The sequence below is a fragment of the Streptomyces sp. NPDC015125 genome (assembly GCF_043080045.1).
Lineage (GTDB): Bacteria > Actinomycetota > Actinomycetes > Streptomycetales > Streptomycetaceae > Streptomyces.
In genome coordinates this window covers 160436-217720 of sequence record NZ_JBIBVF010000009.1, presented here as the reverse complement: position 1 = coordinate 217720, position 57285 = coordinate 160436, and the positions used below count along the sequence as shown (strand labels likewise).

Annotated in this window: 51 protein-coding genes (2 of these 51 only partly in view); 27 read left to right on the top strand and 24 right to left on the bottom strand. The window is 72.1% G+C overall.

Annotation, left to right across the window (positions count from 1 at the left end):
* A protein-coding gene (locus ACF088_RS21430) for a hypothetical protein (RefSeq protein WP_392377349.1) crosses the window boundary here: on the bottom strand, positions 1-511 show its 5' portion. Its footprint begins 485 nt before the window's first position; 511 of the gene's 996 nt are visible here — the first part of the coding sequence; it begins with the start codon at positions 509-511; its stop codon lies off the left edge, out of view.
* 168 nt (positions 512-679) lie between these two features.
* Between ACF088_RS21430 and ACF088_RS21425 the strand changes: the two genes are divergently transcribed.
* Entirely contained in the window at positions 680-1363 is a 684-nt protein-coding gene (locus ACF088_RS21425; protein ID WP_392377390.1) for a GDSL-type esterase/lipase family protein, read from the top strand.
* 113 nt (positions 1364-1476) lie between these two features.
* On the top strand, positions 1477-2475 hold the full coding sequence (locus ACF088_RS21420; RefSeq protein ID WP_392377348.1) for an aldo/keto reductase: 999 nt from the start codon (positions 1477-1479) through the stop codon (positions 2473-2475).
* 252 nt (positions 2476-2727) lie between these two features.
* Here the strand turns inward: ACF088_RS21420 and thpR are convergent, their stop codons facing one another.
* The 3 genes from thpR to ACF088_RS21405 form a co-directional block, all read right to left on the bottom strand.
* Positions 2728-3297 (bottom strand): RNA 2',3'-cyclic phosphodiesterase, encoded by a 570-nt coding sequence (gene thpR, locus ACF088_RS21415; protein WP_392377347.1) that lies wholly within the window; start codon positions 3295-3297, stop codon positions 2728-2730.
* Between the two features lie 228 nt (positions 3298-3525).
* A complete protein-coding gene (locus ACF088_RS21410; protein WP_392377346.1) occupies positions 3526-4962 on the bottom strand; it encodes an MFS transporter in 1437 nt (478 codons plus the stop codon).
* A gap of 29 nt (positions 4963-4991) precedes the next feature.
* Positions 4992-5456, bottom strand: a complete 465-nt coding sequence (locus ACF088_RS21405; RefSeq protein WP_392377345.1) for a MarR family winged helix-turn-helix transcriptional regulator — start codon at positions 5454-5456, stop codon at positions 4992-4994.
* Between the two features lie 130 nt (positions 5457-5586).
* On the opposite strand from ACF088_RS21405, the gene ACF088_RS21400 reads away from it, so the two are divergent.
* Positions 5587-5790: a ribbon-helix-helix protein, CopG family gene (locus tag ACF088_RS21400; RefSeq protein WP_392377344.1), complete on the top strand. Its 204-nt coding sequence runs from the start codon at positions 5587-5589 to the stop codon at positions 5788-5790.
* Here the strand turns inward: ACF088_RS21400 and ACF088_RS21395 are convergent.
* Entirely contained in the window at positions 5783-7255 is a 1473-nt protein-coding gene (locus ACF088_RS21395) for an NCS2 family permease (protein ID WP_392377343.1), read from the bottom strand. The two genes, ACF088_RS21400 and ACF088_RS21395, sit on opposite strands and share 8 nt — an antisense overlap.
* A 285-nt stretch (positions 7256-7540) precedes the next feature.
* On the opposite strand from ACF088_RS21395, the gene ACF088_RS21390 reads away from it, so the two are divergent.
* From ACF088_RS21390 to ACF088_RS21370, 5 genes are all read left to right on the top strand, one after another.
* Positions 7541-7813, top strand: coding sequence for a DUF2530 domain-containing protein (locus ACF088_RS21390; RefSeq protein WP_392377342.1), 273 nt, complete (start codon positions 7541-7543; stop codon positions 7811-7813).
* 66 nt (positions 7814-7879) lie between these two features.
* A complete protein-coding gene (locus ACF088_RS21385) occupies positions 7880-10294 on the top strand; it encodes an HAD-IC family P-type ATPase (RefSeq protein ID WP_392377341.1) in 2415 nt (804 codons plus the stop codon).
* A 161-nt stretch (positions 10295-10455) separates the two neighbouring features.
* Positions 10456-10668 carry a hypothetical protein gene (locus tag ACF088_RS21380; RefSeq protein ID WP_392377340.1) on the top strand — a complete coding sequence of 71 codons (213 nt, stop codon included), beginning with the start codon at positions 10456-10458 and terminating at the stop codon, positions 10666-10668.
* Positions 10669-10827: 159 nt separating this feature from the next.
* The gene (locus ACF088_RS21375; RefSeq protein ID WP_392377339.1) at positions 10828-11544 is read left to right on the top strand and encodes an SDR family oxidoreductase; all 717 of its coding nucleotides are present in this window, start codon (positions 10828-10830) and stop codon (positions 11542-11544) included.
* Between the two features lie 150 nt (positions 11545-11694).
* On the top strand, positions 11695-11877 hold the full coding sequence (locus ACF088_RS21370) for a hypothetical protein (protein WP_392377338.1): 183 nt from the start codon (positions 11695-11697) through the stop codon (positions 11875-11877).
* 72 nt (positions 11878-11949) lie between these two features.
* On the opposite strand, the gene ACF088_RS21365 is transcribed toward ACF088_RS21370, so the two are convergent.
* The 3 genes from ACF088_RS21365 to ACF088_RS21355 all read right to left on the bottom strand — a co-directional run bounded on the left by ACF088_RS21365 (position 11950) and on the right by ACF088_RS21355 (position 18305).
* Positions 11950-13443, bottom strand: coding sequence for an FAD-dependent monooxygenase (locus ACF088_RS21365; RefSeq protein ID WP_392377337.1), 1494 nt, complete (start codon positions 13441-13443; stop codon positions 11950-11952).
* A 161-nt stretch (positions 13444-13604) separates the two neighbouring features.
* A complete protein-coding gene (locus ACF088_RS21360; RefSeq protein WP_392377336.1) occupies positions 13605-16880 on the bottom strand; it encodes a sacsin N-terminal ATP-binding-like domain-containing protein in 3276 nt (1091 codons plus the stop codon).
* Positions 16881-17399: 519 nt separating this feature from the next.
* The gene (locus ACF088_RS21355) at positions 17400-18305 is read right to left on the bottom strand and encodes a DUF3027 domain-containing protein (RefSeq protein ID WP_392377389.1); all 906 of its coding nucleotides are present in this window, start codon (positions 18303-18305) and stop codon (positions 17400-17402) included.
* A 319-nt stretch (positions 18306-18624) separates the two neighbouring features.
* On the opposite strand from ACF088_RS21355, the gene ACF088_RS21350 reads away from it, so the two are divergent.
* From ACF088_RS21350 to ACF088_RS21335, 4 genes are all read left to right on the top strand, one after another.
* Positions 18625-20127 carry an MFS transporter gene (locus tag ACF088_RS21350; protein ID WP_392377335.1) on the top strand — a complete coding sequence of 501 codons (1503 nt, stop codon included), beginning with the start codon at positions 18625-18627 and terminating at the stop codon, positions 20125-20127.
* A 70-nt stretch (positions 20128-20197) separates the two neighbouring features.
* Positions 20198-20701 (top strand): hypothetical protein, encoded by a 504-nt coding sequence (locus tag ACF088_RS21345; RefSeq protein WP_392377334.1) that lies wholly within the window; start codon positions 20198-20200, stop codon positions 20699-20701.
* Between the two features lie 26 nt (positions 20702-20727).
* Entirely contained in the window at positions 20728-21522 is a 795-nt protein-coding gene (locus ACF088_RS21340; RefSeq protein ID WP_392377333.1) for a futalosine hydrolase, read from the top strand.
* A complete protein-coding gene (locus ACF088_RS21335; protein WP_392377332.1) occupies positions 21519-22370 on the top strand; it encodes a 1,4-dihydroxy-6-naphthoate synthase in 852 nt (283 codons plus the stop codon). Before ACF088_RS21340 ends, ACF088_RS21335 begins: the two co-directional genes overlap by 4 nt.
* Before the next feature lie 115 nt (positions 22371-22485).
* On the opposite strand, the gene ACF088_RS21330 is transcribed toward ACF088_RS21335, so the two are convergent.
* Positions 22486-22869 (bottom strand): cold-shock protein, encoded by a 384-nt coding sequence (locus tag ACF088_RS21330; protein WP_018089689.1) that lies wholly within the window; start codon positions 22867-22869, stop codon positions 22486-22488.
* Between the two features lie 238 nt (positions 22870-23107).
* On the opposite strand from ACF088_RS21330, the gene ACF088_RS21325 reads away from it, so the two are divergent.
* On the top strand, positions 23108-23368 hold the full coding sequence (locus ACF088_RS21325) for a hypothetical protein (RefSeq protein WP_392377331.1): 261 nt from the start codon (positions 23108-23110) through the stop codon (positions 23366-23368).
* Here ACF088_RS21325 and ACF088_RS21320 read toward each other — a convergent pair.
* Positions 23323-23970 carry an HAD family hydrolase gene (locus ACF088_RS21320; protein ID WP_392377330.1) on the bottom strand — a complete coding sequence of 216 codons (648 nt, stop codon included), beginning with the start codon at positions 23968-23970 and terminating at the stop codon, positions 23323-23325. The genes ACF088_RS21325 and ACF088_RS21320 overlap by 46 nt on opposite strands.
* 171 nt (positions 23971-24141) lie before the next feature.
* Positions 24142-25386 (bottom strand): hypothetical protein, encoded by a 1245-nt coding sequence (locus tag ACF088_RS21315; protein WP_392377329.1) that lies wholly within the window; start codon positions 25384-25386, stop codon positions 24142-24144.
* Between the two features lie 246 nt (positions 25387-25632).
* Between ACF088_RS21315 and ACF088_RS21310 the strand changes: the two genes are divergently transcribed.
* The gene (locus tag ACF088_RS21310; RefSeq protein WP_392377328.1) at positions 25633-28275 is read left to right on the top strand and encodes a helicase-associated domain-containing protein; all 2643 of its coding nucleotides are present in this window, start codon (positions 25633-25635) and stop codon (positions 28273-28275) included.
* A 225-nt stretch (positions 28276-28500) separates the two neighbouring features.
* Positions 28501-30153 carry a DNA repair helicase XPB gene (locus ACF088_RS21305; protein ID WP_392377327.1) on the top strand — a complete coding sequence of 551 codons (1653 nt, stop codon included), beginning with the start codon at positions 28501-28503 and terminating at the stop codon, positions 30151-30153.
* Positions 30154-30279: 126 nt separating this feature from the next.
* Here ACF088_RS21305 and ACF088_RS21300 read toward each other — a convergent pair whose 3' ends face one another.
* Positions 30280-31521, bottom strand: coding sequence for a glycosyltransferase 87 family protein (locus ACF088_RS21300; protein WP_392377326.1), 1242 nt, complete (start codon positions 31519-31521; stop codon positions 30280-30282).
* A gap of 292 nt (positions 31522-31813) precedes the next feature.
* Positions 31814-32080: a hypothetical protein gene (locus ACF088_RS21295; protein WP_392377325.1), complete on the bottom strand. Its 267-nt coding sequence runs from the start codon at positions 32078-32080 to the stop codon at positions 31814-31816.
* A 573-nt stretch (positions 32081-32653) separates the two neighbouring features.
* Between ACF088_RS21295 and ACF088_RS21290 the strand changes: the two genes are divergently transcribed.
* On the top strand, positions 32654-34663 hold the full coding sequence (locus ACF088_RS21290) for a HelD family protein (protein WP_392377388.1): 2010 nt from the start codon (positions 32654-32656) through the stop codon (positions 34661-34663).
* A 73-nt stretch (positions 34664-34736) separates the two neighbouring features.
* On the opposite strand, the gene ACF088_RS21285 is transcribed toward ACF088_RS21290, so the two are convergent.
* Together ACF088_RS21285 and ACF088_RS21280 are read right to left on the bottom strand one after the other, a co-directional pair.
* Complete coding sequence (locus tag ACF088_RS21285) at positions 34737-37106, bottom strand: protein kinase (RefSeq protein WP_392377324.1); 2370 nt, start codon at positions 37104-37106, stop codon at positions 34737-34739.
* 305 nt (positions 37107-37411) lie between these two features.
* Complete coding sequence (locus ACF088_RS21280) at positions 37412-38134, bottom strand: copper homeostasis protein CutC (protein WP_392377323.1); 723 nt, start codon at positions 38132-38134, stop codon at positions 37412-37414.
* Positions 38135-38458: 324 nt separating this feature from the next.
* Here ACF088_RS21280 and ACF088_RS21275 point away from each other — a divergent pair, with 324 nt between their 5' ends.
* The 3 genes from ACF088_RS21275 (at position 38459) to ACF088_RS21265 (ending at position 42409) form a co-directional block, all read left to right on the top strand.
* Positions 38459-38656: a hypothetical protein gene (locus ACF088_RS21275; RefSeq protein ID WP_392377322.1), complete on the top strand. Its 198-nt coding sequence runs from the start codon at positions 38459-38461 to the stop codon at positions 38654-38656.
* A 139-nt stretch (positions 38657-38795) separates the two neighbouring features.
* Complete coding sequence (locus ACF088_RS21270) at positions 38796-39479, top strand: hypothetical protein (RefSeq protein ID WP_392377321.1); 684 nt, start codon at positions 38796-38798, stop codon at positions 39477-39479.
* Positions 39480-40030: 551 nt separating this feature from the next.
* Positions 40031-42409, top strand: a complete 2379-nt coding sequence (locus tag ACF088_RS21265) for an IPT/TIG domain-containing protein (RefSeq protein ID WP_392377320.1) — start codon at positions 40031-40033, stop codon at positions 42407-42409.
* 696 nt (positions 42410-43105) lie between these two features.
* Here ACF088_RS21265 and ACF088_RS21260 read toward each other — a convergent pair.
* The 3 genes from ACF088_RS21260 to ACF088_RS21250 form a co-directional block, all read right to left on the bottom strand.
* Positions 43106-43648 (bottom strand): pyridoxamine 5'-phosphate oxidase family protein, encoded by a 543-nt coding sequence (locus tag ACF088_RS21260; RefSeq protein WP_392377319.1) that lies wholly within the window; start codon positions 43646-43648, stop codon positions 43106-43108.
* 446 nt (positions 43649-44094) lie between these two features.
* Positions 44095-44370 (bottom strand): DUF4031 domain-containing protein, encoded by a 276-nt coding sequence (locus ACF088_RS21255; RefSeq protein WP_392377318.1) that lies wholly within the window; start codon positions 44368-44370, stop codon positions 44095-44097.
* A 116-nt stretch (positions 44371-44486) separates the two neighbouring features.
* Positions 44487-44849: a hypothetical protein gene (locus tag ACF088_RS21250; RefSeq protein WP_392377317.1), complete on the bottom strand. Its 363-nt coding sequence runs from the start codon at positions 44847-44849 to the stop codon at positions 44487-44489.
* Between the two features lie 151 nt (positions 44850-45000).
* Here ACF088_RS21250 and ACF088_RS21245 point away from each other — a divergent pair, with 151 nt between their 5' ends.
* The 3 genes from ACF088_RS21245 (at position 45001) to ACF088_RS21235 (ending at position 48892) form a co-directional block, all read left to right on the top strand.
* Positions 45001-45948: a MurR/RpiR family transcriptional regulator gene (locus ACF088_RS21245; RefSeq protein ID WP_392377316.1), complete on the top strand. Its 948-nt coding sequence runs from the start codon at positions 45001-45003 to the stop codon at positions 45946-45948.
* A gap of 135 nt (positions 45949-46083) precedes the next feature.
* Entirely contained in the window at positions 46084-47022 is a 939-nt protein-coding gene (gene murQ, locus ACF088_RS21240) for an N-acetylmuramic acid 6-phosphate etherase (protein ID WP_392377315.1), read from the top strand.
* 112 nt (positions 47023-47134) lie between these two features.
* The gene (locus ACF088_RS21235) at positions 47135-48892 is read left to right on the top strand and encodes a PTS transporter subunit EIIC (protein ID WP_392377314.1); all 1758 of its coding nucleotides are present in this window, start codon (positions 47135-47137) and stop codon (positions 48890-48892) included.
* A gap of 92 nt (positions 48893-48984) precedes the next feature.
* Here the strand turns inward: ACF088_RS21235 and ACF088_RS21230 are convergent, their stop codons facing one another.
* From ACF088_RS21230 to ACF088_RS21210, 5 genes are all read right to left on the bottom strand, one after another.
* Positions 48985-49197, bottom strand: coding sequence for a hypothetical protein (locus tag ACF088_RS21230; RefSeq protein ID WP_392377313.1), 213 nt, complete (start codon positions 49195-49197; stop codon positions 48985-48987).
* Complete coding sequence (locus tag ACF088_RS21225) at positions 49194-49445, bottom strand: hypothetical protein (protein ID WP_392377312.1); 252 nt, start codon at positions 49443-49445, stop codon at positions 49194-49196. Before ACF088_RS21225 ends, ACF088_RS21230 begins: the two co-directional genes overlap by 4 nt.
* Positions 49446-49904: 459 nt before the next feature.
* Positions 49905-50858, bottom strand: a complete 954-nt coding sequence (locus ACF088_RS21220) for an SDR family NAD(P)-dependent oxidoreductase (protein ID WP_392377311.1) — start codon at positions 50856-50858, stop codon at positions 49905-49907.
* A gap of 320 nt (positions 50859-51178) precedes the next feature.
* Entirely contained in the window at positions 51179-51409 is a 231-nt protein-coding gene (locus ACF088_RS21215; protein WP_392377310.1) for a hypothetical protein, read from the bottom strand.
* Entirely contained in the window at positions 51409-51660 is a 252-nt protein-coding gene (locus tag ACF088_RS21210; protein ID WP_392377309.1) for a hypothetical protein, read from the bottom strand. The genes ACF088_RS21215 and ACF088_RS21210 overlap by 1 nt, the downstream gene beginning before the upstream one ends.
* Positions 51661-51780: 120 nt before the next feature.
* Here ACF088_RS21210 and ACF088_RS21205 point away from each other — a divergent pair, with 120 nt between their 5' ends.
* The 5 genes from ACF088_RS21205 (at position 51781) to ACF088_RS21185 (ending at position 55482) form a co-directional block, all read left to right on the top strand.
* On the top strand, positions 51781-52611 hold the full coding sequence (locus tag ACF088_RS21205) for a helix-turn-helix domain-containing protein (RefSeq protein ID WP_392377308.1): 831 nt from the start codon (positions 51781-51783) through the stop codon (positions 52609-52611).
* Positions 52598-52924, top strand: a complete 327-nt coding sequence (locus ACF088_RS21200) for a DUF397 domain-containing protein (protein WP_392377307.1) — start codon at positions 52598-52600, stop codon at positions 52922-52924. The genes ACF088_RS21205 and ACF088_RS21200 overlap by 14 nt, the downstream gene beginning before the upstream one ends.
* Before the next feature lie 259 nt (positions 52925-53183).
* Positions 53184-54209, top strand: a complete 1026-nt coding sequence (locus tag ACF088_RS21195) for a hypothetical protein (protein ID WP_392377306.1) — start codon at positions 53184-53186, stop codon at positions 54207-54209.
* A 51-nt stretch (positions 54210-54260) separates the two neighbouring features.
* Positions 54261-54545, top strand: coding sequence for a hypothetical protein (locus tag ACF088_RS21190; RefSeq protein ID WP_392377305.1), 285 nt, complete (start codon positions 54261-54263; stop codon positions 54543-54545).
* Between the two features lie 205 nt (positions 54546-54750).
* Positions 54751-55482 (top strand): hypothetical protein, encoded by a 732-nt coding sequence (locus tag ACF088_RS21185; RefSeq protein WP_392377304.1) that lies wholly within the window; start codon positions 54751-54753, stop codon positions 55480-55482.
* 258 nt (positions 55483-55740) lie between these two features.
* Here the strand turns inward: ACF088_RS21185 and groL are convergent, their stop codons facing one another.
* On the bottom strand, positions 55741-57285 hold the 3' portion of the coding sequence (gene groL, locus ACF088_RS21180) for a chaperonin GroEL (RefSeq protein WP_328385173.1). The gene runs 81 nt beyond the window's last position; the window shows 1545 of its 1626 coding nt (coding positions 82-1626); its start codon lies off the right edge, out of view — the gene reads right to left on this strand; it ends in the stop codon at positions 55741-55743.

Below are 57285 nucleotides of genomic sequence, written 5' to 3'. Positions count from 1 at the left end.
CGCCGTCCTGCTTCTTGCTGGCGATATAGACTCGGCCGGTCTTGGGGTGCACCATCAGCGCTTCGGCGTCCCGCGGCCCGTCCGCGTACTTCACATCGAACTGAGTCGCCGTCACCGTCGCGTCGCGCAGCTTCTTCGGTTCGGGGAAGCGGTAGATCCAGACGTGGTTCCACGTCCCGCCGAGGTTGTCGCCGATGTCGCCGACGTAGATGTTGCCGTCCGGGCCGATCGAGATGGCCTCGACATCGCGCGGCTTGCCGATGCCGCGCAGGGTGATCCTGGCGACCGTACGGCCGGAGCGGCCGTCGACGGCGTAGACGTACGGGCCGTCGTCGCTGTCGTTGTGGGTCCAGTAGATCCCGGGGTGCGCCCGGCTGGCGGCCAGGCCGCTGGACTCGGTGATCCGGGGATCGCCGATGGTGAAGCCGTCGGGCTCGTCGGCGGCGGCGGGCGCCACGGCCGCCGACCACAGGATTCCCGCGGCACCGGCCGCGCACAGAAGCGAACGCATGGGCACAGACTGCCATCCCGGGCCACCGGACGTGGGCGCAAGTCACCGGCCTCCTCGCCGCCGCCCGCACCGCGCCGGCCCCGGCCGCACCGCGCCGGGGAGCGGGGCGTGTCCAGCGTCACGTACCGAGCAGTAGGGGAACTCGGTCATCATGGCCGGATGAGGATCATGTTCGTCGGTGACTCGATGACCATTGGAAGCACCGGCGATTTCACCTGGCGCTACCGGATGTGGCAGCACCTGAACGCGACGTCCGACGGCCCGTACCGCATCGTCGGACCACGCCACACGCTCCACGACCCGGCCACCGGCGCCCCCACCTCCACCGCCTACGCCGACCCCCACTTCCCCGAGGAGGCCCGCCGCCACCTCGCCGGCTGGGGCGAGGGCTGGCTGCACATGGCGCCGCTGATCGGTGACATGGTGCGCCGGTACGACGCCGACACCCTGCTGGTCTCGCTCGGCCTGATCGACCTCGGCTTCTATACGAACGCCGAGCAGACCGCGGAGAACGTGCGGGAGTTCGTGGCGCAGGCACGGGCCGCGGCGCCGCACCTGAGGGCGGTGCTGATGCCGGTGATACCCAACGTGCGGGCGACGGCGGACACCGCATTCGGCGCGGAGTGCGAGCGCTTCAACGAGCTGCTGGCCAAGGCCGTCGCCGACCTCTCCACCCCCGGCTCGCCGTTGCTGCTGGCCTCCGAGCCGGACGGCTGGGAGATCGATCGCGCCACCTACGACGGGACACATCCCTCGGAGTGGGGGGAGCAACTGCTCGCGGGGGCGTTCGCCGGGGCGATGCATCAGGCGTGGGGGATCGGGGCGGCGTACGGGGTGCTGTCGGCTCACTGAGGCAGCGCACCTCCCGTGGAGCGCCCGGCCCGGTCCGGGAACCACGAAGAGTCCGCCCGCCACCCCTCACGGTCCTTGCTTCGAGTGCTCTCGAAGGCGTTGGCTGGACCACCATGAAGTACACGCAGCTCGGACGCACCGGACTCAAGGTCAGCCGACTCGTCCTCGGGACGATGAACTTCGGGCCTCAGACGAACGAGGCCGACAGTCACACCATCATGGACGCGGCGCAGGGCGCGGGCGTCAACTTCTTCGACACCGCCAATGTCTACGGATTCGGCGCCGACAAGGGCCGTACCGAGGAGATCGTCGGCAGTTGGTTCGCCAAGGGCGGCGGCCGGCGGGACAAGACCGTGCTGGGCACCAAGGGCTACGCCAACATGGCGCCGGAGGGCGACAAGGTCTGGCCCAACCACGACAAGCTCTCCGCGGTCAACATCCGGCGCTCGGTGGAGGCCAGCCTCAAGCGGCTGGGCACCGACTACATCGACCTCTACCAGTTCCACCACGTCGACCGGGACACCCCCTGGGACGAGATCTGGCAGGCCGTCGACGTCCTCGTCCAGCAGGGAAAGATCCTCTACGCCGGCTCGTCCAACCACGCGGGCTGGCACATCGCCCGCGCCAACGAGACGGCCGCCCGCCGCGGTTCGCTGGGCCTGGTCAGCGAGCAGTGCCTCTACAACCTCGCCGAGCGGCGTGCCGAGATGGAGGTCATCCCGGCCGCCCAGGGCTACGGCCTGGGCGTCATCCCGTGGTCGCCGCTGCACGGCGGGCTGCTGGGCGGGGCCCTGCGCAAGGAGCGCGAGGGCGGCGCGGGCCGCTCGGTCGTCGGCCGCTCGGCCGATGCCCTCGCCAACTCCGCGATCCGTGCCCGGATCGAAGCCTATGAGGACCTGCTCGACAAGCAAGGCCTGGAGCCCGGCGAGGTCGCCCTGGCCTGGCTCCTGACCCGTCCCGGCGTCACCGGCCCGATCGTCGGCCCCCGCACGACGGACCAGCTCGCCTCCGCGCTGCGCGCCGTCGAACTGACCCTCCCGGACGATCTCCTCGCCTCGCTCGACGAGATCTTCCCCGGCCCCGGCCCGAGCCCGGAGGCCTTCGCCTGGTGAGCGGGACGCGCGCCCGGCGGCCGGTCAGGCCGGCTGCCGGGCGCGCGGCAGCGGCCGCGGCATCGCTCAGTGCAGCGCCGCCGCCACGACCACGACGATGAGCAGGACGGCGAGCAGGCCGGACATGATCCGGTTACGGGTTTTGGGGTCCACCCCTTGAGCGTAACCGGGACGGGGCCGCGCGTTTCAGCGGCCCGTGGACCGCCCGGCCCCGGGGCCCGTGGACTGCCCGGCCCGGGGCCGGGCTGCCGTTCAGCGGCACAGGGGCCAGGACCCCACCGTTTCGTAGCGGGGCTGCTTGCCCGCCACACCGGGGACGGGCGGATGGCTGCGCACCAGGGCCAGGGCCTCGACCGTCCAAGGGGCACCGGCGAAATCCTTCAGGGCGGCCGCGTACGGGCGCAGGTCCAGACCCGGGACGCGGTTCCGGGCGAGGGTGAGGTGGGGGGTGTACGGGCGGCGCTCCTCCTCCATGGCCACGCCGGCCCGGCGGCCCGCTGCCGACGCCGCGCCCGCGAGCGTGCGCATGGCGGGCCGGTCGCCGTCGGCCCCGGCCCACACCACCCGGTCCGAGAAGCGGCCGCCGCCGGCGATCCGCAGCGGGTAGGAATCGCGGCGACCGGCGGCGCGACCCAGGCGTTCCCGCAGGTCGGGGACGATCTCCTCGGGCACCTCACCGTAGAAGGCAAGGGTGAAGTGCCAGCTGTCCCGACCGGTCCACCGCAGCCGGCCGGCGTCCGGCAGCTCCTTCAACTGCGCTGCCTCGGCGGCCAGTTCCTCGATCGCGGGAGCGGGCGGCAGGACGGCGGCGAAGAGTCTCATGCGGTCAGTGTGGCGCAGGGCTCGCACCGTCCGACGGATCGGCCCGGAAGCGTGCCGCACGGGCGGGCAGGCCGCACGGGCCGCACGGGCCGGGCGGGCCGGGCAAGCCGCACGGGCCGGGCAAGCCGCACGGGCCGGGCAGGCCGCGCGGGTCGGGGGGGCGACCCGGCGGGGGCCCGGCCCTGCGCCACCGCACCCCCGGGCCCTGCCCCACCGCTCCCCCACCCCCTACGCCACCGGAGCCAAGCCCTTCTCCGCGGAGGCAGCGGCAGAGGCGGCGGAGACCCTGGGCACAAACGCGAGGTGCTGTCGGCCCCGGCGCAGATCGATCTTCAGGCGCAGGCCGCCCACCCTGGCGAGGATCAGGCCGATGACGGCCGCGGACACCATGGAGACCAGGCCGCCGGCCAGGAAACCGATCCGGGGGCCGAAGGCGTCGGTGATCCAGCCGACCAACGGTGCGCCCAGCGGGGTGCCGCCCACGAAGACCATCATGAACAGGCTCATCACCCGGCCGCGCATCAGCGGATCGGTGGCCATCTGGATACTCGAATTGGCGGTGACGTTGATCGTCAGGCCGACCATGCCGATCGGGGCGAGGAGCGCCGCGAAGACCCAGAACGACGGGGCGAGCGCGGCGGCGATCTCCAGTGCGCCGAAGAAGATCGCCGCCCCGACGAGCAGCCGCAGCCGGGAGCCGGCGCGGCGGGCGGCGAGCAGTGCGCCGATCAGTGAGCCCGCCGCCATCAGCCCGTTGAACAGCGAGTAGGTGCCGGCGCCCTGGTGGTAGACGTGGTAGACGAACGCGGTCAGCCAGATCGGGAAGTTGAAGCCGAAGGTCCCGATGAAGCCGACCAGGACGATGGGCCAGATCAGGTCGGGACGCCCCGACACATACCGCAGCCCCTCCCGCAGCTGGCCCTTGCTGCGCGGGACCCGGTCGACCTTGTGGAGTTCGGCGGTCCGCATCATCAGCAGGCCGGCGAGCGGGGCGATGAACGAGAGGCCGTTGAGCAGGAAGGCCCAGCCGCTGCCGAAGGCGGTGATCAGGACACCGGCGACGGCAGGACCGATCAGCCGCGCGGACTGGAAGTTGGCGGAGTTCAGGCTGACGGCGTTGCGCAGCTCGTCCTGGCCGACCATCTCGGAGACGAAGGCCTGCCGGGACGGGTTGTCGAGGACGGTGACCAGGCCGAGGACGAAGGCGACCAGGTAGACGTGCCAGACCTGCACCTGGCCGCTCAGCGTGAGCACGGCGAGGGCGAGGCCGGTCAGGCCCATCGCAGACTGGGTGAACAGGAGCAGCTTGCGCTTGGCGAAGCGGTCGGCGATGACGCCGCCGTAGAGCCCGAAGAGCAGCATCGGCAGGAACTGCAGCGCGGTGGTGATGCCGACCGCGCCGGATGAGCCGGTGAGGCTGAGCACCAGCCAGTCCTGGGCGATGCGCTGCATCCAGGTGCCCGTGTTGGACACCATCTGGCCGGTGGCGAAGAGGCGGTAGTTACGTATGCGGAGCGAGCTGAACGTGCCCTTGCGCGGTGTGGCGGCGGGGCCTGTGGCGACGTCCGGGGCGGGGCCCGGAAGGGTCGCGGTCGCGTCGTCGGAAACCGTGTCGTGTGGGGAGTTCGGTGCGGGGGCGGAGTGTGCTCCGGATCCCGTACTCAAAGTGGGTTCGCCTCCTCGGCCTCGGGTGTCTACAGCTGTGCGAGCTTCTCCAGCACGGGCGCGGCGGCCCGCACCTTCGCCCACTCGTCCTCGTCCAGCCCGGAGGCCAGCTCGGCGAGCCAGGCGTTGCGCCTACGGCGGCTCTCCTCGAGCATCGCCTCGGCCTGTTCGGTCTGGGTGACGACCTTCTGGCGGCGGTCGTCGGGGTGCGGTTCGAGCCGGACCAGCCCCTTGGCCTCCAGCATGGCCACGATGCGGGTCATCGACGGCGGCTGCACATGTTCCTTGCGGGCCAGTTCGCCGGGGGTGGCGCTGCCGCAGCGGAAGAGGGTGCCGAGCACCGACATCTCGGTCGGGCTCAGCGATTCGTCGACCCGCTGGTGCTTGAGTCGGCGCGACAGGCGCATCACGGCGGACCGCAGAGCGTTCACCGCGGCCGCGTCGTCTGGGGGCGCCTCCCGGCCGTCAGGCTGGGGGCGGGACTGTTCCGGCATGGTCTTTAGCGTAACTCATTACCCTTTCTAAAGAAAGCCAAGGGATGCCGCCCGTCGGACCTCACCCATATGGGTGAGGGCGCGGCCGAAAGCGACACACCTGGCCGCGTACGGACGGGACCGTGTCCGTATGGGATCGCAAGTGCTCAGCCTGCGCGTGGACGAGGAACTGCTGGACCGCATACGGCAGCACGCCGCAAAACGCGGAATGAGCGTCCGGGACTATGTGGTCCGGACGCTCATTCGCGAGGATTTCGACGAGCGCTTCCAGTCGTCTCTCGACGAGACGGAGAAGCTGGGGGAGAAGCTGGGGGCGCGCCGGCCCGCTACTTGACCCCGAGCGCCTGCTCGATCGGGTCGAGCAGGAAGTAGACCAGGAAGCAGAGGCCGACCACGTTCAGCAGCCAGGGGATCTCCTTGACGCGGCCGGTCGCCGTGCGCAGCAGGATGAAGGCCAGGACGCCGATGCCGATGCCGTTGGTGATGCTGTAGGTGAACGGCATCGAGACCATCGTCAGGAACGCGGGGATGCCGATGGTGAAGTCGCCCCAGTCGATGTCCCGGACGTTCGAGGCCATGATCAGGAAGCCGACGACCAGCAGGGCGGGCGTCGCGGCCTGCGAGGGGACGACGGTCGCCACCGGCGTGAAGACCAGCGCGAGCAGGAAGAGGCCACCGGTCATCAGGTTCGCGAGACCGGTGCGGGCGCCCTCGCCGACACCCGCCGTGGACTCCACGAAGCAGGTGTTGGCGGAGGCGGAGCCGAAGCCGCCGCCCGCGACCGCGATGCCGTCGACCATGAGGATCCGGCCCATGTTCGGCAGCTGGCCGGTCTCGTTGTTCAGCAGACCGGCCTCCTCGCCGACGCCGATGATGGTGCCCATCGCGTCGAAGAAGCCGGAGAGCAGCACGGTGAAGACGAACAGGCAGCCGGTCAGCACACCGACTTCCTTGAAGCCGCCGAAGAGACTGATCTGACCGATCAGACCGAAGTCCGGGGTGCCGATGACCTTGTCCGGCACGTTGGGGACCGCCAGGCCCCAGGCCGCGTCCGGGATCTGCACCAGCGCATTGATGACGATCGCGACCACGGCCATGGTGACCATGCCGATCAGGATCGCGCCCCTGACCTTCCGCACGACCAGCACGAACATCAGCACCAGGCCGAGGACGAAGACCAGCACCGGCCAGCCCTTGAGCTGGCCGCCCTGCCCCAGGCTCATCGGCACGGTGGTGTGCGCGGCGTCCGGGTTACGCGTGACGAAGCCGGCGTCGACCAGACCGATCAGCGAGATGAACAGGCCGATACCGATGGCGATGGCCCGCCGCAGCCCGTTGGGGATCGCGTCCATCACCCGCTGCCGCAGGCCCGAGGCGACCAGGACCATCAGCACCAGACCGGCGAGCACGACCATGCCCATCGCATCCGGCCAGCTCATCTTGGGGGCGAGCTGCAGGGACACCACGGCGTTGATGCCCAGGCCCGCGGCGATGGCGATCGGGACATTGCCGACGACGCCCATCAGCACGGTGCTCAGACCGGCCATCAGCGCGGTGGCGGTGACCAGCTGGGCATTGTCGAGATGATGGCCGAACTTATCGACTCCGGAGCCGAGAATGATCGGATTCAGCACGATGATGTAGGCCATCGCGAAGAACGTCGCCAGGCCGCCGCGGAGCTCACGACCGACCGTCGACCCCCGCTCGGAAATCTTGAAGAAGCGGTCGAAGCCGTTCTTGGGGGGCTTGGGGCCGGGGTCTTTGAGGGTGTCGACCGGCGTGGTGGCCGAGGGGGGCATGCGGGGACCTCAGTCGGACGGGCCTGGGCAGGCGTGGGGGCCCGGGGGCCCGGAACACGTACAGAAACACGTACAGAAACAGGAAACAACCGGAGCAGGTTGGATGAATAGACGAACTAAACCAGCCGTATCCAGAAAGGTTCAGTATGAATAAACAATGCGCTGATCGCTATCTCCGCGCGTAGACCCTTGTGGCGCAAGGACCGGGCAGGTCACCCACCGGGTTTCCGGCCCGGCCCACCGCCGCCCGCGGCGCCCGCACCCCCTCCCCGTAAGCTGGCCACCATGTGGAAGAAGTCCGAACTGCGCGAGGCCCCGGCGCCTCTTGAGGGCCCCGTCGTCGGCACGATCACCGGCGGCACCATCATCTGGTTCGTGCTCTTCCTCGGCCAGCTCCCCTTCTACGGCTGGTTCGCCGACCACGGCCACAGCTGGTGGGTGTGGACCTGCCTGGCCGGCGCCGGCCTCGGACTGGTGGGCATCTGGTACGTACGGGCCCGGGACACCGCGATCAAGCGCGCCGCCGCGACGGCCGGCCCGCCCGCCGACCAGCTCTGAGGGCACACCACCCCGCCCCACCCGGCCAGCGGGTGATTTGCCCCTTCCGCCCGTAACGTCGAGGGCATGACGGAGCGGGCCAGCGCCGAACCCGAGCACTCCGGACCGGGCCGCGAGCCGGCCCGGCGGACCGCTCAGGAACCGGTCAACCCCGGCCTGACCGCCACCGAGGTCGCGGAGCGGGTCGCCCGGGGCGAGGTCAACGACGTCCCCGTACGGTCCTCCCGCTCGGCCGCCGAGATCGTCCGCGCCAACGTCTTCACCCGCTTCAACGCGATCATCGGCGTGCTCTTCGTGATCATCCTGATCGTCGGCCCGATCCAGGACGGCCTGTTCGGCTTCGTCATCGTCGCCAACACCGGCATCGGCATCGTCCAGGAACTGCGCGCCAAGAAGACCCTGGACAGCCTGGCGGTCATCGGCGAGGCGCGGCCGACCGTCCGGCGCGCCGGGGCCGCCGCCGAGATCCCCACCTCCGAAGTGGTCCTCGGCGACGTCATCGAACTCGGGCCCGGCGACAAGGTCATCGTCGACGGCGAGGTGCTGGAGTCCGACGGCCTGGAGATCGACGAATCCCTGCTGACCGGCGAGGCCGACCCGGTCCTCAAGAAGCCCCGTGACCCGACGATGTCCGGCAGCTTCGTCGTCGCGGGCAGCGGCGCCTTCACCGCCACCAAGGTCGGCCGGCAGGCGTATGCGGCCCAGCTCGCCGAGGAGGCCAGCCGTTTCACCCTGGTCCACTCCGAACTGCGCAGCGGCATCAGCCGGATCCTCAAGTACGTGACCTGGATGATGATCCCGACCGCGATCGGCCTCGTCCTCAGCCATCTGCTCACCCTCGGCCTGCCGGGCGACGAGGCCATCCGCCGGATGGTCGCCGGCATCGTGCCGATGATCCCCGAGGGCCTGGTACTGCTCACCTCGGTCGCCTTCGCGATCGGTGTCATCCGGCTCGGCCGTAAGAAGTGCCTGGTCCAGGAGCTGCCCGCCATCGAGGGGCTGGCCCGGGTCGACGTGGTGTGCCTGGACAAGACCGGCACGCTGACCGAGGGCGGGATGGACGTCAACGGGCTGCGGTCCCTCGACGGCGACGAGACGCACATCGAGCAGGTGCTGGGCGCACTGGGGGAATGCGATCCACGGCCCAATGCCTCCCTCCAGGCGATCATCGAGGCGTATCCGGCGGACGACGCCTGGCGCTGCACCCGGGCGCTGCCGTTCTCCTCCGCCCGCAAATACAGCGGCACCGCCCTCAACGGCCCGGACGGCGAGAGCAGCACCTGGCTGCTCGGCGCCCCGGACGTCCTGCTGCCGCCCGGCGACCACCGCCTCACCGAGATCGACGGCCTCAACGCCCAGGGCCTGCGGGTACTCCTGCTGGCCCGCACCGAACGGGAGCTGGACGACCCCGAGGTCACCCGCGGCCTGCGACCCACCGCGCTGGTGATCCTGGAGCAGCGGCTGCGCCCGGACGCCTCCGACACCCTGGGCTACTTCGCGGGGCAGGACGTCGCGGCCAAGGTGATCTCCGGCGACAACGCGGTGTCGGTGGGCGCGGTGGCCGGCAAACTGGAGCTGCCGGGCGCGGGCGACCCGGTGGACGCGCGCGAACTGCCCGGCGACCGCGACGCCATGGCGGCCGCGGTCGAAAAGGCCGCGGTCTTCGGCCGGGTCACCCCACAGCAGAAGCGGGAGTTGGTCGCGGCCCTCCAGTTGCGCGGTCACACCGTCGCGATGACCGGCGACGGCGTCAATGACGTACTCGCCCTCAAGGACGCCGACATCGGCGTCGCCATGGGCTCCGGCTCCGAGGCCACCCGCGCCGTCGCCCAGATCGTCCTGCTCGACAACAGCTTCGCCACGCTCCCCTCGGTCGTCGCCGAGGGCCGCCGGGTCATCGGCAACATCACCCGTGTCGCCACCCTCTTCCTCACCAAAACCGTCTACTCCGTCCTGCTGGCGATCCTGGTGGCCTGCTGCCAGATCCCCTACCCGTACCTGCCGCGGCATCTGACCCTGCTCTCCACCCTGACCATCGGCATCCCCGCGTTCTTCCTCGCCCTGGCCCCCAACAAGGAGCGCGCCAGGCCGCACTTCGTCCGCCGGGTGATGCGCTACGCCGTGCCCTCGGGCCTGATCACGGGCCTCGCCGCCTTCACCACCTACCTGCTCGCCCGCGGCTACTACACCGGCCCGGCCGCCCTGCCCGCCGAGACCAGCGCGGCCACCCTGACGCTCTTCCTCGCCGCGATGTGGGTACTGGCGATCATCGCCCGCCCCTACACCTGGTGGCGGATCGCCCTGATCCTGGCGATGGGCCTGGCCTTCCTCGCCGTACTCGCCACCCCCTGGCTGCAGACGTTCTTCGACCTGCGCCTGGTCGGGACGACGATGCCGTGGACGGCCGTCGCCATCGCGGTGGTGGCGGCGGTGCTGCTGGAGATCACCTGGCGCTGGGTGGGCCGGCGCTTCCCGGCCTGACGAACGGCCCGGTGGGGCGGTCCGGCCCCCGGGAGACCGGGCCGCCCCACCGGCCCGCCGGCGAACCGGGGCACCGAACAGGCCCGTCGACCGCGGCCGCCCCTGCATCCCGCCGACCGCCCGGCCTCCCGACCGCCCGGCCTCCCCTAGAGTCCATGTCCATGACATTTCACCCGGGCTCCCGCGCCGTCGAACTACTGGCCCGCTCGCACCACTCCAGCCACTCCATCAGCCACTACACCAGCCATTACGGCAGTCACTACGGCACCCACTCCCCCGGCGTCTCGTTCGGCGGCGCGTGGTGGATGATCCCGCTCGGCACCGTGCTCGGGGTCGCCTGGGTGTTCGTGAAGCGGCGGTTCCGGTCCGGCTGAGCGAGCGCCGCGGGGGCCTCGCCCGCGGCCGGCGCGAGGGGCGGCGGAGAACCTGCCCCACCGCTTCCCCCTGCGCCGGAACAGGCCGAAACAAGCCCACCGCGCTGTTCACCCGGCATACGGTGCAATGCCGTGCACCTACTCAGAACGGAGCGTCCGATGCAGGGAAGGACCGTGCTGGTCACCGGAGCCACCCGAGGAATCGGCCTGGCCGTCAGCCACCGGCTCGCCGCCGAGGGCGCCCAGGTGCTGGGCATTGCCCGCGCTGCCCCGACGACGGATTTCCCCGGTCTGCTCACGCCCTGCGATCTGGCCGACGAGGAGCAGACCCGACAGGTGATGCAGACGCTGGCGCGGGACCACCAGGTGCACGCAGTGGTCAACAACGTCGGCATCGCACTGCCCGAACCGCTGAGCGAGGTCAGCACCACGAACCTGCAGACGGTCTTCGACCTGAACGTGCGTGCCGCGGTGCAGGTCGCCCAGGCATTCGTCGGCGGCATGCGGGAGCAGGGCCGGGGCCGGATCATCAACGTGGCGAGCCGGGCCGTCTTCGGCGCACGCGACCGCAGCAGCTACTCCGCTGCGAAGAGCGCCCTGGTGGGCCTGACCCGGACCTGGGCACTGGAACTGGCCGAACACGCGGTCACCGTCAACGCGGTCGCCCCGGGCCCGGTCGACACCGAGCTGTTCCGCCGGACCCGCCCGGTCGGAAGCGATGCGGAGGCCCGGGTACTGCAGACCATCCCCCTGCGCAGGCTGGGCCGCCCCGAGGAGATCGCCGCCGCCATCTGCTTCCTCCTCGGCGACGACGCGGGTTTCATCACCGGACAGACCCTGTGCGTGGACGGCGGCGGCAGCATCCCGGGCCGCTGACGGCAGAACCGCCCGGCTCCCGGCCGGCCGTCGCCACAGCCGGCCTGAGGAGGCACGTGCGCCGCCCCGCTCCGCGGGCGGCGCGACGGGCCGAAGAGAACCTGCCCGGCCGATACCCCGGTCGCTGCCGCCGTACTACGCTCCAGCCCCATGACACTCCACGGGGACCTGGCCCACAAGGTGCTGGCGAGCTCGCATCGCCACTACCACCACACCGGCAGCCACTACGGCGGCACCGGCGACGGCACCTTCGACTGGTGGGTGTGGCCCCTCCTCGCCCTCTCCGCGATCGTCGTCATCTGGAGCCTGGTCAAGCGCTTCCGCTCGAACTGACGCCGCGGTCCGCGCCGTGACGTCGCCCCGGCGCGGGTGAGGGTGTGGCGTCGGACCTCTCGCCGGGCCTTGCTAGTGGACCTCGTACGAGGCCAGGTCCGCCGGGTCCTCCGTCGCGAGCGCCACATACCCGTCGGGCCGTACGAGAAAGAGTCCCCGGTCCCCGTACGCCTTGTGTGCGTGCCCGTCCACGTCGATGACGTCGGCCTGCTCGCCGGGGCGGCCGACCCGGACCCGCTGGTAGCGCTCGGAGGCCGGGGCGTCGGTCCCGCCGAAGGCGAGGAGCGTGGCATGCGGGCCGCGGAAGAGGTCGAAGAGACGGATGGGCCCACAGGGGGCGTCGGGGGCGCGGTCTCCGGCGCGCAGTGCGTCGTCGGCCAGGCCCTCGCGGCACTCGCGGGTCAGGGGGCTCTCCCGGTAGCCGAGGCCCAGTTGGAAGGTCTCGACGCCGCGCCGGGAGAAGCCGCGGTCGGTGTCCACGCGGTCCTGCTCGAAGACCTGGGTGGTGAGGGCGAGCACCTGCTGCGCGACCGGCCGCCGCTCGGCCTCGTAGGTGTCGAGGAGCGCATCGGACGCACCGCGCAGCGCGGCGCCGAGCTTCCAGCCGAGGTTGTACGCGTCCTGGATGCTGGTGTTGAGGCCCTGGCCGCCCGTAGGAGAGTGAATGTGCGCGGCATCGCCCGCGAGCAGGACGCGGCCGACGCGGAAGCGGTCGGCGGCCCCGGCCTTGATGCGCAGCACCGAGGACCACCCCACCTCGTGCACCCGCACGTCCTCGTGGCCGGTGCGCTCCACGAGCAGCCGCTGGACCGCCTCGGGAGTGGCGTCGGGCGTGAAGTCCGGGCCCGCGCCGCCGAAGTGGGCGAGCAACTGGAAGAGGTCCGCCCCTTCGAGCGGGCGGAGCGCGACGCGCCCGCCCGGTGCGGTGGGCCACACGTGCCAGTGCGCGCGGTCGAATCCGTCGATGAGGACGTCCGCGATCAGCGTCGGGTCGGTGACGATATCGGTGACGGGGAAGCCCACCCCGAGGGCCTTGCGGACCGTGCTGCGTCCGCCATCGGCCGCGACCAGATAGCCGGCCCGTACGGCCGACTCGGTGCCGTCAGGACCGCGCAGCCGCGCCGTCACCCCGTCCGCGTCCTGCTCGAAGCCGGTCAGCTCGCAGTCGAACTCGATGCTTCCGCCCAGCTCTTCGAGGCGCGCCCGGAGGATCTCGACGGTGCGCCACTGCGGGAGCATCCACAGCTCGCCGTACGGGACGTGGGGCGAGGGCTCGGAGCGCTCGACCGTGTCCCACTCGGCGACACGTGTGGTGCCGTCCCAGCTCTGCAGGCGCTGGACGGGGCCGCCTGCCGCCCGTATCGCGTCGATGACGCCCAGGTCGTCGAAGACCTCCAGGCTGCGCGGCTGGAGGCCGGAGCCGCGTGAGCCGGGAAAGCTCCGGCTCTCCCTCTCCACGACGCGGCAGGCGATCCCGCGCCGGGCGAGGTCGCAGGCGAGCACGAGGCCGGTGGGCCCGGCTCCGGCGATCAGAACTTCGGTGGTGGCGATTGCGGGCAGGCTCATCACGTGTTCCTTGACGTCGTCAAGCCGCCCCCCGGCACAGGAGGGGCGGCCCGCCTCACAGCGAGGCATGGCGATACGTCATATACGAGGCGCCCGAGGGGCACGAAACGGACCGACCCGCAACACGCAATGCCCCTGGGCAGCGCCCTTGCCGCCCTCGGTCAGTCGAACCACCGCGCCCGCGCCAGTTCCTCCCCCCGGTCCGGGTCTTCCAGGAGGGCGGCGACCTCGAAGCGGCGGGGCCACTGGCCGGCCGCCCAGGCCAGGCCCGCGGCCACGCCCTCCAGGGTCGCGGCGTGCACGGTGCCGTCCGGCGTCCGGCGCCAGTCCAGCTCGGTGGGGCCACCGGGGCCGTCGACGAGCAACTCCTCGTGCTCCACGTACGCCTCGGGGGTGGCGGCGCCGAGCAGCACGCGGACGGCCTCCGGCACCTCGTGGCGTACGCCCTCGGAGCGGACCTCGGCGGCGACCGCCTCGCTCAGCCGGCGGACCTGCAGCAGCTCCGCCAGTTCGGCGGCGCGGGCCGGGCGCACCGGCAGCAACGCGCGGCCGGATGCCAGCGGCACCAGATCCGGTGCGTCGGCGACCACCGCATCCGCCGCGTCCACCACCCGCACCTCCTCGTCGAGCACGACCCGCAGCTCGTCGGGCAGCGTCACCTGATCGGGGTCCAGGTCCGCCAGCAGGCCGTAGATCGCATGGAGTGGGGCGGCACCGACGGGCAGCTCCGGGTCCGCGAGGCGGGTCAACAGCTCCGCCGCACCGCCCGGCTCGTCCAGGAGGGCGGCGACGGACGTGCGTACGCCGAGGGCCCGCAGCACCTGCGCATCGACCTCGCCCGCGTCCGCGGACTCGTACAGCCCGGCCAGCAGCGGATCGCCGCCCGCCGAGCGCAGACCGGCCGGCCGGCGGCCGTCGAGCACCGGGTGCCCGCGCAGCCACCAGGCGGTGTACGGGCGCACGGATTCGGTGGTGCCGTCGGGGAGCAGTACCCGCACCGGTGCGGTCAGGGCGTCGCGCAGGGGCGGGCGGGAGAGCATGGCCAGCACCTGAGGCCAGGCGTCGTCGTCGACCAGATCGAGGTCGCGCACCGCGACCAGTTCGGTCACGACCGGCGGTACGGGGGTCTCCGGCAGCGCATCGAGGATGTCCTCGCACCAGACGTCCACCGCGTCCAGCAGGCCGACGTCGTCCGGCTCGGCGAAGTCCCCTTCCCGGGGCTCCAGTTCGTCCGGGTCGAGTACGACATCGGTGGCCCGGACGAGCGCGAAGTCGGCCATGACGCCCACGGCCGTCAGCGGCTGCTCCCCCCAGCGGTCGGTCAAATCGCCCTCACAGGCCGCGAGTTCACCCTCCCGGATGACCCGCTCGAAGGCGCTGCCCGGGTACACCAGCTCACCCGCGGGCGCCAGTTCGCCGTCCTCGTCGGGCAGGGCGAGCGCCCCGAGCCAGGGCTCGTCGCCCGGTGCGAGGTTGGCGTCCCGGACCAGCCCGAGCACCGTCTCCGCCAGTTCGTCGGCGCCCAGCGGGGCTCCCGGCCCGCCCTCGATCTCGTCGGCGAAGACGTCGTAGGCGTCCTCGTCCGCGTCCAGCGAGTTCGCCACGGCCGCGCGCACCTGGGGCGTGGTCAGTACGGCGCGCGGCGCGGCCGGGGTGGCGCCCAGCTTCTCCAGCAGCGGGTGCACCGCCTCGGGGTGGGCCACCTTCAGCCCGAGCCGGGCGAGCGTACGGTGCCGGGCCGCGGCGTCCTCGTCATGGCCGCCGGGCAGCGGCAGCAGCACCTGGCGCGGCCCGATCGTGGTCCGTACACCGCTGCCGCCGCCGGGCCCCTGGCCCGCGGTGCCCGCCAGCGGCACCGGCAGCCCGCTGAGCCGGTCCGGGTCGGTGCCGGCCAGCGCGTCATAGAGCCGCCACCACCAGCCGGGCGCGCGTTCGACGCCGGCCAGCCGGTCCACCATCTCGCCGAGCCCCACCCGGGCCACGCCCAGCGCCCGCAGCTCCGGACGGCGTTCGAGGCCGGCCGGCAGCAGGCTCGGGAACAGTTCGGCCAGGACCGAGACCGTCGCCGCGCCCGCGCCCTCCACCAGCTCGGCGTCCACCGGGCGCAGGACGAAGCGGTCCACCCCGCCGTCGTCCTCGTCCCACTCGCCCGCGGCCGGCGCCTCCGGCTCGGCGGGCCGGCCACCGGGCGCACCCGCGCTCGGCAGGAACCGCACCCGCGGCAGCAGTTCCAGCACCTGCCGGCGCAGCTCACCGTCCAGGCCGCCCTTGCCCAGCGGCCCGGGCACCAGGTCGAGGGTGCCGACGGACACCGGCTGCCAGTCGCCCAGCAGCGTCGCATAGGCCGCGGCCGCCCGCTCCACCAGGAAGTCCGTCAGCGGGCCCGGCGCGACATGCCGCCGGGTCGGCTCCAGCGGGAACGAGGCGATCAGCAGCGCGGGCAGCCCCAGCGGCTCGTCCGTCGGCGTCGGCGCATGCACCACCGCCGCCGTTCCCGGCTGCGCCGGTGCGCCCTCGCCGTCCGCCGGCACCGCCCAGGTCACCGACCAGGCCGGCCGCAGCCGCTCCTCGACCGGCCGGTCCGCCAGCAGCGCCGGATCCAGCGGACCGCCGTCGCTCGCCACCCGCCAGCGGGTGGCGCCGCGCTCACTGTCCTCGATCAGGACGTAGGGGCCGTCCTGGCTCCGCCGCAACTCCCGTACGTGCTCGGGCGTCTCGATCACGACCTCGGACAGCCCCGGCAGGGTCAGCAACAGCGCCGCATCGATCCCGTCCAGCAGCCGCTCGGCGAGATCCTGCGCCGCGACGTCCCGCAGCGGCAGCACGACGGCGGTGTCGTACCCCTCGGGCGCCCCGCCCTCCGCGGGCAGCGGCAGCCGCAACAGCGGTACATGACCGTCGCGCCGGCGCAACTCACCGCCCAGACCGGGGCTGTGCGCCGCGACCTCCTCCGCCATCACCCGCGCCTCGGCCAGCGACCAGCGCACACCGCCGGTACGGCCCACCAGCGCCGGCTCATCGCTCACGGACAGCACCGCGGCAAAGCCCACACCGAACCGGCCGACCGCACCGGCCGACACACTGGCCTCCCGCTTCGCGGACGCCCGCAGCGTCGACAGCGACTCGACGCCGGTGGCGTCCAGCGGGGCGCCGGTGTTGGAGGCGACGAGTACGGCGGGCGCGTCGCCGTTCGCCGCGTGCAGGGTCAGCCGCAGCCGGCCGGGGACGCCGGCCCGGGCCGCCGCATCGGCCGCGTTCTGCGCCAGTTCCACGGCGAGCCGGTCGCGGTAGCCGCCGAGCGCCAGGTCCTCCTCGGCGTTGGCATCCTCCCGGAACCGGGCCGGCGAGGTGGCCCAGGCATCCAGCACGCCACGCCGCAATCGGGCCGTCCCGAACGGGTCTCCGGCTGCGCCTCGCACCAACGACGTAGCTGTCACTGTCCGTCTCCCTAAGCGTGTGTCGGTGGCCCGACGGTATCGCCCCACGATTGCCTGTGCGGCGCCGTGCCTGTCCCGCCTTCGGCGGGAGGGGTCCCCGCCTTCGGCGGGAGGGGGTATTTGGGGTGGGCCCCGGGTTTGTGGTGGGTGGCGGGTTCGGGGCCTCCGGGGTGGGTTGTGGGCCCCACTCCGGTGGGGAAGCAGGAAAAAACCAAAGACCCCAAGCATCGGCTACGCCACGACGCGGTCGAGCTTCTGGCTTTTAAGAACTTCACCCCCACCGGGCGGGGGTCGCCGTCCCGGGCGGGAGGTGGTGGGCCGGAGGGGCCTGTGTGGTGGACGTAAAGCGAAGCAGTCCACCACACAGGCCCCGGAGGCCCGCCACCGGCACCCACCACGAACAGCAAGCGGCCCCCGCCCAAACACCACCCCCGCCGGAGGCGAAACGCGAAACGGCGCCGCAGAAAACAACGTGGGGCCGGGGGCCCAGCGCGCCAGCGCGCCCCGCGCGCCCCGCGCCTAGCTGTGACCCAGCTCCTCGGCGGGCCCGGTCTCCTCGACCGACCCCCCGTCCCGCTCCGGACGCAGCGACAACGGCTCGACCACCGTCTCGTCGACCACCGGCGCGGCCGGCCGCGGCGGTTTCGGCATCACGGCGGCCTCGGAGTGCGCACCGCACCCGTACGCGAGGGAGACGACCCGGCCGTCCGCCGGGGAGAACTCATTGGCGCAGACGCCGAAGGCCTGGCCCAGGGAGCCGGGGAGCAGAGTGAGGAAGCCGCAGGTCACGCAGGTGGCGGGGGCCGCCTGGGCCATGGGGGTCTTGGCCCCGAAGGCCTCTTCCCAGCGGTCGGCGGCGGTGTGCAGGCCGTAACGGGAGAGCACCCGGGCGCGGCGCATGCCCAGTTCCTCGGCGACCGCCGCGATGCTGCCGCGCTCGGGGGCGGGCTGGATCGCGGGCGAGCCGGGGACGACGTCCGCTTCCTCGGAATCGGCGACGTCGGCGGCCATGCCCTCGGCGAGGGGGGAGTTCGGCGGCGGGGCGTCCTCGCCGGTGTAACCGGGCTCCAGGCGCAGGTCGTCGGCCTCGGTGGGCAGCAGATCGCCGGGGCCCATGTCGCCGGGGCGCAGCCGCTCGCTCCACGGCACCCACTCCGGTGCGAGCAGCGCGTCGGGGCCGGGCAGCAGGACCGCCTCGTCGAGCGTGACGACCTTGGCGCGGGAGGCCCGGGCGACCGTCACGGCCCAGCGCCACCCGCGGTAGCCGGGCTCGTTGCAGGCGAAGAGGTGGGTGACGACGCGGTCTCCGTCGGCCACCGCATCGATGTGCTCGCCGACCATGCCGGGCAGTGCGGCTTCCTCCGCCGCCTCCCGGGCAAGGTCGACCGCCTCGGCGCACAGGCGGTCAGGGGTACGGCTTCGCATCGCAGCACTCACAAGAATCGATTCTCTCTTCTACGCCGTCTCACGAGTGCGCCAGCCGTAGCTGTCCTTGTCCTGTCCGGACGACCGGCGGTACCGGGGCGGGCGGAGCGGACCAGAGGACCGCGTCGACGTCCGCGCCCGGTCGTTTCGGTCGAGCGCACCTCTTGCATCCCATTCTGCGGGATCGCGCGGAGGCACGCGGCCAAGAACGACCGCCGGTGGCGCGCTACACACGCTACCCCTTCAACGGTGTACGACCCCTCGGTGGGAGGGCAAATGTCAGCACCGGCGACCGCGGGCGGGTACGCCTCGCGCGCCAATGTGGAGAAAGTGCCCTCTCCTGGGCGAGTTGGGGCACTATGACCAGGTGGCTGCCGCAAGGGCGTCGAAGGTGTCGAGGGTGTCCAGGACCTCAGGGAAGTCGTCGCAGGTGTCGCGCGCCTCGACCCGGGGCGGATACGGGGCCGGCCGGACCCGCCGGGCGGGCCGGGTTCTGGGCCGTGCGCTGCACAGACCCTTCACCGGCGCGGCGCGGGGGCTGCGGCGCGCCACGCATGCGCACGGCGCGGGCGAGTCGGGTCTGGGCAAGCTGATCGAACTGCATGCGGTGAACTCCGCGGGCGACGTCATGATCACCATCGCGCTGGCCTCGACGGTGTTCTTCGCGGTGCCGACGGACCAGGCACGGGGCCGGGTGGCGCTGTATCTGGCGGTGACGATGGCCCCGTTCGCCCTGCTCGCGCCGGTGATCGGGCCCCTGCTGGACCGGGTGCCGCACGGCCGCCGGGCGGCGATGGCGGGCGCCATGCTGGCCCGGGCGCTGCTGGCGGTGACGATGTCGGGCGCGGTGGCGACCGGCGGGCTGCAGCTGTATCCGGCGGCGCTGGGGGTGCTGGTGGCGTCCAAGGCGTACGGCGTGGTCCGCAGCGCGGTGGTGCCGCGGCTGCTGCCCCCGCGGATCTCGCTGGTCAAGGCCAATTCGCGGGTGACGCTCGCGGGGCTGCTGGCGACCGGGGTGGCGGCGCCGGCGGGGGCCGGGCTGCAACTGCTCGGGCCGGCCTGGCCGCTGTACGGGGCGTGTGCCGTATTCGCCGCCGGGACGGTCCTGTCGTTCTCCCTGCCGCACAAGGTCGACTCGGCGAAGGGCGAGGGCCGGGCCCGGCTGGCGTCCCGGGAGGCGTCGGCGCGGTCGGCGGCGGGCGCCAAGCGCAAGCCGGGCCTGCGTACGGTCGGCCCGTCGGTGCTGCACGGTCTGCAGGCCAATGCCGCTCTGCGGGCGCTCTCCGGTTTCCTGACGTTCTTCCTGGCCTTCATGCTGCGCGAACATCCGCTGGGCGGGCTGGGTCCGGCGGCCTCGCTGGGGCTGGTGGTGGTGGCCGCCGGTACCGGAAACGCGCTGGGGACGGCGGTCGGCGCCTGGCTCAAGGCCCGCGGACCGGAGCCGATCATCGCGGCGATGCTGGGGCTGGCGCTGTGCGCGACGGTGCTTGCCGCGGTGTTCTACCCGGTGCTGGCGGTGGTCGTGGTCCCCGCGGCAGCGGCCGTCGCGGGGCTGTGCCAGGCGCTGGCGAAGCTGTCGCTGGACGCGATGATCCAGCGCGATGTGCCGGAGGGGGTGCGCACCTCCGCGTTCGCCCGGTCCGAGACGGCGCTGCAGATGTCGTGGGTGGTGGGCGGCGCGATCGGGATTGCGCTGCCGCTGATCGGCACGGTGGGGATGTCGGTGGCCGCGGGGCTGGTGGCGCTGGGCGTCGTGCTGGCCGTACGCGGACTGCTGGGCGCGGCCCGGCGGGGCGGTACGCCGGCCCCCCGGGTGGCCTGACGTCCGACGGGCAACGCGGCACGCCGTACCCGGGCGTGGCGTGAGCTGGGGCGCCAGATAGCCTGCCCGTATGACCGCTGCGTTGATCTCCTGGGGCAAGGGCCGCCGTGCCGCTGCCGCCATCGGTGCCGTGTCCCTGGGTCTCCTCACCCTCTCCGCCTGCGAGAAGCCGACGTCGCTCGCGACCGTGACCGTCGGTTCGACGACGGTGCAGGCCGAGGCCACCCCCGGCTGCGACGGCGAGGGCAAGGTCCTCTCCAAGAAGGCCGTCACCGCCTGCATCACCAAGAAGGGCGGCAAGACGATCACCGTCCACCCCGGTGAGAAGGTGCGCGTCGGCGTCGACCCGGAGGTCGCCAAGTCCGGCTGGATCGTCATCGGTGCCGGCCCCGTCATGCGCGAGCCCAGCAAGCAGACGTACCGCAGCTTCGACGCGGACAGCCTCTTCATGCAGCAGAACCCGCAGACCGGCCAGGCCTCGTACTCCAAGAACGTCACCCTCCAGGTCGCGGAGCTGAGCGGCAGCGACGGCCCCAAGACCCTGTGGCACTTCACCCTGAAGCAGAAGGACTGAGACAGCTGAGGCGGGAGGGCCGTTCGATGCGGGTCCTGGTCGTCACGGCGGTGGCCGCCGAACGCGATGCGGTGGCTGCCGCGGCAGGGCCCTGCGACGAGGCGGCCCTGCCCGGCGGGTACGCGCTGCGGTGTGCGGCGGGTTCGCCGGTGGCGCTCGATGTACTGGCCGCCGGTGTCGGCCCGGCCGCCGCGGCCGCCGGTACGGCCACCGCACTGACCGCCGCCGCGCTCGCCGGAGCGCCGTACGACCTGGTCGTCTCGGCCGGTATCGGCGGCGGCTTCGCCGCATCCGGCGCGGCCCTGGGCTCCGTGGTGGTCGCGGACGCGATCGTCGCGGCCGACCTGGGCGCCGAGACCCCCGACGGCTTCACCCCGGTCACCGAACTCGGCTTCGGGACGGTGGCGCACCGCCCCGACCCGGCGCTGGTCACGGCCGTCGCCGCGGCGGCCGGTGCGGCATCCGGCACCGTCGTGACCGTCTCCACGGTCACCGGCAGCGCGGACCGCGCCGCCGAGCTGGCGGAGCGTCACCCGGGGGTGCTGGCCGAGGCGATGGAGGGCTTCGGGGTCGCCGAGGCGGCCGCCGCGCACGGTGTGCCGGTGCTGGAGATCCGTACGGTCTCCAACGCCGTCGGCCCGCGCGACCGCGCCGCCTGGCGCATCGGCCCCGCCCTCACCGCCCTGACCGGTGCCTTCCGTACGCTTCCCGGAGCGCTGACGGCCGCCACCGGACCGGCTCCGGCTGCCGCTCCGGATCCTCCCCCACGCTCGACTTCGCTCACGCGGGGGACCCCCACATCCCCGAGGAGGGCCCCGTGACCCGGCCGCTGAACATCGCGTACTCGCCGTGCCCGAACGACACCTTCGTCTTCGATGCGCTGGCGCACGGCCGTGTCCCGGGCGCGCCGGAGCTGGCGGTCACCTTCGCCGATATCGATATCACCAACGGCATGGCCGAGCGCGGTGAGTTCGATGTGCTGAAGGTGTCGTACGCGGTGCTGCCGTGGGTGCTCGACGACTATGCGCTGCTGCCCTGCGGCGGGGCACTGGGGCGCGGCTGCGGGCCGCTGGTACTGACCAGGGAGCAGGGGCCGGCCGCGGATCTGGCGGGCAAGACGGTCGCGGTGCCCAGTGAGCGGTCCACCGCGTATCTGCTGTTCCGGCTGTGGGCGGCGGCCGAGGTGCCGGGCGGGGTCGGGGAGATCGTGGTGCTGCCGTTCCACGAGATCATGCCGGCCGTGCGCGACGGCAAGGTCGACGCGGGCCTGGTCATTCACGAGGCGCGCTTCACGTACCAGAATTACGGCCTGGTCCGCCTGGCCGACATGGGCGAGCACTGGGAGCTCACCACCGGCCTGCCGATCCCGCTCGGCGCGATCATCGCCAAGCGGTCGCTGGGCGAGCAGGCGTTGCGCGAGCTCGCGGCGGCGGTCCGCAGCTCCGTGCTGATGGCCTGGGACGACCCCGAGGTCTCCCGGCCGTACGTCCTGGAGCACGCCCAGGAGATGGATCCGAAGGTCGCCGACCAGCACATCGGGCTGTACGTCAACGAATTCACCGCCGACCTCGGCGAGGACGGCTACGCCGCGGTGCGCGGACTGCTCACCCGCGCCGCGGCCGAGGGGCTGGTTCCGCCCCTCGGCCGCGATGCGTTGCACTTCGTGTGAAATACGCAGCGTTTGAGGTGTGCCGCGTCTGAAGTGTGCTGTGTGTGAAGGACGTGCTGTGTGTGAGGTGTGCCGCGTGTGACGGCCGGGGTCGGCCGCCCGCGAGCGGGCGTGCTCAGACGTCCAGTTGGTCGGCGACGGCGCGCAGCATGCCGGCGATCTTCGCGCCGTGCACCTTGTCCGGGTAGCGGCCGCGCTCCAGTTGCTGGGTGACGTTCTCCAGCAGCGTGGTCAGGTCCTGGACGATCGAGGCGAGTTCATCGGGCTTGCGGCGCTGCGCCGCGGCCACCGAGGGTGCGGGGTCGAGGAGCGTCACGGTCAGCGCCTGATCGCCGCGCTGGCCCGCGACGACGCCGAATTCGACGCGCTGGCCAGGCTTGAGTGCGGCTACGCCGTCGGGCAGCACCGACGAGTGCACGAAGACGTCACCGCCGTCATCGCGGGAGAGAAAGCCGAAGCCCTTCTCACTGTTGAACCACTTGACCTTGCCGGTAGGCACGTCTGTCCTCGTCCTCGTACTCGTTGGAAAGAAACGTTGAAATCTGGAGCCGGGTCTACTGCGGAGACTGCGGGGTGGGTGTCCCCCCGCTCAAGCGAAGCCGAGAGTGGGGAGGGGCTGGAAAGCAGTGCAGCGGGCCGCAGGACCCGCCATCACCCAGGCTAATGGTCCCAAGGCCGGTGACAAGACGCCGCCGGGTGGATCCTCGGTGCTTCTCGCCCGGACTTACCCTGGTCAGGTGTCTGACGAAACTCCCCAGGCCGGGGATCTGCTGGTCCGAATCGGCGCGATCATGTTCCTAGTTGGCGCAGTGGCCACTCTCGCGACGGTGCTGCCGCTGTTCCTCGGGACCGAACCGCTGCCGTCCGTCTTCTACTGGCTGTGCATGCTGATGGGGCTCGGTTTCCTCATCGCGGCAGCCGGAGTGATCCGTTCCGCCACCGCTCAGCGCCGTCAGGTGGCGGCGCCGTCGCCGCCGTCCGCGCCCTCGGCCACATAGCGCTCCAGCCAGGACGGAAACTCCGTCAGATCGGCGAGCACCACCTCGGCACCGGCGTTGCGCAACTCCGTGGCGTCGCACGGGCCGGTGGCGACCGCCACGGACAGCGCGCCCGCGGTGTGCGCCCCCACGACGTCGCCGGTGTGATCGCCGACGTAGACCGGCGCATGCTGCGTGCGCAGGGCCTCGGCCTTGCGCTCCGCCCACAGGGAGCCGAAGAGGGCGTCCACGTCGAGGCCGAGGTGTTCCAGGTGGAGCTTGGCGTTGGGCTCGTACTTCGCCGTCACCACGATCGCCCGGCCGCCCGCCGTGTGTACCGCGTCGATGGCCTCCCGGGCGCCGGGCAGGGCGGGCGTCGCGGCGATCGCGTACTCCGGGTACAGCGCGCGGTAGAGCCCGGCGATCTCCGCCACCCGCTCCTCGGGGAACCACTGGCGGATCTCCTCCTCCAGCGGGGGCCCCAGCCGGCTCACCGCGAGGTCGGCGTCGATCACGGTGCCGGTCCTGGCCGAGAGCTCCTGATACGCGGCCTTGATGCCCGGGCGGGAGTCGATCAGCGTCATGTCGAGGTCAAAGCCGACCGTCAGAGGGTGCGCAGCCATGCCTGCCATTGTGCCTGCGGCCACGCCCCGGCCGGGAGGAGGGGGCGGCCCCTGGCTCGTCCCGGCCGGAGGCCCCTGGCTCGCTCCGGCCGGGCGCTCCTGGCTCGCCCCGGCCGGGCGCTCCTGGCTCGCTCCGGCCGGCGGGGCGAGGACCCTGGTGGTCCTGCCTCCTCACCGCGGCACCCGGCGCATCCGCCACACCAGGAACAGCGCCGAGGCGACCGCCGCCACCCGCACCACTCCCGGCAGTCCGTCGAGCATCTCCTGCCCCAGCCGCCCCTGTGCGATCGGCTCGCCCCAGCGTCCGTCGAACCGGCCCCACAGCCACACCACCAGACCGCCGACGACGGTCCCCGGCACGCCGAGCGCCGCGAACTTGGCCTCGGCCCGGCTCAGCCGCCGTGAGACGTAGGCGAGCCCCCAGCCGCCCGCCAGCGCGAGCCACGCCCCCAGCGCCGCACCGGCCACCAGCAGCAGCACGGCCAGCGTCAGCACCGGGCTGAGCGGCGCCCGCGCCGCCACCACCACGGCGTCTTCCCCGGCTTCGGCCACGGGCGCCGCACCGGCCCCGGCGCCGCGCCGCCGGCCGAGCACCCGCCGGACCAGCCGCCGCAGCGGACGTTCCGCCGGCGCCGCGCCGTCCTCGTCCGCGCCCTGCTCCTCGGCTCCCCCGGCCCCGTCCTTCGTCATCGGCACCGGGTCGCTCTTCGGCCGGTCCCATATCTCCGGGATCTCGATCCCGCCGACGAACCCCGGAACGGTCTCGCCCGGCCCGAACGGTGCCGGCTCCACCCGCCACCAGTCGGGCGCGTCACCGTCGTCGCCCAGCTCGTCCAGGCCGGCCAGATGCGGCGGCAGGCCGACGGACGGGGGCGCGGTGTCCGGCCCGCCGTCGCGCGGGGCGGGCACCGTGCCGAACGGGGCGTCCTTGCCGTACGGGGCGTCCTTGCCGTTCGCGGGCGGCTTGCCGGTCGGCCCGCCGCGCCAGGCCAGGCCGGTGAGCTTCTCGCGCGCCGCGGCCCACGGGCGGGCGGGCACGGCGGGCTGCGACGGCTCCGCGGGCGTCGGGCCGAGCGGTACGGAGGGACCGGCTCCCGTGACTCCGGCTCCCGTGACCCTCCCGGCCTCCGGTCCCGACCGCGGCTCCGGGCCGTGCCGCGGCTCCGGGCCGCCCCAGGACGCGCCCGGCACCCGGTCGTCCGCGCTCCCCGCGGCCGCGACCACCGCCTCCGGCGTCCCCAGCCGCGCCAGAATCCGCTGCACACCGGATACCGAATCGGTTTGCTGTCCGTCTATCTCGGCCCGGAGCCCGGTGACCAGCCGCATGCGCGTGGCGGAGGGCAGTCCCCGCTGCTGGGCCAGGTCGCCCACCCGGCTCAGATAGTCATAGACGAGCTGATCGCTCTCGATCCCCACGAAATCCCCTGCGGCGTCCGCTGGTTGCTGCCCCGACGGTACCGCCTCGGCCGCCTGCCGGGCCGGAGGCCGCGGGGGTCGGGGCAAGGTGGCGTACGCGGGGCGCGCCCGGGATGCGTACGCGGGCGGGCGGGCGGCTGCAGGCGTGGTGTGGCGGGGTGGCGTACGCGTGGCGTGGCGGCGTTCCGTGGATACCGTGCCACCGCTCGGTGCCCCGTCCGGCCTCGCCCGGCTAACGTAGGACGAATGACCGGTACCCCCCGCACCCTCGCCGAGGAGCTCAGGACCCGCACCGACAGCGGGCTCGTCGGGCTGCTGCGGGCACGGCCCGACCTGCTCAATCCGGTGCCGGGCGACGTCACCCAGCTCGCCACCCGGGCCGGGACCCGCGCGTCGGTCGTCCGCGCGGTGGAGCGGCTCGACCGGTTCGTGCTGCAGACCGCCGAGGCGCTGGCGGTGGCGCCCGACCCGTGCCCGTACGACACGCTGGGCGCGCTGATGGGCGGGGACGCCGGGGACCCGGCGGTCGCCGCCGAGCTGCCCCGGGCGGTGGCCGAGCTGCGGGCGCAGGCGCTGGTATGGGGCCCGGACGACCGGCTGCGGCTGGTGCGTACGGCCCGTGAGCTGCTCAGCCCCAGCGCCGCGCATCCGTCGCCGACCGGTCTGGGGCCGACCGTCGCCGAGGCCTCGGCCGGTATGTCGCCGGGGCGGCTGCAGGAGATCATCGCGGCGGCCGGGCTGCCCACCACCCACGATCCGGTCACCGCGGTCGCCGCGCTCTCCGGGCTCTTCTCCGACCGCGCCCGGATGGCGGCGCTGCTGGACACCGCGCCCGCCGCATCCGTCGCCGTCCTCGACAAGCTGCTGTGGGGCCCGCCGTACGGCGGGGTCACCGACCGCCCGGCCCCGCATCTGCAGTGGCTGCTGGACCGGGGTCTGCTGATCGCGACGGGCGCCCGCAATGTCGTGCTGCCGCGGGAGGCGGCGCTCCATCTGCGCGCCGGGCGCGCCCATCACACCCCCGAGCCGGTCCCGCCCGCGCTCTCCCCGGCCACGGAACGCGATCCACAGCTTGTGGACAACGCCGCCGCGAGCCAGGCGTTCACCGCGCTGGCAACCGTCGAGGAGCTGCTCAAGGAGTGGGACCTGGGCGGTCCTGGCGTCCTGCGCGCCGGCGGGATGAGCGTCCGCGACCTCAAGCGCACCGCCGCCGCCCTGGACACCACCGAGCAGCTCGCCGCCTTCTGGCTCGAACTCGCCTACGGGGCCGGGCTGATCGCCTCCGACGGCGAGGCCGATGAGCGGTTCGCGGCCACCCCGGCCGCCGAGGAGTGGCTGCAGCTGCCCGACCACGAGCGCTGGGCCGTGCTGGCCGCCGGCTGGCTCTCCGCGACCCGCACCGCGGGGGTCGTCGGCACCGCCGACGCCAAGGGCCGGGCGCTGGCCGCCCTCGGCCCGCACCTCGACCGCTCGCCCGCCCCCGAGGTCCGCCGCCGCGCCCTCACCCTCCTCGCCGGCCTGCCGCCCGGCACCTCCGTACCGGCGGCGGCGGTCCGCTCCCGGCTGCAGTGGGAGCGTCCGCTGCGCAGCGGCGGGGCCGCGGGCCAGGCACCGGCATCACCGGTGGGTCAGGTCCCGGCACCGGCCACGGGTCGGAATCCGGCCACGGCAGGGGCTGCCGTCGATGGCGGCGCGCCGCCGCCCGGACCCACCGGCACCGCTTCCGGCCCCGCCGTCCCGGGCGGCTCCGCTCCCGCCCCCGCCGACGACCTCCGCTCGCGTCTGGCTCAATGGACGCTGACCGAGGCCGAGTTGCTCGGTGTGACGGGCCGCGGCGCACTCTCCGCCCACGGCCGCGCACTGACCGACACCACCTCGCAGTCCGCCGCGGCCGCCTCCCCCGCGTCCGCCGCGGCCCCCTCCCCCGCGGACACCGACGCCGCCGCGACCCGGGCCGCCGCCCTCCTCGCCCCCCTCCTCCCCGAACCCGTCGACCACGTCCTCCTCCAGGCGGACCTGACCGCCGTCGCCCCCGGCCCGCTGCACCGCCCGCTCGCCGAGGCGCTCGGCGTGCTCGCCGACATCGAGTCCAAGGGCGGCGCGACGGTCTACCGCTTCACCCCCGCCTCCGTACGCCGCGCCCTGGACGCCGGCCGCTCGGCCGCCGAGCTGCAGGACTTCCTCACCACCCACTCCCGCACCCCGGTCCCCCAGCCACTCGCCTACCTCATCGACGATGTGGCCCGTAAGCACGGCCGACTGCGGATCGGCGCGGCCACCGCCTACGTCCGCTGCGACGATGACGCGCTGCTCTCCGAGATCCTCGCCGACCGCCGCGCCGCCACCCTCCGGCTGCGCCGGCTCGCCCCGACCGTGCTCGCCGCCCAGACCGCCCCCGACCAACTCCTCGACGGCCTCCGCGCGATGGGCTACGCCCCGGCCGCCGAGTCCGCCGCCGGTGACGTACTGATCGCCCGCGCCGACACCCACCGCACCCCGCCGCGCACCGCCCCCACCCCGGTGCCCGACGGCCCGCCGTCCCCCGACCCGACCCTGCTCACCGCGGCGGTACGTGCCATCCGCGCCGGCGACCTCGCCGCCACCGCGGAACGCAAGCCCGTCCACGCCCCCACTCCGGCCGCCCCCGGCGCGCTCCCCCGCACCACCTCCGCCGAGACCCTTGCCACCATGCAGGCCGCGGTGCTGACCCACTCCGCCCTGTGGATCGGTTACGTCAACGCCGACGGCGCCGCCAGCCAGCGCGTCATCGCGCCGGTACGCGTCGAAGGCGGCTTTGTGACGGCCTACGACCACACCTCCGACGAGGTGCGCACCTATCCGCTGCACCGGATCACGGGAGTGGCGGAGCTGGCGGACGACTCGGTCTGAGGGGCGGGCGACGGGCCTGGCGGGAGCACGGCGGACGCCTCGGCCCGGGGGCCCTGGAGGAGGGGCCGCCCTTCCCTCGCTGACGACCGCTGCGCAATGCGGCACACTGGACGTTTGGCCGTATGTGCGGTCGAGGTCTGCGGCCGCAGGCTGTGGCCGTGATCAACGGTCGAGGTCTGGCGGCCGGTCCCAGCGGCCGACGGCCGGGAGTGAAAGGCGAGGCGCGTGAACGGACCCCTCATCGTCCAGAGCGACAAGACGCTGCTGCTGGAGGTGGACCATGAGCTGGCGGACGCCTGCCGGCGGGCCATCGCGCCCTTTGCCGAGCTGGAGCGGGCGCCGGAGCACATCCATACCTACCGGGTGACGCCGCTCGGGCTGTGGAACGCGCGGGCGGCCGGGCACGACGCCGAGCAGGTCGTCGATGCGCTGGTGCAGTTCTCGCGGTACCCGGTGCCGCATGCGCTGCTCGTCGACATCGCCGAGACGATGTCCCGCTACGGGCGGCTGACGCTCACCAAACACCCCGCACACGGCCTGGTGCTGAGCACCACCGACCGCCCGGTGCTGGAGGAGATCCTGCGCTCGAAGAAGGTGCAGCCGCTGGTCGGGGCGCGGCTGGACCCGGATTCGGTCGTGGTGCACCCCTCGGAGCGCGGGCAGATCAAGCAGACGCTGCTCAAGCTGGGCTGGCCGGCCGAGGACCTGGCCGGCTATGTCGACGGCGAGGCGCATCCGATCGAGCTGGACGAGAACGGCTGGGCGCTGCGGCCGTATCAGCAGCAGGCGGTCGAGGGCTTCTGGCACGGCGGCTCGGGTGTGGTCGTGCTGCCGTGCGGCGCGGGCAAGACGCTGGTCGGGGCGGGCGCGATGGCGCAGGCCAAGGCGACCACGCTGATCCTGGTGACGAATACGGTCTCGGCCCGGCAGTGGAAGCACGAGCTGGTGAAGCGGACCTCGCTCACCGAGGAAGAGATCGGCGAGTACAGCGGGACGAGGAAGGAGATCCGGCCGGTCACCATCGCCACGTACCAGGTGCTGACGACCAAGCGGAAGGGCGTCTACCCGCACCTGGAGCTGTTCGACTCCCGGGACTGGGGTCTGGTCATCTATGACGAGGTGCACCTGCTGCCCGCACCGGTCTTCAAGTTCACCGCGGATCTGCAGGCGCGGCGGCGGCTGGGGCTGACCGCGACACTGGTGCGCGAGGACGGCCGGGAGTCGGATGTCTTCTCCCTCATCGGGCCCAAGCGCTTCGACGCGCCCTGGAAGGAGATCGAGGCGCAGGGGTACATCGCCCCCGCGGACTGTGTCGAGGTGCGGGTCAATCTGACCGACTCGGAGCGGCTGGCGTATGCGACCGCCGAGACCGAGGAGAAGTACCGCTTCTGTGCGACCACCGCCAGCAAGCAGCACGTGACCGAGGCGCTGGTCCGGCGCCACCAGGGCGAACAGACGCTGGTCATCGGGCAGTACATCGACCAGCTGGACGAGCTGGGCGAGCATCTGGACGCGCCGGTGATCAAGGGCGAGACCACCAACGCACAGCGCGAGAAACTCTTCGGCGCCTTCCGGGAGGGCGAGATCTCGGTGCTCGTCGTCTCGAAGGTCGCGAACTTCTCGATCGACCTTCCGGAGGCCACGGTCGCGATCCAGGTGTCCGGCACCTTCGGCTCGCGCCAGGAGGAGGCCCAGCGGCTGGGCCGGGTGCTGCGTCCCAAGGCGGACGGGCACGAGGCGCGGTTCTATTCGGTCGTCGCGCGCGACACCATCGACCAGGACTTCGCGGCCCACCGCCAGCGCTTCCTGGCCGAGCAGGGCTATGCGTACCGCATCGTGGACGCGAATGAGCTGCTGGCGGCGGACGAGGACGTCTGAGCCGGGCGGCGCCACGGCCTCGGCGGACGGGGCGTCTGAGCCGGGCGGCGCCGTGGCGGGCGCGGGCGCCGGGAGGGCCGGCGGCGCGACGGCGGGCGTCGCTGCCGCCGGTGGGTGGGGTCCGGCTCAGACCGCCCGGGCCCCGCTGGGGGCCGCGCTGGGCAGCTGCTGCTCGGCGCGCGGCGCCGGGAGGCGGCCGACCGCTGCGGCGGGGGTGCCGGAGGGCTTCCGCGTCCACCGGACCACGGCCGCCAGCAGGGCGAGACCGAGCAGCGGATACGGGGCCGCGAACGGCTGCTGCCACCACGCGAAGTGCAGGTCGAGATCGCCGGTGTGCGGGATGATCCACATCGTGCGGGCGGCGAAGGCGAGGGTGACGGCGGCCAGCAGCACCCTGCGCCACGGGCTGCGCCGGGTACGGGCGGCGAGCGCGATGAGCAGCGGCACACACCAGACCCAGTGGTGGGACCAGCTGATCGGCGAGACCAGCAGCGCCGTGATCGCCGTACACAGCACACCCCAGCTGTCCAGACCGCGCCGCAGATACACCCGGCGGGCGGTGTAGAGCCCCGCCGCGGCGGTCAGCAGCGCGGGCACCGCCCAGAGGAGGCCGGGCTCGGGCTGGTGCAGCACGCGGGTGATCAGGCCCTGGAGGGACTGGTTGTCGACGATCCAGACCTTGCCGACCCGGCCGGTCTCGAACATCCGCTGCGTCCAGTACTCGATGCTGGCAGCGGGCAGGACCAGCCAGCCCAGCAGCGCCGAGGCCAGGAACCCGCCGAGGACGGTGAAGGCGGCCTTCACCCGGCCGGTGACGAGGAGATAGACGCCGAAGATCGCGGGCGTGAGTTTGATGCCCGCCGCGATGCCGGTGGCGAACCCCTTGAAGCGGGCGCCGTCCGGACGGGAGAGGTCCCACAGGACCAGGCAGGTCAGTGCGAGGTTGACCTGGCCGAAGACAAAGGTCTGGAAGACCGGCTCCAGCCAGAGGGCGAGCGCGGTGGTGGCGAGGATGACGGGCGCGGTGCAGGCAGCCTTGCGCAGGCCGGCTGCCTTGCAGGAGAGATGGATCAGCAGCGCGAGGAGGGCCGCGTTGACGAACACGACCACGACTTGGAGAGTGCCGAGCGAGAGCCAGGTGGTCGGTATGAAGAGCACGGCCGCGAAGGGCGGATAGGTGGCCGGAAGTGCCCACTTGGTGACCGTGAAGCCGTAGAGATCACCGCCCACCGAGGCTGCCTGGCCCTCGGCACGGTAGACCGCTATGTCGGACATCGGCAGCGGCAGGACCTGGTACAGCAGCCATAGTCCGGCGAGTGAGGCCATGAGCAGCACCACTGCGATCGCCAGGCCGCCGGGGCGGGCCATGCCCTGCCCCCAGGTCCGTCTCCACGTCCGCGTCCTGCCGCCGGCAGACACCAGTTGTCCCCTCCCCGTAGCCCTGCGTGCGCTCTCTTCGGCGACGCTAGTGGATCGAGACCGACGGGCCGTAACGGTTTCCGGACAGCCGGATGGCGACTCGGGTGGGGCGGAGCGAGGTGGGGCGGAGTCGGGTGGGGCGGAGTCGGGTGTTCGTGAAGTCGGGTGTTCGTGAAGTCGGGTGTTCGTGGAGTCAGGTGGGTGTGGCGTCAGGTGGGTGTGGCGTCAGGTGGGTGTGGCGTCAGGTGGTCGTGGCGTCGCCGTTGTCGTGCCGGGCGTTCGTGGTATCAGGCGTTCGTGCTTCGTCCGCGTACTCGCCCATGACGACGACGCTGAAGGTGGCCGTGGCGAAGACCTTGATCGCGCGGAGTGCGTTGCCCACGGCATAGCGGTGCTCGTGGACGGGGGCCGCACCGCGTCCGGGGTCCGCGCCGAGGGCCGTGGCGCCCTTGACCGGGTGGACAGAGATCGGGTGGACAGAACCTGGGGGAATCGCTGCGCTGCTCATGTCTCCATGATGAAATTCACGCGATTGCAGCACATCGGTCCATAGGTCCATCCCTGGGGCCGGACGTCAGTCTCCAGACCCACTCGCCCCCCTACGGGAGGCCTACGGCGCCCTCAGGGTTCGTTCGCCCCGAAACGACCGCCGCAATGCCGCCGGAAATCCGTTGGCGCCGTTCTGAGCCGCTGACTACAATCGCGCGTCTGCCTGCCTCCCGTCGAGGAGTGCCGCCGACCGGTCGGAAACCGGACGGTTCTTCGCTTCACGCCGCTGACCCGCGCACCGCCTGACCCGCGCTACGCACCGACACCGGCCCGCCGCGCCCGCTCGCCCTGGCGCGCCCGCCGAAGTACCCGCCACGGAGGCAACGCCGTGCCCTCGCACGCCCACCCGTCACCCGACCACCACCCCTCATCGCCGACGCTCCGCGCCGAAAGCCATCCCCCGTCACCCGACCACCACCCCTCAACGCCGACGCTCCGCGCCGAAAGCCATCCCCCGTCACCCGACCACCACCCCGACGCCGTCCCCGACCCCGACCCCGACCCCGACCCCCTCCAGCGGGAAAAGTCCCATCTGGCCGCCTCCCGCGCGGCACTGCGTGCCATGCGCGAGGACGCCGAGGCGCTGAACATCGCCGATGTCACCGCGAACTGGGTCAACGCCGAGGTCCTCCAGGGCGAGCTCGACGCCCGGATCAAGGCGCTCGCCGACCTCTCCCACACCCCGCTCTTCTTCGGCCGCCTCGACTATCTCCACGCCCCCGGCGTCGACCTTGCCGAAGGCGCCACGGGAGAGAACTTCTACATCGGGCGGCGGCACGTCCACGACGCCGACGGCGACCCCATGGTCATCGACTGGCGCGCGCCCGTCTCCCAGCCGTTCTACCGGGCCTCCAAGAAGGACCCGATGAACCTCGGACTGCGCCGCCGCTTTGGTTACACGGCCGGCGAGTTGACCGCCTACGAGGACGAGCACCTCACCGACCCCACGGAGGCGGAACAGACCAGCCGGCTCCTCCAGACCGAGATCGAGCGCCCGCGCGTCGGCCCCATGCGGGACATCGTCGCCACGATCCAGCCGGAGCAGGACGAGATCGTGCGCGCCGGCATCGGCGGCTCGGTCTGCGTACAGGGGGCGCCGGGCACCGGTAAGACGGCGGTCGGCCTGCACCGTGTCGCGTATCTGCTGTACGCGCACCGCGAGCGGCTGGCCCGCGCCGGCACCCTCGTCATCGGCCCGAACCGCTCGTTCCTCCACTACATCGAACAGGTGCTGCCGACGCTGGGCGAGCTGGAGGTCAAGCAGGCCACGGTCGACGACCTGGTCGGCCATGTGGACGTGCGCGGCACGGACGAGGCCGCCGCCGCGACGGTCAAGGGCGACGCACGCATGGCGGAGGTACTGCGACGGGCGGTCCGCTCGCACATCACCATGCCGCAGGAGCCCTGCGTGGTCGTCCGCGGCTCCCGCCGCTGGCGCGTACCGGCTTACGAACTCGAAGAGCTCGTACAGCAGTTGATGGACCGCGACATCCGCTACGGAGCCGCCCGCGAGGCGTTGCCCCAGCGGATCGCACACTCCGTGCTGGTGCGGATGGAGCAGGCGGGAGAGGCCCCGGACGACCGGGTACAGGACGCGGTGGCCCGTAACCCCGCCGTGAAAGCCGCGGTCAAGGCGGTCTGGCCGCCGGTCGACCCGGCAAAGCTGGTGCTGCGGCTGCTGGGCGACGCGGAGTTCCTGGCCGAGCAGGCCGAGGGAATCCTGACGCCCGAGGAGCAGAAGACGATCCTGTGGACCAAGCCGGCCCGCAGTGTGAAGAGCGCCAAGTGGTCTTCCGCGGACGCGGTGTTGATCGACGAGGCGATGGACCTGGTCGCGCGCACCCACTCCCTCGGCCATGTGGTCCTCGACGAGGCGCAGGATCTCTCCCCCATGCAGTACCGCGCGGTCGGCCGCCGCTGCACGACGGGCTCCGCGACCATCCTCGGCGATATCGCCCAGGGCACCACCCCCTGGGCAACCCACACCTGGGAAGAGGCCCTGGCCCACCTGGGCAAGCCCGGCTCGGCCGTCGAGGAACTCACCCAGGGCTTCCGCGTACCGCGCGAGGTCATCGCCTACGCGTCCCGGCTGCTGCCCGCCATCGCCCCCGATCTGACGGAGGCCACCTCCATCCGCGAGTCGGCGGGCGACTTCGAGATCCGCCCGGTCGAACCGGCGGACCTGACCGCCGCCACCCTCGCGGCCTGCGACGATGCGCTGACGAAGGAGGGCTCGATCGGCCTGATCGCCGCGGAGGCCCGTATTCCGACGCTGCGCACGGCCCTGGAAGCAGCGGGCATGGCCTGCCTGGCTCCCGGCGAGGAGACCTCGGCCGAGGCCCGGCTGACGCTGGTGCCCGCCACCCTCGCCAAGGGACTGGAGTACGACTACGTCGTCCTGGAGGAGCCGGCCGCCATCGTCGACGGCGAACCGGACGAACGCACCGGCCTGCGCCGCCTGTACGTCTGCCTGACCCGGCCGGTGTCCGGCCTGACGGTGGTCCATGCGGCGGCACTGCCGGAACAGCTGGCCGGCCGCTGAGGGCCGGACGGCGGGGGGCGGCCGACGACGGGAACGGCAGCGGCGGCCGGCCGGCTGGCCGGCCGGGGCAGCGTCAGGCGACCTTGGCGCAGATCATGGTCCGTCCGTCGTAGACATTCCACGAGTAGCGGTAGTGGCCCGGATCGGCCGGACAGGCATTCGTGCCCGCCGCGGACGGCAGGACGGCCGTGACCTGCATGAGGTAACTGAACTCCCGGGGCACCTGACCGGCGCTGCAGCTCCACGCGGTGAGGAGGTTCGCGGGGCCGGGTTGGCCCCCCGCGGCCTTGGCCAGGAAGCACTGACCCGTGCGGAACTGCCGCTCCACACACAGGTTTGTGGACCCGCCATCGGCACTCGTGTGCCACCAGCCGCCGCGCCCCCCGCCGGACGCGCAGCTGCCCCCGGGCCGGGTCACCCTCAGCACCCGCAGATAGGCGTTGGCCGCACCACAGCCGACCTGCTCGGGCGCCGACCGGCTCCACCTGCCGTAGCCGTTCTGGTACGCGTCGAGGCAGTCGCCGCTCCGTACGGAAGCAAAGGCGCGGTCGGCCGCGCTGGGGGTGCGGGACGCGGGAGTCGTGGGCGCGGATGCGGTCTCGCCGCTTGTGGAAGTGCCGCTTGTGGAAGTGCCGTTCGTGGAACTGCCGCCCGTGCCTGTAGAGGTGCTGCCCGTGCCCGAAGAGGTGCCGGTCGTCGACGTGGAGCCGGTCCCGCCGCTCGTGTACGTACCGGCTGTCGTGGCGGAGCCGAGCCCGCCGCTGGTGTACGTACCGCTCGACGTACTGCTGGAGGTCCCACTGCTGGAGCTGCCGCTGCTCACCGAACCCGCGGTGTCGCTGCCGTCCCAGGGCTTCCAGATGAAGACCACGAACGCGATGGCCACGATCACGGCCCAGAAGCAGCCCGACGAGGAGTCGACCTTCTGCGCAGCGGACGAGGACGAGGGCGAGGGCGAGGGCGAGGACTGCGACCGGGATGTGGACGGGGATCGGGACGGGGACGGGGACGGGGACGCGGACGGGGACGGGGCCGTCGCACCGGGCTTCGGGCGGGACGGCGGCCGGGACGAGGAGCCCGCGCCCGCCTGCCCCGAGGCCCGCGCCCGCTTCTCGCCCTGCTTCTGCTTCTCCTGCCGCTCCCTCTGTCCCCTCTGTCCCCCCTGTTCCCTCTGCTCCCTCTTTTCCCTCTCCGCTTTCCGCGCCTGTTCGGCGCGCTGTTGCTGCTCCCGCTCCTCGCGTGCGCGGCGCTGCTTCTTCTCGTTCTCCGCGGTCGCCCGCGCCCTGGCCGCCGCACGCCGGCGGTCCTCCGCCTCCCTGCGCTCCCGGGCCGCACGCGCCTTGCGCTCCCGCTCGGCACGCTCCTGCTCGGCGAGTTCCCGCTCGACACGTTCCCGCTCGGCGCGCTCCCCTTCCTCCTGCTCCTTTCGCGCGGCCCGCTCCTCGGTGTAGACCCGGGTGGGCCCCGGCGGCGGCACCTGCCGCGTCCGCTGATCGACCGTGAGCCCGTCCGCTCCCTCCCCGCCCCCGTTCTCGCGTAACGCGCGCCCCTGGGCCTCGTACGCCGCGATCAGCGCGGTCCACCGCGGCGGCAGCCAGCGCTCGCCGCGCGGCGAGGTGGGTGCCCGGTCGAGTTCCTCCAGGAACTGGCGCAGTACGTCGGCGGGTTCCGGCCGTTCGTCCGGAACGGCGGCCAGGCAGGGGCGGATCAGCGGGGCGAGTTCCTTGGGCAACCCCGTCAGATCGAGTGCGCCGCGCTGCACGAGGGTCAGCAGCCGGATCGTGTCAGCGGTATCGGGGTAGGGCGGGCGGCCGACGGCGAGGTGAAAGAGCGTGGCGCCCAGCGAGTACACATCGGACGCCGTGGTGGAGGGCTCGGCGCGCGCCTGTTCCGGCGAGGTGAAGGCGATGGTGCCCAGCGTCAGCGAGGTACGCGTGATGTCGTTGGCGTGCGAGATGCCGAAGTCGATCAAGCGGGGCCCGGCCAGCGGCAGCAGGATGTTCTGGGGTTTGACGTCCCGGTGGACGATGCCCGCGTCGTGCAGGATCACCAGGGCCTGCGCGGTGCCGGCCGCGATCCACCGCACCGCCGAGCCCGGCAGCCGTCCCTCGCTGCGGACGAGTTCGGACAGCGCAGGCGCCGGTATGTACTCGATGGCCATCCAGGGGCGCTCGGCGTCCGGGGCGGCTCCGCGCACCCGGGCCGTGAAGGCACTGTCGATCCGCCGGGCCAGCGTCACCTCGCGAGCGAACCGCCGCCGGTCGGTTGCGCTGACGAGGCCCTCGGCCAGCAGCGTCTTGACCGCGACGAGCGAGCCGTCCACCGTGGACCGCGCCAGATAGATCCGCCCCATACCGCCCGAGCCGAGTCGCCCCAACAGCCGGTAGACGCCCAGCTGCTGCGGATCGTCGCCACCGAGCGGCTGCATTCCGATGCCGGTCATGCCGCGTCACCCTCCCCCTGGTCCCGCTGCCGTGACACCTGTCACACAGTGGCACGGCGGCGGGAGTTGAGGAAGCTGGCGAACGGGGAGCCCGAGGGCGCGCGTGCGCCCGCCCGGCGCGCCTGCACCCCGGGTCCGCCGGTCGACGGCTTAAGCCCGCCGGTCGACGACGCAGCCCTGCCGATCGACGGCTCAAACCCGCCGGTCGACGACGCAGCCCGCCCCGGTGTGCGACGACGCAGACCCGCCGATCGGCGACGCAGCCCGCCCCGGTGTGCGACGACGCAGACCCGCTGCGCGACGGCTCAGACCCGCTGCGCGACGGGCTGGTCCAGCGCCTCCCGCCAGGTCCGTACCGCCGCCGCATCCACCGGTGCCGACCAGCCGGCGGGCCGGGCGGCGCCCCCGATGTGGAACGCGTCGAGACCGGCCGCACGCAGCACAGGCAGATGACCGAGCCCGAGCCCGCCGCCGATCAGGATCCGCGGCGCGTACCCGGGCTCATCCGCTGCGGTACGCGCGTGCTCGGCCAGCAGCGTCGGCACCCCCGCGTCGACGCCCTGCGCGGCACCGGCCGTCAGATAGGTGTCGAGCCCGGCAGTGCCGGCCGCCGCCGACAGCTCCTTGCGCAGCGCGTCGCGGTCGGCGGCCCGGTCGATGGCCCGGTGGAAGGTCCACCGGCAGCCGTCGATCACCTCGGCCAGCGCCGCCACCGCATCGAGATCCGGCCGCCCGTCCGACGTCAGAAAGCCGAGGACGAACTCCTCGGCACCCTCCGCCCGCAGCGCCGCGGCCTCCTCGCACAGCGCCGTCACGTCACCGGCCGCGAAGCCGGCGGCGGACCGCAGCATCACCCGCAGCGGAAGGTCGACGGCCGCCCGGATCGCCGCGAACGCCGCGCGGGGCGGGGTGAGCCCGTCGGCCGCCATGTCCGTGACCAGCTCCAGGCGGTCGGCCCCGCCGGCCTGGGCGGCGACCGCGTCCTGCGGGCCGAGCGCGATCACCTCCAGGAGCGCGCGCTTGTTCATATGACCCCATCCTTCGATGACGACGTGACGAGACGGACCGCCCCGGCACCAGGCAACAGGTCTAGTCCAATATCCCAGACTACGGGCCACCCGGCACCCCGGGGCCACCCCGGCACCGCCACGACCGGAATCCGCCCGTACGCCTTACCCGTACACCTAACGTGGTCATCGCCGGAAGCACCCAGCCGGGCGGACCGGCCGGTCAGTACGCACTCCGGGCGCACTCTCCGGGCTGTGATCCTCTACGGCTTCACCAGGAGAACCGAGATCTCAAGGTCGCCCCGGGGCTCACCTACGGCTCCGCCAACCACTACGGCATCGGCCATGGCCAAGGGCCACCGCCAGGACTGCCCGAAGCTGCGTGGCGCCCTCCGGGACTACGTCACCAACGACACCTGGAACCAGGACTTCTCCACGCCCCTGTGGCCCATTCCCAAGGCCGACCCCAAAGGGGAGAACAACCACAAGCCGAGCGTCGAGATGATCGACGCCCTCTCGTGCCACGACGAGCCCCAGACCTGACCGAGCCCCATACCTGACCGGGCCCCACACCTGACCGAGCCCCAGACTTGACCGAGCCCCACACCTGACCGAGCCCCAGACCTGACCGGTCAATCGCCCTCCGCCCCGGTTTCCGGGCGCGCGAGGCACAATGGCGAGCATGACCTCCGTGTCCCGTACGGCAGACACCACCGACCCGGCGCAGGAGCTGCGGCAGCGATGGGCCGTGACCGTCGCCAAGGCCCGCGGCACCAAGAACCCCACGGCACCCGACCCCGCCCCGTACGCGGACAACCTCCTGTCCCGTTGGCGCGAACCACAACGCCGCTACCACACCGTCGACCATCTGACCGCGGTCCTCTACCGCATCGACGAACTGGCACAGCACGCCGACGACGTGCCCACCGTCCAGTTGGCGGCCTGGTTCCACGACGCCGTCTACCGCCCGGACCGCTCCGAGAACGAGGAGCGCAGCGCGGCCCTCGCCGAACGCGCACTGCCCGAGCTGGGCATCGGCCCGGCCCGCACGGCCGAGGTCGCCCGCCTGGTGCGGCTCACCGTCACCCATGACCCGGCGCCCGACGACCCCGACGGCGAGGTGCTGTGCGATGCCGACCTCGCCGTACTCGCCGGCTCCCCCGACGAGTACGCGGCCTACGCCGCCGCGGTCCGTGCCGAGTACGCCTTCGTCCCCGACCCCGACTTCCTCGCCGGCCGCTCCGCCATACTGTCCCAACTCCTTTCCCTGCCCCGCCTGTTCCGGACCCCCCGCGGCTACGACCGCTGGGAACACCTCGCCCGCCGCAACCTCATTACGGAGCTGGATCTGCTGCGCGGGGCGTAGGGCTTCAGAGGGCGTCTCCCCCTCCAGCACCACGGGGGTGCGGTGCGCTCAGCGTCACCAACCTGTCCGGACAGCACACCTGGTGCCGCACGATCTCCTTGTGTCAGCGGGCAGGCCCGCTACGCCGTCGCAGTCGGACTGCCGGATGCTGTGGCGCCCGTGGCCGGGCTGTCCAAGGTGTCTTCGACCTCGTGATCGGGCCAACCGCGACAAGATCATCTCGCCTTTGGTCGGACTTCAGGGCCACCCCTCAGCCGTCGCACCACGCCCAGGTTGGAAGGAGGCCGGCGTCGGTTTCGCACGCTCCGCCATCCGGGTCGCATGTGATCGGCCGCATAGACGAGGTCTGCCGACAAGTGCCTTACTGCTGGGAGTGAAATCCGGCGGGCCGCCCATCCCTCACCGGGGGTGGACGGCCGTTCCGTGGAAGAACGTGACTTCCCGGTCCGGCTGCCGTATTGGCGCCCCCTCTGAGGAGACTCACCACCCGTTGGGCTGCGGCAGACGTGATGGCCCGGGTGGTTGACGGCCCCTGATTCGAAGGAGCTGTCATGGATACGACAGATAGTTGGACTTCCGCACAGGCACTCGCGTCACTCGCTGCCGGTGCGGGGGCGACACCGATGAGCCAGTTAGGACGAGAGACACAGGCGGCGGCTGTCGCCGCACTGCTCTCGCGGGGAGCCGTCCCCTGCGGAACGCTTCCGCTACAGGGCCGGCTAGCAGGGGTGATGCTGCTCGCCAATGCCCTGGTGCCGGTGGGAACCGGGCCGATCGGGGTGGCGATCACTCCGGACGGCAGCTTCGCCTACGTGGCGAACAACGGAGCCTCCACGGTCAGCGTCATCGACACCGCCACGAACCTGGTGACCGCCACCGTCACGGGCCTGAACGGGCCGATCGATGTGGCGATCACACCGAACGGCAGCTTCGTCTACGTCACCAACGGCAACAGCAACACCGTCAGTGTCATCGACACCGGCACCAACACGATCACCGGTCCTCCCATCACCGTCGGCGCCAACCCGTTCGAGGTCGACATCACTCCGAACGGTGCCTTCGCCTACGTGGCGAATCACGGCAGCGGCACGGTCAGCGTCATCGACACCAGCACGAACCTGTCGGTGGCCACCATCACCGTCGGCAGCTTGCCGAACGGCGTGGCGGTGAGCCCCGACGGCCTGACCGTCTACGTCACCAACTCCGGTAGCGGCACGGTCAGCGTCATCGACACCGGCACGAACCTGGTGACGGCGACCGTCGCCGTCGGCAGCACCCCGATCGGCGTGGCGTTCACCCCTGACGGCAACTTCGCCTACGTGGCGAACAACGGCTCCAGCACCGTCAGCGTCATCGACACCACCACCGGCCCGCCGAGCGTCGTCACCACCATCCCCGGCTTCGGGACCCCGGCCGGTGTGGCAGTGAGCCCGGACGGCACCCGGGTGTTCGTGGTGAACTTCGGCACGAACAACGTCAGCGTGATCGACACCGGCACCAACACGATCCTCACCACCCTGGCCGTGGGCACCCAGCCCTCCCGGGACGCGGTGACCCCGGACGGCAACTTCCTCTACGTCACCAACAACGGAAGCAACAACGTCAGCGTCCTGCAGATCCGGCCGATCATCACCAGCATCACCCCGGCGTCCGGCTCGACCCTCGGCGGCGACCCGATCACGATCACCGGCAGCGGCTTCACCGGCGCGACCGCCGTCACGCTCAACTCCACCCCCGTCGCCGGCTTCGTCGTGGTCGACGACAACACCATCACGGCGACCACACCGGCACACGCCGCCGGTACCGTCCAGGCGAGCGTGACCGTGCCCCTGGGTACCGGAACGGGCGGCAGCTTCACCTTCGTCGTCCCCGCGCCCACGATCACCAGCATCAGCCCCGCCTCCGGCACCACCTCCGGAGGCACGCTCGTCGTCATCACGGGCACCAACTTCACCGGCGCGACCGCCGTGAGCATCGCCGGAACCCCGGTCACCAGCTTCCAGGTCGTCGACGACACCCACATCTCCGCGATCACCGCGCCGCACGCACCCGCTACCGGCCTGGTGTCCGTCACCACCCCCGGCGGCACCGCCACCGGACCGGTGACCTACACCTACGTCACCCCGGCCCCGACGATCAGCGGCTTCACCCCCGCCTCCGGCAGCACCACCGGCGGCACCCAAGTCACCATCACCGGAACCGGGTTCACCGGCGCCACCGCGGTCAGCATCGCCGGAGCCCCCGCCACGAGCTTCCAGGTGCTCAACGACACGACCATCGTCGCCATCACGGCACCGCACGCACCCGCGAGCGGCCCCGTCACCGTCACCACCCCCGGCGGAACGGCCATCAGCGCCACCAACTACACCTACGTCACCCAGGCTCCGACCGTCACCGGGATCTTCCCCACCAGCGGCCCGGCCGGCGCCAGCACCCAGGTGGCCATCAGCGGCACCGGCCTGACCGGCGCGACCAGCGTCACCGTCAACGGCACTCCGGTGCCCTTCACCGTCGTCTCCGACAACGAGATCATTGCGACCCTGCCCCCGCACGCGTCCGGAACCGTCACGGTCACCGTCAACACCCCCGGGGGCAGCGCGAGCATCCCGTTCACGTACACCCGTGACCGCACCCAGCTGACCGCCACCCCCGCGGTGGTCCAGGTCTTCCCGCCGCACCCCTACGCAGGGATTCTGACCGCGACGCTGACCGACCTCGACACCGGACAGCCCCTCGCGGGCCAGCCCGTCACCTTCACCACCGGCAGCATCACACTGTGCACCGCCCTCACCAACGCACAGGGAGTGGCAGTCTGCCCCGCCATCCTGGCGCTGCCGCTGATCATCCTCAACGGCGGATACACGGCCACCTACGCGGGCAGCTCCAACTACCAGCCCACGACTGCCCACGGCGCCGTCATCACCATCTGACAAAGCCCCAAGGCCGTCAGAGGCATTCCCTCTCGGACATGGAGGGACCGGGTGAACCACAGCCAGGAAGACTGCCGGGCCTGCAGAAGGTCCGCCAGTGACTGTGGAGGCGCCCAGGCGACCAAACGAAGAGGCCCTCCACCGCGCCAGGTGGGGGGCCTCGATGCCCGTTCACTCCGGCAAGTCGATACCCAAGGCACCAGCCAAGTCCCGCAGCTCCTCCCGCGGACTCTCGGCGCCCGAGCCGCCGGCCGAGCCGCCCAAGCTTCCAGAAACTCGTCCCTTGTGTGCCTCCGACCTGCGACGTTCAGGCGGGTTCGCCGCCGCAACGCTCCGGCTTCCGCGCCGGACGACCCTGATCGCGCTGCTCGCCGCCTTCGGCTTGGGCCAGGTGGCAGGCGCGCTGGCAGCCGTCGGCGCCACCGCCCTCGCCTTCCGGCTCCACCGCAGGACAGGCAGCTCACGGGTGATCGCCTCCTCGGCAGCCGCCACTCCGGCAACGGCGGCACACAAGGCAGCGGAGACAGCGGAGGCAGCGGAGACAGTGGTGACCACGGCGGTGACCACGGCGGTGACCACGCGGCAGCAGCAGCAGAAACAGCAGAGGCCGGGGATCCCGGTAGGGCGGCACCGAGCCCCTGAGACGGCGCCCCGCCCCGGCCCACCCCGGCTCACCCCGGCTCCCCCACTCCGGCCCTACGCCCCGCCGTCGAACCGCCACCGCGTCTGGCTGTACGTCTCTCCCCGCCCGAACCCGAAGGCCGTGACCGGCTCGACGCGGAAGACCACGGCCCGGCCGCCCTGCCCCTGGAACGCGCCGTCGCGGACGTCGAAATGCCAGTCGCTGCCGTACTTCTCGGTGTAGAGACCGGCCAGCCGGCGCAGTGTCGGCTCGTCGCTGACCTGCACCGCGTCGCCCTCGACCACCACATCGAGCCCGGCATGCAGATCGTTGCCGCCGGCCGTCGAGGTGGTCAGCACGCAGTGCGCGTTGGTTTCGAGGTTCTTGGCCTTGCGTTCGCCGGGGCCGGTGCAGAAGTGGAGGGCACCGTCCGACCAGACGGCGAGCAGCGGGGTGACATGCGGGCGCCCGTCGGGCCGGACGGTGGTGAGCCAGAAGATCTCCGCCTCGGTCATACCGCCGACGGCCGTGGGCCATCCGGTCGCCGTGGCGTCCTCACTGCTGTAGTCGGGGTCGAGATCGGTGGCCGGCTCCCGACCCGGTTCGCTGACGGACATGGCTGTCCCCTTCCCATACGGCTTCCATCCGGCGCGCGGTCAGGCCCATCGTCCGGCGGCACACCGTCACGCCCCCGCTACGACGCGCCGCAGCGGGCTCTGCCAGGAGCGGCTGTACGGGGGGGGCGGCTCTACGGGGGGGCTGCTCCACGGGGGGGCGGCTCCACGGGGGGCGGCTCCACGGGGGGCTGCTCCACGGGGGGGGCTGCTCCACGGGGGGGGCTGCTCCACGGGGGGGGGCGGCTCCACGGGGGGGCTGCTCCACGGGGGGGGCTGCTCCACGGGGGGGCTGCTCCACGGGGGGGGCTGCTCCACGGGCTGCGGGCTAACCTGCGGCGTCCTCTCCCCTTCGACGTCCCGCCCGGGACGGCTCCCAGCGGGCCAAGGCCCACCGGACACGAGTCGCCCAATGACCAAAACGCGCCTCACCCACCCCCCGGCGGGCCTCACGTCCGCGGCGCCGGCCGGTTCTTGGGGCGGCGCAGCCCCGCGGCCGTCAGGCGGCGCAGCAGCTCCTTGCTGCCGACTTCCACGGCTCCGGCACGGACCGCATCGCCGTACCGCTCCGCCGGCAGGTCGTAGTGGTCGCGCTCGAACGCCCGCCGGGGCGCGCCGATCCCCGCCGCGAAGATGTGCAGTTCGTCGAAGGAGTGATCGCTGACCAGGTGCGACCACATCCGGCCGTGCCCGGGCCAGGTGGGGGGATCGATATAGACCGCCACGTCAGCCCTCCGGCCGGATCACTGCGTCAGCCCGCCGCACCATCCACCACCTCGCACCTTCCGCCACCTCGCACCATCCACCTCGCACCATCCACCACCTCGGACCATCCGCCACCTCAGCCCTCCAGGGAAGCGCCGAGCCGTCCGACCCGGGCCACGGCGACCGCCGTCTTGGGACAGACCCAATGCGGGTCGGGCCCCAACTCCGGTTCGACGTCGAGCGCATGGGGATCGCCCGACTCCGTGCACACGGGGCACAGCGGCCAGCGGCCGTACCGGTCCAGCAGGGCGTCCTGGACGTCCTGCGCTATCAGTCCCGCGACGAATGCCGCGCCTTCAGGCCATTGCTCCACCCACCACCGGCGGTGGACGACCGCGTCCTCCACGAGCGAGACGATGTCGGCGTCGGCCACCTCATCCGCCATCAGGTCGGCGAGCACCAGCGCCCGCGCGGCATGCAATGCCTGTTCCAGCTCCATGCTGCCCATTGTCCCCCGGCCACCCACCGGCGAAGGAGTTGTCCACAGCCCCGGCACGCATCACCCGCGCACCCCGGGCGGATCATGCGCTCTGTCCACAGCGCTCACTGAGGGTATTGACGCCGCGCGTCGATGAAATTACTTTTCAAGCGTGAGCAGTAGCGTGAAGGAAACTTTCAAGGACGCGGCCGTCGAGACCCGACCGGCCCCGGCCCCACCCGCCCCCGCCGCACTGGCCGCCAAGGTCCGCACCCTCGCCCCGACGATGACCCGCTCCATGCAGCGGGTCGCCGAGACCGTCGCGAGCGACCCGGCCGGCTGTGCCGCCCTCACCGTCACCGGCCTCGCGGAGCGCACGGGCACCAGCGAAGCCACCGTCGTACGGACGTCCCGGCTGCTCGGCTACCCGGGCTATCGCGACCTGCGGCTCGCCCTCGCCGCGCTCGCCGCGCAGCAGGCGGCCGGCGGCGCGCCCGCGGTGACCGCCGACATAGCGGTCGACGACTCCCTCGTGGAGGTCGTCGCGAAGCTGGCGCAGGAGGAACAGCAGTGCCTGGCCGACACCGCCGCGGCACTGGACGTCACCCAGCTCGAAGCCGCCGTCGCCGCGCTCGCCGGGGCCCGCCGCATCGATGTGTACGGCATCGGGGCCTCCAACCTCGTCGGCCAGGATCTCGCCCAGAAGCTGCTGCGCATCGGCCTGATCGCGCATGCGCACGCGGACCCGCATCTGGCCGTGACGAACGCGGTGCAGATGCGGACCGGTGACGTCGCCATCGCGATCACGCACTCCGGGCGGACCACCGATGTCATAGAGCCGCTGCGGGTGGCCTTCGACCACGGCGCGACCACCATCGCCATCACCGGCCGTCCGGACGGCGAGATCGCCTCCTACGCCGACTACATCCTCACCACGTCCACGGCCCGCGAGAGCGAGCTGCGACCGGCCGCGATGTCGTCCAGGACGAGCCAGCTGCTGGTCGTGGACTGCCTGTTCATAGGGGTCGCGCAGCGTACGTACGAGACCGCGGCCCCGGCGCTCTCCGCCTCCTACGAGGCCCTCGCCCACCGCCACTCACCCCGCCACAACCAGCGCTGACCTCACGCTGCCCCGCCGCTGTGGGCCCGTGCCGCGACGGCGGCGCGGGCGTCACAGCAGCCCCGCGACGCGGCAGCGCAGCCGAAGAAAGCACCGCCCCCCCACGAGCCCGACCCGAAAAGAGCCATCGTTGCCATGACCTCCACCGCCGACTACGCCCATCTGCGCGCCCAGTTGGACACCCTCACCACCGAAGCGTTCCGGCCCGACCTCGCGGACATCGACCGCCGCTCCACCCTGGACATCGCCCGCACGATGAACGACGAGGACGCCACCGTCCCCGCCGCGGTCGCCCGGCGACTCCCCGAGATCGCCGCCGCCATCGACGCCACCGCCGCGCGCATGGCCCGCGGCGGCCGGCTGATCTACGCAGGCGCCGGTACGGCCGGCCGCCTCGGGGTGCTGGACGCCAGCGAATGCCCGCCGACCTTCAACACCGACCCCGCCGAGGTCCTCGGGCTGATCGCGGGCGGGCCGTCCGCGATGGTCACCGCTGTCGAGGGCGCCGAGGACAGCACGAAGTTCGCCGTCGAGGATCTGACCGGGATCGGCCTGACCGACAGGGACACCGTCGTCGGCATCTCCGCCTCCGGACGCACGCCGTACGCGATCGGGGCCGTCGAGTACGCCCGCGAGCTGGGCGCCCTGACCATCGGCCTGTCCTGCAACGCCGATTCGGCGCTGGCCGCGGCCGCCGAGCACGGCATCGAGATCGTGGTCGGCCCGGAGCTGCTGACCGGCTCCACCCGGCTCAAGGCGGGCACCGCCCAAAAGCTGGTGCTCAACATGCTCTCGACCCTCACCATGATCCGCCTGGGCAAGACCTACGGGAATCTGATGGTGGACGTCCGCGCCTCCAACGAAAAGCTGCGGGCCCGCTCACGCCGTATCGTCGCGCTGGCCACCGGCGCCACCGACCTGGAGATCGAGACGGCGCTCGGCAACACGGACGGCGAGGTGAAGAACGCCATCCTCACCCTCCTCGGCGATGTCGACGGCCCCACCGCCGCCCGCCTTCTCGACGCCGCCAACGGCCATCTGCGCGAAGCCCTCCAGGCCGCCAAGGACCGCTGAGACCTGCGGGGCCCCGCCGGCCCCGCCCCCATTTCCCCACCCCTGCCCCTGGCCCCCTGCCCCTGGTTCGTCTCCACAGCCCCTGGTTCGTCTCCACAGCAAGGCACCGCATATGCCCGAAGACAAGAACCTCGCCACCGCCGCCGCGATCCTCCCGCTCGTCGGCGGCGCCAGGAACCTCACCTCCATCGCCCACTGCATGACCCGGCTCCGCCTCGGCGTCCAGGACCGCTCCCTGGTCCAGGACGAAGCCCTCAAGGCGCTCCCGGCCGTCATGGGCGTGGTCGAGGACGACACGTACCAGATCGTGCTGGGCCCCGGAACGGTTGCCCGGGTCACCCCCGAGTTCGAGCGCCTGGTCGAACAGGCCCGCACCACGGACCCACCCCCGGAACCGAAGGCCGTGGCTCCGAAGGCCGTGGCGCCGAAGGCCGTGGCGCCTACCGACGGCCTCCGGGCCGCCACCCCACCCTCCGCGCCGGAGGAACCCACCCCCGACGCCGCCACCCCCACCGGCACCCCCACGGCCCCGCACCACCCCGCCCTCACCACCGCCGAGGAGCTGGCCGCCCAGGGCGCCGCCCTCAAGGCCCGGCAGAAGTCCCGGAACGCCACCCCGGTGAAGCTGTTCCTGCGCCGGATCGCCAATATCTTCGTCCCGCTGATCCCGGCGCTGATCGGCTGCGGCATCGTCGCCGGGATCAACGGCCTGCTGACCAACCTCGGCTGGCTGCCGTCCGCCGTCCCGGCGCTGGCCGCCATCGCCTCCGGCTTTATGTCCCTCATCGCCGTCTTCGTCGGCTACCACACCGCCAAGGAGTTCGGCGGCACACCGATCCTCGGCGGCGCGGTCGCCGCGATCATCGTCTTCCCGGGCATCGCCCACGTCACGGCCTTCGGCCAGAAGCTCGCACCGGGCCAGGGCGGAGTACTCGGCGCACTCGCCGCGGCGCTGCTCGCCGTCCAGGTGGAGAAGTGCTGCCGCCATGGGGTCTTCCCCGGCCGGGCGAAATCGGGAGCGTGGGGAAGGGTCCAGGTCCCCGAGGCACTGGATGTGCTTCTCACCCCCACCCTGACCGTCCTGGTCACGGGCCTGGTCACGATCTTCGGCCTGATGTACGTCGCGGGCGAGGTCTCCACCGCCATGGGAACCTTCGCCAACTGGCTGCTGGCCCACGGCGGGGCCTTCGCCGGCTTCGTCCTGGGCGGCCTCTTCCTCCCCCTCGTCATGCTCGGCCTCCACCAGGCCCTCATCCCCCTCCACACCACCCTCATCGAGCAGCAGGGCTATACGGTCCTGCTCCCGATCCTCGCCATGGCGGGCGCAGGCCAGGTCGGCGCCGCCATCGCCGTCTACCTCCGCCTCCCCCGCAACCGCTCGATCCGTACGACCATCAAGTCCGCCCTCCCCGCAGGTTTCCTGGGCGTCGGCGAACCCCTGATCTACGGCGTCTCGCTCCCTCTGGGCCGCCCTTTCATCACCGCCTGCCTCGGCGGCGCATGCGGCGGCGGCTTCATCGGCCTCTTCAACCAGCTCGGCGACGCCGTCGGCTCCACCGCCATCGGCCCCTCCGGCTGGGCCCTCTTCCCTCTGGTCAAGGGAAACCAGCCCGTCACCACCACCCTCGTCGTCTACGCCCTGGGCCTGGCCGTCGGTTATGTCACCGGCTTCCTCGCCACCTATTTCTTCGGCCTCAGCAAACAACAGCGGACGGACCTGAACGCGACCCGCAAAGATCCCGACGCCACCGCCACCGCTCCCCACCCCTCGCAGACCACCGATCCCGCAACCACCGGAAGCCCGACCACGCCAACCACACCGGACACGCCCACCGCACCGGGCGCGCCGGCCGGCCTCGGGACACGCTGAGGCCGTGCCCCGGGTCGGTATTGCCGTTGGTGTTGGCGTTGGTGTTGGCGTTGGCGGTGGCGGTGGCGTGAGACGAACACCCCAGTCCTTCCTCAGGGGATCATCCGGCTCTCCCAGTTGAGCTCTCTGAGGCGGGCCGCCAGTACGGCGGACGGCGGGGCGGGACGCAGTAAGTGCGGCGGGCAGGTCCACGGCCGGCCACCGCCGGGCTCGCGGAGCTGCACCAACGGCCCCTGGCGGCCCACGACCCGGCCGACGCGCCCGTCCCGCCCGTCCACCGCATAGCTGCCGGACGACAACTTCACGGCTGCCCCTCCTCCAGGCCGTGCCCGGGGGCGACGGTCTTGGCGTAGTCCGCCAAGACCTCGGCCAGCCGCTGGGCGGTGTCGAGATTGCAGCGCCCCAGCTCGACCAGGGGCGCCATGACGCTGCTCGCGCACGACACCGGGTCGACGCAGAGGGAAGGAAGGGTGACCCCCACTGCCTGGAGTGCGGTGTGCAGTTCCGCCATGACGCCCTCGGCCTGCCGTACCCGATCACGCGCCGTCAACATTCGCCTCATCACCTTCCACGCTGGGTACCCCGTCGTGCACACAGCGTGGCGGCTACCGGCCCAGCCTGCAGAGAGACGCCGATCCAACAACCGATCGTGTGTAACAGGGAGTTGCCGAGGCGTCCTGACCCCAGCCTCTCGCCCCACCGTCGTCACCCCACGCCATGCTCGGGGCCGGGCTACGGCACCGCGGATAGCCACCCGTGACCCGCGGATCAAGCCGCACGCCCCGAGCCGTCCACCCCCGCTCCCCGCCGTGTACAGCACTGACGCGAAACGGCACCCCGCACGCCGACCACACTCCGCACACCCCCACGGCCCGCACACCGGCAACCAACAACCGACAACGGACCACACGCCCGGCAGCCGACCGTACGACCGTCAGCCGTACATCCATCCGCACGGATCACCGCCCTGGCGCACAACGCGGCCGTCCACACGCCGGGCCGCGGCCCGAACCTAGTCGTGTGGGGCAAGCGCCAGATCGCCGCCGGTCAGGTCGCAGCTGGCCGCCCATAGGCGCGCCGCGGTCGTGGTGTCGGCCAGATGGCTCCAGACGGGTTCGATCATGGGCTTACCGCGTAGCCCGAACACGCGAGGTCCCCACAGCTGCCCGCCGCGTACGTCCGGGTCGAGCGTGGCCCGAACGGCGGGCCACGCGCCGGCTTCCTTGCCTTGGACGAGAAGGCCGAGCGGTAGGCCGCGCAACCGCTCGCCCGTGGTCCGGTCATGAACCAGCGGGCGCGAGGGGGTGAGCGAGTCGAGCGCACCGCCGGGATGGACGACCACGCTCAGCGTCGTGCTGCCCGCAGCGCGCAGACGGCGGTCAAGTTCGAAGCCGAAGATCATCTGAGCCAGCTTCGACCGCCCGTAGGTGCGCTTGGGCTGGTAGTCGTGTGTGCTGTGCAGATCGTCGAGGTCCAGGCGTTCGGACTTGGCCGCGAAGCTGCCGGTGGTGACGATCCGGCTCTTGGGAGTGGCCATGAGCAGGGGGGCAAGCCATCTTGTCAGTGCGAAGTGCCCGAGGTGGTTGGTGGCGAACATCAGCTCGTGACCGTCCTTGGTTTCGCGGCGTGGTGGATGGTCGAGCGCCACGCCGGCGTTGTGGACGACCGCGTCGAGACGGTCCAGCCGGAGCGCGTCCACGGACGCCTTGAGCGAGGTGACATCGGCCAGGTCCAGACGCAGATGTCGCACCTTGGCACCGGGGACGCGGGAACCGATCGAAGCAATCGCAGCTTTGGCCTTCGCCTCATCGCGGCTGCCGAGAACGACCGTGGCCCCGGTGCCGGCGAGCTGCTCGGCGACGAAGTACCCGATGCCCGCGTTGCCGCCGGTGACCAGGAAGCTCTTGCCCTCAGCAGGAGGCAGCCGGTGAACGTCCCACGACGGGGTCTTGAGTGCGGAGGGCATGGCAGGCTCCTGACGTTCGCAGCGATCTGGAGGGGATGGGGTGGAGGGATGGGGGGATAGGCGGATGGGGGATAGGCGGATGGGGGGATAGGCGGATGGAGGGGGATGGAGGGGGATGGGATTGCACCTTCACAACTGGTCCCGCCCACGCCTCACGTTCCCAGCGGCCACCTACACCCCGCCGACAGAACCCTGTCCGTCACCGACAGCCGACCTACATTGCGTGGGACCGTCATCCGTCGCACGAACCCGCCGCGCACACCCTCAGGCGCGAACAGGACGCGTTTTCGCAGGAGGGCGAAGCCGGCGCGGCCCACCCCTCACGGCATCCGGCTCTGCCAGTTCAGCTCTCTGACCCGGGCCGCCAGTACGGCGGACGGCGGGGCGGCGGACAGCGCGTGCGGCGGGCAGTCCCACGGCACGCCGCCCCCGGGCGGACGGAGCTGCACGATCGGCCCCTCGTGGCCGACGCCCAGGCCCACGACCACACCGACGCGGCCGTCCCGCCCGTCCACCGCAAAGCTTCCGGGCACCGGCACCGGCACCGGCATCACGGCCGCCGCTCCTCCTCACCGTGTCCCGGTGCGGCGGTCCGGGCGTAGTCCGCCAGTACGCCGGCGAGCCGCCGGGCCGTGTCCAGATTGCAGCGCCCCAGCTCGACCAGCGGCGCCAGATGGCCGCTCGTGCACGACACCGGGTCGACACCGAGGGACGGCAGGGTGATCCCCGCCGCCCGGAGCGCGGTGTCCAGTTCTTCCGTGACGCCCTCGGCCTGCCGCATCCGCTCACGCGCCGTCAGCATTCGCCTCATCACCTTCCACACTGAGTGTTGCCATTGCGTACACAGCGTGGCCACTACGGGTCTAGCCTGCATAGAGGCGCAGACCCAACAACCGATCGTGTGTAACAGGGAGTTGCTGCGATGCCCGGACCCAAACCCCTCGACCCGTCCTCGTCCCCCCGCGCCATGCTCGGCGCAGAGTTACGCCACAAGCGCGAAGAGGCCGGTCTCACCCAGGAAGAACTCGGCAAGCCCCTCTTCGTCAGCGGGTCGTTCATCGGCCAGCTGGAGGCGGGGACACGGCGGATGCAGCTGGAATTCGCCGTGAAGATCGATGAGATCCTCGGGACGGACGGCTACTTCACCCGCAACTGCGAGGCCGCGACGAAGTCCAAGTACCCGGACCACTTCGCGGAGGCGGCGGAGGCGGAAGCCATCGCCACATCGATCAGACAGTACGCCCCGCAGCTGATCCCAGGACTGCTGCAGACCAAGGCCTACGCGTGGGCGGTTTGCCGCGCGTACCAGCCGACGGCGCCGGAGGACGTGATCGAGGAAACGGTCACGGCACGACTCGAACGCACGCGCCTCCTCGACCATCCAACGACCCCGTTGTTGTGGGTGGTGCTGGACGAGGCTGTGCTGCGCCGCACGACCGGCGGCCCGGCGGTGATGGCGGAGGCGCTGTGGCACGTGGTGGAGCTGATCCGGAAGCACCGGGTCATCGTGCAGGTGTTGCCGTTCTCGGCGGGTGCCCATGCGGCGTTGGAAGGCTCCCTGAAATTAATGGCGTTCACTGACGCGCCACCGCTCGCGTACCTTGACGGTCTAGGCACAGGGCGATTGCTGGACGATCCAGCAAGGGTGGCGCAGTACGAACTGGCCTACGATTTCGTGGGAGCCAGCGCATTGTCACCAGAAGCGTCACTGGCCCTGATCGAGTCAGCGGCGGAGGCACATGACCGTGAGTAGTGAGTACGACCTGAGCACCGCCACGTGGCACAAGTCCAGCTACAGCGGCGGCAGCGGCGGCGACTGCCTCGAAATCGCGACTTGGCACAAGTCCAGCTACAGCGGCGGCAGCGGCGGAAACTGCCTCGAAGTCGCCACCTGGCGGAAGTCCACCCACAGCGACGGCAGCGGCGGCGACTGCCTCGAAGTCTCCGACGACCACCCCGGCATCGTGCCCGTCCGGGACTCCAAAGACCCGGACGGTCCGGCGCTCGCGTTCCGGGCACCGGCCTGGGCGGCGTTCATCGAGGGCATCAAGTCCAGTTCCCTGTAGGGCGCCTGACGGCACTCGGGGTCCGGGGCTCAAGCCGCGGACCCCGAGCCCTCTTTCCAAGGAACGGGTGGTCGGAAGAACACCCACCCGCCCTCCCCCGAGCCGCCAACTCCCGCACGTACCAGCGCGGATGACATTCCGTGACCGGCTTGCGACACCACACCGCGCCGGTCTAGCGTGCCCAGCAACAAACAACCCCGGCAGGTGCTACCAACACCGACCGGGGTCTGACCACCAAGATCGAACTAGGACCGATCTCATGGCTGACGACAACTTTAACGCCGTCCCGTGCGCCCCCGCACTCCCCCACCACAACCACCCCTCCGCCCGCCCCGGCTACGGCAAGCGCGAAGCGCCCGCACAACGCCCCTCCCGCCCCGGCGACTTCGCACACCTCCCCCGCCGCGAGGCATCCATCGCCGCCTACCTCGACCGGCTGCCCGAGGGTGCCGACATCTCCGTGAAGACGCTGGCCAAGGTGTTGCCGGACTACGGGCAGTGCGCCCTGCGGACCGCGCTCCGCCGCCTCTCGGAGGCCGGTCATCTGCGGCGGGTCGCCGAGACACACACGAGTGACGGCGGCAGCCCGCTCTGGGTGACGCGTACGTACTTCTCGCGTACGGCACGGGACGACTCCTGGTGGATGGCCTTATGCGCCGGGAACGTCCCGATGACCGACGACGCCGACGCCGCCGGTGACGCCGGTGACGCCGGTGACACCCCGCCTCCCACCGCCGATCCGCCACACCCGCAGAGCCCACACGTCCACGTCCGCACCCGTCAACGGCAGTCCCCCGGCTACGCCGCCCTCGCCGCCCTCGGCCGCGCCGAACCCCGTATGACGCTGTCCGCTGACGACTGCGCGTCCCTCGAAGCATTCGCGGAGGAATGGCTGGCGCGCGGCGCGACCCGCGACCAGCTCCTGTCCGCCCTGACCTCCGGGCTGCCGCCGCACATCCACCACCCGGGCCGACTCGCCCGCTCCCGGCTGCTCACCAAGATGCCGCCCGAAGCCGCCGAGCCGGGTGCGGGCGACCCGGCCCGAGGGCCGTCATCCGGTCCCCTCCGGATCATGGAGTGCACCGTCTGCCGTGCCCCCGGGCGGCCCGCCGCGCTCCCCGGGGGTGTCTGCGGCCCCTGCCGGGGCGAGGCTCCACCGGACGACCGGCGGCGTCGTGCGGCGGAGGCGACGGCCGCCCGAGTCCGTGCCCGCGTGCAGCATTTGCGCGCGGTCGCACGGCCACCGGCACCCAGCCGCAGTGGGGCCGCCGCCGGCCGACCGTGATCCTGCCGCACCGTGGCGCGGCAGTCAGTGGCAGTCAGTAGGGTCGACGCCATGCTGATCCGATTACAGCGCCCCTGGCGCGCCAGGCTGATCGTGGCCCTCACGGCTCTCGTACTGACCGTAGGCGGGGTGGGACTGATCCTGTGGGGCGAGACACCGCCCCCATTCCCGCCGCTGCCCGCGACGCACGGCCATGTCCTGGTGGTCCACGCCGTCTTCGAAAGCACCCTCGACCGCGATGCCCCGCCCGCACCGGCCACCCTCTGCGGCGCCGTGCTGCTGTCCGTGGCGGGGGCCCTGTGCCTCGCGGGCTGCCTCATCGTCCGCCGTCGATAGGGGCACCACGAAGCGGGCACGGCCCACGGAACAGGCGCGGCCCTACGGCGCGCCATAGGGGCGACCGGGGCCGCTGGGGCCACGGCGTAAGCAGAGGCCGCGGCATGCGGGGCCGACGGCGCGCAACGGGGTCGGCGACTCGATCCGGTCTGCGGCACACACCCCGGACCGGCGGCGACATCCTGTCGCCCTATGCTCCTGGCTCATGATCGAGAACAGGCTTGACGCCCTGCTGGAAGCCGGATTCACCGACCGTCTGAGCGAGCACGACCGGATGCTGCTGGCACGTCGGGCTCTCCTCAAGTCCTGCTACGAGAAGCCCTCTCCGGTTCTCTCGGACAGCTGGTGGTACGCGGTGCCGGGCGAGCGCTATGAGGGCCTGTTCACGGCTTTGGACCTGCACGACCGCTTCCCTGTGACACTCAGCGAAGGGGCGGACGTAGCACAGTTGCCCTACCGGCCAGGAGCAGTACCGGTGTTCGTCACGCCGGAACTCGACGGCTGGCGACTGATCACCGGGAACCTGGAGGACGCGGTCGGCATCGACTGGGACGACTGGATGAGCGCGGTGGAACGGCTGAGCGCCCAGTGCGGCGAAGCCCAGATGTTCTTCGAGGACACAGCGGGTGGATCAAACATCTGGGTGGTCGCCGAGCAGGGACGCATCCGGCGCCGGTACGCGCGCGAGGACGTTCCCGAGTGGGTCGGTGAGCCACTGCCGTGGGAAGACCTGCTCGTCGACGATGTGCACTTCGATGCGGAGTGTGACGAGGCCGAGCCCAACGCGGGCACAGCGGACGCCACCACCGCTTGCCGCCAGCTGTCGGTGGACCCCACCCGTATCGGCGCCGACACGCAGATACGGGGCCACGGCTGGCTGGCGCTGAGCGCACCGGGAGTAGGCCACGAGGACCTGAGCGGCCTGGCTCGCAGCTGAGGCTGAGGCTGCCCGTCGCTCCCGGTCTCCCACCACATCCGGCGATGCTCGCGCCGGCCGCGGAGGAGCACACCGGACCCCTCATATGGCCCGACCGTGGGCACCTGAGCCAGGACCACGGCCCTCCGCCCTTGAACCGCACCGGCCGGAGGCACCCGTGGAAACGCCGCCGGGGCGGCACCCCCTGGGAGGAGGGTGCCGCCCCGACGTACGTCTGGACGTGCGGTCCGGGAGGACCGGTGTCTGATCCGCGAGGGATCAGAAGTCCATGTCACCGCCCGGCATGCCGCCCGGAGCGCCGCCGGCAGCGGCCTTCTCCGGCTTGTCGGCGATGACGGCCTCGGTGGTGAGGAACAGCGCCGCGATGGAGGCGGCGTTCTGCAGCGCGGAGCGCGTGACCTTCGCCGGGTCGATGATGCCCTCGGCGATCATGTCGACGTAGTCGCCGGTCGCGGCGTTGAGGCCGTGACCCACGGGCAGGTTGCGCACCTTCTCCACCACAACGCCGCCCTCAAGGCCGCCGTTGACGGAGATCTGCTTGAGCGGGGCCTCCAGCGCGAGCTTCACGGCGTTGGCGCCGGTGGCCTCGTCGCCGTCCAGGTCGAGCTTCTCGAAGACCGAGGAAGCCTGGAGCAGGGCCACGCCACCGCCGGCGACGATGCCCTCTTCGACGGCCGCCTTCGCGTTGCGAACGGCGTCCTCGATGCGGTGCTTGCGCTCCTTGAGCTCGACCTCGGTGGCGGCACCGGCCTTGATGACGGCCACGCCGCCGGCCAGCTTCGCCAGACGCTCCTGGAGCTTCTCGCGGTCGTAGTCCGAGTCGCTGTTCTCGATCTCGGCGCGGATCTGGTTGACCCGGCCCTGGACCTGCTCGCTGTCGCCGGCACCGTCGACGATGGTGGTCTCGTCCTTGGTGATGACGACCTTGCGGGCGCGGCCGAGCAGTTCGAGACCGGCGTTCTCCAGCTTGAGGCCGACCTCCTCGGAGATGACGGTGCCACCGGTGAGGATGGCGATGTCGCCGAGCATGGCCTTGCGGCGGTCACCGAAGCCCGGGGCCTTGACGGCGACGGACTTGAAGGTGCCACGGATCTTGTTGACGACCAGGGTCGACAGGGCCTCGCCCTCGACGTCCTCGGCGATGATCAGCAGCGGCTTGCCCGACTGCATGACCTTCTCCAGGAGCGGGAGCAGGTCCTTCACGTTGCTGATCTTCGAGTTGACGATCAGGATGTACGGGTCGTCGAGCGCGGCTTCCATGCGCTCCATGTCGGTCGCGAAGTACGCCGAGATGTAGCCCTTGTCGAAGCGCATACCCTCGGTGAGTTCCAGCTCCAGACCGAAGGTCTGGGACTCCTCGACGGTGATGACGCCTTCCTTGCCGACCTTGTCCATGGCCTCGGCGATCAGCTCGCCGATCTGGGTGTCAGCGGCGGAGATGGAGGCGGTCGAAGCGATCTGCTCCTTGGTCTCCACGTCCTTGGCCTGCTCCAGCAGGGCGGCGGAGACGGCCTCGACGGCACGCTCGATGCCGCGCTTGAGGGCCATCGGGTTGGCGCCGGCGGCGACGTTGCGCAGGCCCTCGCGGACCAGAGCCTGGGCCAGGACGGTCGCGGTCGTCGTGCCGTCACCGGCGACGTCGTCCGTCTTCTTCGCGACCTCCTTGACCAGCTCGGCGCCGATCTTCTCGTACGGGTCCTCGAGCTCGATCTCCTTGGCGATGGATACACCATCGTTGGTGATCGTGGGGGCGCCCCACTTCTTCTCGAGGACGACGTTGCGGCCCTTGGGGCCGAGGGTGAC

Bases quoted from the DNA above. Each gene is read 5' to 3' on its own strand.
- ACF088_RS21425 (WP_392377390.1), top strand. From the start codon at position 680: ATGTTCGTCGGTGACTCGATGACCATTGGAAGCACCGGCGATTTCACC.
- ACF088_RS21420 (WP_392377348.1), top strand. From the start codon at position 1,477: ATGAAGTACACGCAGCTCGGACGCACCGGACTCAAGGTCAGCCGACTC.
- thpR (WP_392377347.1), bottom strand. From the start codon at position 3,297: ATGAGACTCTTCGCCGCCGTCCTGCCGCCCGCTCCCGCGATCGAGGAA.
- ACF088_RS21405 (WP_392377345.1), bottom strand. From the start codon at position 5,456: ATGCCGGAACAGTCCCGCCCCCAGCCTGACGGCCGGGAGGCGCCCCCA.
- ACF088_RS21400 (WP_392377344.1), top strand. From the start codon at position 5,587: ATGGGATCGCAAGTGCTCAGCCTGCGCGTGGACGAGGAACTGCTGGAC.
- ACF088_RS21395 (WP_392377343.1), bottom strand. From the start codon at position 7,255: ATGCCCCCCTCGGCCACCACGCCGGTCGACACCCTCAAAGACCCCGGC.
- ACF088_RS21390 (WP_392377342.1), top strand. From the start codon at position 7,541: ATGTGGAAGAAGTCCGAACTGCGCGAGGCCCCGGCGCCTCTTGAGGGC.
- ACF088_RS21385 (WP_392377341.1), top strand. From the start codon at position 7,880: ATGACGGAGCGGGCCAGCGCCGAACCCGAGCACTCCGGACCGGGCCGC.
- ACF088_RS21380 (WP_392377340.1), top strand. From the start codon at position 10,456: ATGACATTTCACCCGGGCTCCCGCGCCGTCGAACTACTGGCCCGCTCG.
- ACF088_RS21375 (WP_392377339.1), top strand. From the start codon at position 10,828: ATGCAGGGAAGGACCGTGCTGGTCACCGGAGCCACCCGAGGAATCGGC.
- ACF088_RS21370 (WP_392377338.1), top strand. From the start codon at position 11,695: ATGACACTCCACGGGGACCTGGCCCACAAGGTGCTGGCGAGCTCGCAT.
- ACF088_RS21365 (WP_392377337.1), bottom strand. From the start codon at position 13,443: ATGAGCCTGCCCGCAATCGCCACCACCGAAGTTCTGATCGCCGGAGCC.
- ACF088_RS21355 (WP_392377389.1), bottom strand. From the start codon at position 18,305: ATGCGAAGCCGTACCCCTGACCGCCTGTGCGCCGAGGCGGTCGACCTT.
- ACF088_RS21350 (WP_392377335.1), top strand. From the start codon at position 18,625: ATGTGGAGAAAGTGCCCTCTCCTGGGCGAGTTGGGGCACTATGACCAG.
- ACF088_RS21345 (WP_392377334.1), top strand. From the start codon at position 20,198: ATGACCGCTGCGTTGATCTCCTGGGGCAAGGGCCGCCGTGCCGCTGCC.
- ACF088_RS21340 (WP_392377333.1), top strand. From the start codon at position 20,728: ATGCGGGTCCTGGTCGTCACGGCGGTGGCCGCCGAACGCGATGCGGTG.
- ACF088_RS21320 (WP_392377330.1), bottom strand. From the start codon at position 23,970: ATGGCTGCGCACCCTCTGACGGTCGGCTTTGACCTCGACATGACGCTG.
- ACF088_RS21310 (WP_392377328.1), top strand. From the start codon at position 25,633: ATGACCGGTACCCCCCGCACCCTCGCCGAGGAGCTCAGGACCCGCACC.
- ACF088_RS21300 (WP_392377326.1), bottom strand. From the start codon at position 31,521: ATGGCCCGCCCCGGCGGCCTGGCGATCGCAGTGGTGCTGCTCATGGCC.
- ACF088_RS21295 (WP_392377325.1), bottom strand. From the start codon at position 32,080: ATGAGCAGCGCAGCGATTCCCCCAGGTTCTGTCCACCCGATCTCTGTC.
- ACF088_RS21285 (WP_392377324.1), bottom strand. From the start codon at position 37,106: ATGACCGGCATCGGAATGCAGCCGCTCGGTGGCGACGATCCGCAGCAG.
- ACF088_RS21280 (WP_392377323.1), bottom strand. From the start codon at position 38,134: ATGAACAAGCGCGCGCTCCTGGAGGTGATCGCGCTCGGCCCGCAGGAC.
- ACF088_RS21275 (WP_392377322.1), top strand. From the start codon at position 38,459: ATGGCCAAGGGCCACCGCCAGGACTGCCCGAAGCTGCGTGGCGCCCTC.
- ACF088_RS21270 (WP_392377321.1), top strand. From the start codon at position 38,796: ATGACCTCCGTGTCCCGTACGGCAGACACCACCGACCCGGCGCAGGAG.
- ACF088_RS21265 (WP_392377320.1), top strand. From the start codon at position 40,031: ATGGATACGACAGATAGTTGGACTTCCGCACAGGCACTCGCGTCACTC.
- ACF088_RS21260 (WP_392377319.1), bottom strand. From the start codon at position 43,648: ATGTCCGTCAGCGAACCGGGTCGGGAGCCGGCCACCGATCTCGACCCC.
- ACF088_RS21250 (WP_392377317.1), bottom strand. From the start codon at position 44,849: ATGGAGCTGGAACAGGCATTGCATGCCGCGCGGGCGCTGGTGCTCGCC.
- murQ (WP_392377315.1), top strand. From the start codon at position 46,084: ATGACCTCCACCGCCGACTACGCCCATCTGCGCGCCCAGTTGGACACC.
- ACF088_RS21235 (WP_392377314.1), top strand. From the start codon at position 47,135: ATGCCCGAAGACAAGAACCTCGCCACCGCCGCCGCGATCCTCCCGCTC.
- ACF088_RS21225 (WP_392377312.1), bottom strand. From the start codon at position 49,445: ATGTTGACGGCGCGTGATCGGGTACGGCAGGCCGAGGGCGTCATGGCG.
- ACF088_RS21220 (WP_392377311.1), bottom strand. From the start codon at position 50,858: ATGCCCTCCGCACTCAAGACCCCGTCGTGGGACGTTCACCGGCTGCCT.
- ACF088_RS21215 (WP_392377310.1), bottom strand. From the start codon at position 51,409: ATGCCGGTGCCGGTGCCGGTGCCCGGAAGCTTTGCGGTGGACGGGCGG.
- ACF088_RS21210 (WP_392377309.1), bottom strand. From the start codon at position 51,660: ATGCTGACGGCGCGTGAGCGGATGCGGCAGGCCGAGGGCGTCACGGAA.
- ACF088_RS21205 (WP_392377308.1), top strand. From the start codon at position 51,781: ATGCCCGGACCCAAACCCCTCGACCCGTCCTCGTCCCCCCGCGCCATG.
- ACF088_RS21200 (WP_392377307.1), top strand. From the start codon at position 52,598: ATGACCGTGAGTAGTGAGTACGACCTGAGCACCGCCACGTGGCACAAG.
- ACF088_RS21195 (WP_392377306.1), top strand. From the start codon at position 53,184: ATGGCTGACGACAACTTTAACGCCGTCCCGTGCGCCCCCGCACTCCCC.
- ACF088_RS21190 (WP_392377305.1), top strand. From the start codon at position 54,261: ATGCTGATCCGATTACAGCGCCCCTGGCGCGCCAGGCTGATCGTGGCC.
- ACF088_RS21185 (WP_392377304.1), top strand. From the start codon at position 54,751: ATGATCGAGAACAGGCTTGACGCCCTGCTGGAAGCCGGATTCACCGAC.